This is a genomic window from Bacillus sp. NPDC077027, from assembly GCF_050269555.1.
GTDB lineage: Bacteria > Bacillota > Bacilli > Bacillales > Bacillaceae > Bacillus.
The window spans coordinates 230687-273337 of the sequence record NZ_JBNNIO010000004.1; the positions used below are offsets into that span (position 1 = coordinate 230687).

The window sequence follows — 42651 nt, forward strand, 5'->3', positions numbered from 1 at the left end:
TGATGAAGAACAAGTGCTGATCGTTGATTTAATGACAGCAAGTCTTGGCTTTTATCAGGCATCAGGTCATGAAAAGACAGCATCATATTTTATGCTTTCAACTGGTATTGATGATCGTACACATTTTACAAAAACAGGTGCAGATGCCATCGCAAGACTCGTTTCACTTGAACTAAAAGATATTGGATTGTCATTTGTTTAAGCTACGTTTAGGACGAGTTTTAGGGCTCGTCTTTTTATTTTTGTAGAAAGTTATTGCCACCACTTACTCCCGTAGACTACAATGAATATGTATGATAATGAGAATCAATATCACTTATTTAGCATAGATAGCTACAAAACAGGAGGGACACGAATGACAGAGCAACTTGAATTGTTTGACGTGACAATTATCGGTGGTGGGCCTGCTGGCATGTATACCGCCTTTTATAGCGGAATGCGTGATCTAAAAACGAAGGTCCTTGAATACAATGAAACCCTTGGAGGAAAAGTGCTCCTTTACCCGGAAAAAGTCATTTGGGATGTAGGTGGCTTAGTGCCGACAAGAGGAGAGCAATTGATTAAACAGCTTGAACAGCAAGCCAAAACATTTGAACCTGTCATTGCGCTAAACCAAAAAATAACAGACTTTCATCGCTTAGAAAATGGAAATATATTGATTACGTCCGAAAATGGTGATCGTCATTTAACCAAAACCTTGATTTTGGCAATGGGGCATGGTATTCCAGTTCAAAGAAAGCTGGAAGTTGAAAATGCAGATCGCTATGAAGTAACAAACCTTTATTATACGGTTCAAGAGCTTAAAACCTTCGCTGGAAAAAAAGTCGTTATCTCTGGGGGCGGCGATTCTGCGGTGGATTGGGCAAATGCCCTTGTGCCAATTGCGAAAAGTGTCACTGTTATACACCGCAGGGATATGTTTGGTGGGCATGAAAAAAACGTGGCGAATATGAAAGCATCAAGTGCACGTATTTTAACCCCACATGAACTAACTGACCTACATGGTAACGGAAAAGAAATCGAAGCTGTCACTGTTCAGCATTTAGAAACAGGTGAAAAAGAGCGTATTGAAACAGACGCAGTCATTGTCAACCATGGCATGAAAGGCGATTTAAGTGTTCTTGCAGAATGGGGATTAAAGCAAGGTGAATGGGGACTCATTGAAGTGAATGAGCAGATGGAGACCAATTTACCAGGTGTGTATGCAGTAGGTGATTTATGTACACATAAAAGCAAGGTCCGCTTGATTGCAGGAACGTTTGTAGATGGTGTGAACGCACTCAATAGTGCGAAATTATATATCGAACCAGATGCGGAGAAAGTGGCGTATGTATCCTCTCATAATGAACGTTTTAAGGAAAAAAACAAAGAATTGATGGCAGCCGGTGCAGATCGCTAAAGAAAACAAAACAAGAAGGGTGGTGCCGCAATGGCATCACCTCAGATTGTTGACAAAGGGCTAAAATGATTTTTATTTTAGCCCTTTGTCTTCTTTCAGCGTGGATTGAAAACCTTTGAAGTCTAGGAAGATTGAGCACTGGAGCGGAGCGAATTCAACATTCGTGAGCACCAGCGCGCAGATCTGACAACGAATGCGAGGGTTTGTCTACACGCTGAGGTGGTGCCGCAATGGCATCACCTTTTTTATCGCTGAAAGGAGGTATCTAAAGATGAACGCACAAATGGAAACGATGCTACATGTGAAAAAGAAAATTCAAATGTGTCTGCAAGCAAAACAAACGAACAGATGGCAGACAAAATCTCCAAGCATTTTAACAGCTGATGGTACCGTTGTCATTCAGCTAGAAGGAATGGAGTACCAACTTGACGGTGGAGATAGCCTGTTTATACGCTCTCACATCCCTGTTGTCATCCGTTCTTTATCTAATCAGCAAGTCACAGTCTTTGCTGTTTCATTTGAACATTACATGCTCACAAATGATTCTGATGATGAATTAATTTATAAAATTAATTATGATACCCTGCCTGATAACGGGCAAGTGGTGGTGGGCTCACCGGTATTATTTCATCATATTAAACGTTTAAGTGATCCCTCTTATTCAGAAAGTAGCCAAGTGAAGCTACTAAAGCTAGTGCTGCAAATATTCCAGCAACAAAATGAGAAAACAACTGATGCTGATCATTATTCAATTCAAATGATTCTTCAATACATTGCAGAGCATTACCAACAAGAACTGAACCGTAAGGACTTAGCGCATAAAATGGGCTTTAATGAAAGCTATTTCTCTACTTTTTTTAAGAAAAGCGTCGGGATGAGTGTCACAGATTATATTGCACAAATTCGAATGGATGAAGCAAAAAAGCTATTGTTCAAAACCGATGAACAGGTTCAGGCGATTGCACAAAGAGTAGGCTATACTGATAGCCTCTATTTCAGCAGAAAGTTTCGTCAAAAAACGGGCAGATCGCCTAGTCAGTATCGACTGAGCCGCCAACCAAAACGAATTGCCGCTTTTCAATTTGTAGGCTCTTTGCTTGCGCTTGGAGTGAAACCGATTTGCATTGAAGAAGATATTGCTCTTTATTCAGATGTGCTTCAAGGTCAACTCAGTGATGTCATCGTCATTCATGAGCATACACCTGACGACGTTTTGGCGGACATGAACTTAGACCTCATTTTAATGCCTGATTATTTCTATACAAACATAGAATGGATGAAACGTATGGAGCAGTTCGCACCTGTGCTTGTCTTTCCATATAGTCGCCTGAGCCCTGTAGAAGAGGTACTTTGTTTAGGTAGCCTCATCGGAAGGCGCGAAGAAGCCAAGCAATGGATAGAGCGTTATGAGAAGCAAGCACAGAAAGAAAGAGCTCGCTTGACGCCATTTCTTAAAAAAAAGGAAACAGTTGCTTTATATGAAGTGAGGGGACATGACAAGGTGTATATGTGGTCTTTTCATGCGAGAGGAGCAATCAACCTATATAAAACGTTGGGGTTGATGCCCCCTGAAGCCATTCAAGAGGAGGTGCTGAAACCTGATAAACATGTCGTGATTCCGCTTGAACGTTTAGCAGATTATGCAGCAGATCATATGTTTTTTATTGTGGCTGTTCGGAATGGATGGTACAGACATATGGACAAACGTATGAAGGAAAGTGAAGTCCTGCGTAATTTACCCGCAGTGCAAAATGATACATTCTACTTGTTAAAACTAGAAGAATTTAGATTTGGTGAAGGGGAACGAGCGATAGAAATCATGAAACGATTCTCTCAATTTTTAATAAAAGAATAAGAGTATCTAACAATTGTCCATAAACAAGTTATGACGATTATCCATAGACCAATAGACAAGCGGTTGATAGAATACGAGAGACAAATAAATGATAATGATTCTCAGTGATTCATCATGATATGGAGGAGAAAAGCAGTTATGAAAAAACAAGGCATAATTCTTAGTTTAATGGCTTTAGTGTTGTTATTCGCACTAGCAGCCTGCGGTCAAAAGGAAGAAAGCAAACCAGCCGAAGAAAAAACAAGAACGGTTGACACAGTGAAAGGCAAGGTCGAGATTCCAGCAAATCCAAAGCGTATTCTCGTAGATGGCTATTTGGGTAGTGCTATTGCACTAGGAGTAAAACCAGTTGGTGCCACGACACAAGATTTAAAAAACATACATCTCAAAGGCAAAGTGGATGGTGTGGGCGACATTAGTGATGAACGCTCCGCCGAAAAGGTGGCAAGCTTGAAACCAGACCTCATCATTTCAGCTGTAGACGATGAAAAGGTACTTGACGTCTACAAAAAAATTGCCCCAACGATTGTTTATCCGTTCGGTGTATTTAAAGATTCACAAGAAGAGATCACTACATTAGCCGGCATCATGAACAAAGAAGAAGAAGGAAAAGCGTTTTTGAAAAAATTTAATCAACGTATGGAAGCTGCTAGAAAGAAAGTGAAAACAGTCGTCAAAGAAGGCGAAACAGTGTCAATCTTGGGTGCATTTAGAAATGATGTCTATGTGTATGGGAATGGTATCTATCGAGGTGGACAAGCACTTTACGAACAATTGCAGCTTCAGCCGCCAAAAGATGTTGCAGACACTATTTTAAATGGAAAGTCAGGATTTGAACATATTTCATATGAAGTGCTACCAAAGTACGCAGGTGATTATATATTTGTTGATGAAGCCAACGGAGGTACGTTCGATAAGAACAATTCAATATGGAAAAGCTTAAAAGCAGTGAAAAAGAATCAAGTACATGACTTGGATATTGCGTATTTCTGGCCATTTGATCCAATAGCTATCGCCAATCAAGCAGAAAAATACGTTGAGATATTGACAGAATTATCTCAGAAGTAAGGGGGCTGCTTTTTGTTAAAACGATTTTTCTCCTATTATAAGCCATATATGGGGCTGTTTATATTAGATTTTTCCTGTGCCGTCATAGCGGCACTACTTGAATTATCATTTCCACTTGCGATCAGTATGGTTGTAGATGACCTTCTCCCAAACAGAAACTGGGAAATGATTCTCATCTGGAGTGGAATTTTAATGGCAGTCTATGTCGTCAGCTCAGTGATGAATTACGTAGTGACATATTTCGGACATAAGCTAGGTATCAATATTGAAACAGATATGAGAAGTCAGCTATTCACCCACGTACAAAAAATGTCTTTTCGATTCTTTGATCAAAAGAAAACAGGAAAGCTTGTTTCACGAATGACAAACGATTTAATGGATATTGGTGAAATCGCTCACCACGGTCCTGAAGATTTATTTATTGCAATTATGACTCTTACAGGTGCATTTGCCCTGATGCTATCAATTAATTGGCAGCTTGCCGTCCTCACGTTTCTCATTGTCCCATTCTTAATAGGTCTATCGGTTTATTTTACGAAGAAAATGTCGATTGCCTTTGATCACATGTTTTCAAGTATTGGTCAATTCCATGCAAGGGTTGAGAATAATGTGAGCGGAATTCGAGTAGTGAAGGCATTTGGGAATGAAACACATGAGGTTGATCGCTTTATTGAACACAATGAACAGTTTAAACAAACGAAATTAACCACATACAAAATGATGGCATTACACGCTTCGATTAGTCACCTGCTTATGAAGGGCGTCACCATCTTTGGACTTGTATGCGGGACATGGTTTGTGATGCAAAAGAATATGACCTATGGCGAATTCATTTCATTCGTCCTGCTATCTGGAATCTTTTTAGGACCCATTCAACAAATTAATTCAGTGATTGAGACGTATCCAAAGGGAGTTGCAGGCTTTAAGAGATTTGTTTCGCTCTTAGATCAAGCCCCAGACGAAAAGGACGTCCCTGATGCGATTCATGTTGATGGGCTAAAAGGTGAGATTACATTTCATGATGTCAGCTTTGGTTATGAGAAGGACAGTTTGATCCTTGAGCATATTAATCTGGAGATCAAACAAGGGGAAACGGTTGCCATTGTAGGTCCTTCCGGTGCTGGTAAATCAACGCTATGCAGTTTATTACCAAGGTTTTATGAATGGCAATCTGGAACCATTACGATAGACGGCATTGATAGTAGACAGATGAAGCTGTCTTCACTGCGCCAACAAATTGGAATAGTCCAACAAGACGTCTATTTATTTAATGGGAGCATTCGAGAGAACATTCTTTATGGAAAGCTTGATGCAACTGAGGATGAAATATGGCAGGCGGTTTCAAAAGCAGAGCTAAAAGATCTCGTCGAATCCCTGCCCGAAGGTCTTGATACAATGATTGGTGAAAGAGGCGTCAAGCTGTCAGGTGGACAAAAGCAGCGTGTATCAATCGCACGTATTTTCCTGAAAAATCCACCTATTTTAATACTGGATGAAGCGACCTCATCACTAGATACTGAAACAGAGGCTTCGATCCAACGATCACTAGAAGAGCTTTCAGAAGGTAGAACGACGCTAGTCATTGCGCATCGCCTTGCAACTATTCAACATGCAGATCGAATTGTTGTTGTGACAAAAGGTGGCATTGCAGAGCAAGGAAATCACAAAACATTACTAACGCAAAATGGTTTATATAAGCGCCTTTATGAAACACAATTCGGGGCATAAAAGTCCATTAGGAGAAATGTGAAAGCCGGCAAAAGAGCGCCGGCTTTTTTCTCATGACATGTATCGCAATCTTTTGCCCTAGTTTCTAGGGGCAAAGAGCATCATACTTACGCCTATTAAACAAATAAGAGCGCCTCCCCAGTCGTACAAATCAGGTGTTTTACGATCCACCCACCATCCCCAAAGAACGGCTAATATAACAAACACGCCACCATAGGCAGCATAGACCCTTCCGAACGTAGGAAACTGCTGAAAGGTCGGAATCACGCCATATGCGACTAATATCAGACTTCCAGCAATACCGAAGCTTAATGGCTTCGCTTCACGTAACCAAAGCCAAACGAGATAACCGCCGCCAATTTCAGCAAGGCCAGCTAGCAAAAATAAAAAAATCGTGATTAACATCAAATGCCACTCCTATTCGTATGATTGCCACCTATTGTACATGATTCGTTCAATCCTTGATATCAAGCGATGAATTGATGGGAGAGATGATTTTGCTACAATCGAATGACTGTAAACTTCGCCATAAGAATAACGTCACCTCCAATTGGGTAAATACGAATCTAACAATGGGAGTGCAGTTTATACATGGGGCAGTTTTTTTATGGAAACTTTTTATTGTCTTGAAACGTATGTACATCATGAGGTGGTTCGAATGAAAAAAGAATTGGAAAAAGAACTATTTTTAATCATGACACGTCATGCTACATTGATTATGATAATGGGGGCCTTTACGTTTATAGTACAACCATCACTCTATCAGGAACCTATTCTACTTCCTGTGATCATTTTACTGCTTTTTCAGAATCTTCAAGATATGGTGTTCTGGTTTTATAAATGGGTGAACATCAAGAAAGGTCGATCAGCAGATTTATCAAACAGATGGCACGTCCCCTTTCATGTGACTCAAAGACTACAACAAGGCTTTATGGGCTTATATGGTGTGTTCTTTGTCTATGAAATTGCATCTGGTCATACATCATTTTGGCTCGCTTGTTTTTCAGTATTTATCTTTTTCGTTGTGTTCTTGGAGCATATTCAATTTTATTATGTACAGTTTTTCTTTCGTACAACTTCTGGTCAATTTAATATTCCTTTTCTTCGAAGTCCTAGACCTTCTTATTTGGCAAGGGAACGAAAGGCGAGACAGCATGCATCCTAAAACAGCTCAGGTTCAAACACTTTGCTTTGAAAAAAAATGACCTACTGCCGGAGATATATCGGCAGTATTTTTATTGAATAAAGAATATCGAGTGTGGAATAGATCGGATAATCATCCAATTTCTGACTGTATTTTATGATAAGCTATTAGAAAAGACGAATCTTTCAGGGGAAGTGATTTGAATGAAAGCTGTTGGATTGTACGAGTATTTGCCAATTACGAATGAAAACAGTTTTGTGGATCGAGATGTGGAAAAACCAGTTGCGGCAGGTCGTGATTTGCTGGTCAAAGTCGAAGCTGTTTCTGTGAATCCTGTTGATACGAAAGTCCGAGCACCAAAAGACAAAAAGGAAGATGTACTGAAAATTCTTGGCTTTGATGCAAGTGGAACTATCGTTGAAGTTGGGGATGATTGCACATTGTTTCAACCGGGGGATGATGTGTATTATGCAGGAGATATTACCCGTCAAGGCTCAAATAGTGAATTCCAGCTTGTCGATGAACGCATTGTGGCAAAGAAGCCGACGAATCTATCCTTTGCAGAGGCAGCGGCAATGCCGCTGACATCCATCACCGCCTATGAAGCATTATTTGATCGTATGCATATCCAAAAGAATGCAAAGGGAAAAACGATTTTAATCATCGGTGGAGCAGGTGGAGTTGGCTCAATCGCTATTCAATTAGCCAAGATAGTTAACTTAACAGTGATTGCTACGGCTTCAAGAATCGAAACAGAAGCATGGTGTCGCACATTAGGGGCCGATCACATCATCAATCATCATCACTCATTACTTGATCAATTGAAGGAAAAGGGAATCGGTGAGGTCGATTATATTTTGTGTTTAAACGATACCGACTGCCATTTTCCAGGGATGGCAGAAGCCATTAAGCCGCAGGGAACCATATGCACAATTGTTGAAAATGAAAAAAATCTAGACATCCAATTACTGAAAAGTAAGAGTGTCGCTTTTGTCTGGGAGTTTATGTTTACACGTCCGATGTATCAAACAGAGGATATGCTCAAACAGCATGAACTACTAACCGAGGTACGTGACCTGTTTGAGCAAGGAAAGCTACAGCATACGTTAACAAAGGTACTTCGACCAGTGGATGCTCAAAATGTAAGAAAAGCACATACAGAGCTCGAAAAAGGAAAAATGATTGGGAAATTAGTGATTGAAGGCTTTCACAAGGAATAAACATTTAGGAGGAGGGAGCAGACATTGACATCATTACAATATCCAATTGGTCAGTATGAGCCAACAAGTGAAAGAAGCGAACAGCAGCTGAAAGAATGGATTGGCGTGCTAGAGGACATACCAAAGCAATTAAAAGAAGCAACAAAGCATTTAACAAAAGCTCAATTAGATACACCTTATCGGCCAGAAGGCTGGACCATCAGACAAGTGGTTCATCACATGGCTGACACTCATATGAATGCGTATCTTCGCTTCAAGATAGCAATAACAGAGGAAGCACCACACATACGTCCATTTGATCAGCAACGTTTTGCAGAGCTACCAGATAGTAAAGCACCAATCGAGATTTCATTACAATTAATAGATATACTGCATGCAAAATGGGTGTTGTTATTAGAAGGGATGAACGACAGCGACTTTGAGAAAACATATTATCATCCTGTTTATCAAAAGACCATTGCTCTATATCATGCCACAGGCATGTATGTTTGGCATTCCAAGCATCACCTTGCCCATATTACTGAGCTGAAAAAACGAAGTGGATGGTCCTAAGAAATTTTATTGAAAAAGAGGTCACAGCATGTCTAGTAGAAGAATTGTAGGTGCCATGTTTATTTGTATGGCAGCTATCATATATGTAGGGAAATATCTTTTTGCCGCGATTCACTATAGAGGATTCGATGGATTTGATGAACTAAGCTTTGAGCAACTCGAAGATTTACTTCCGGGAGGAACCTGGATGAGTATCATCTTTTTTGCCGTTGGGCTGACTTATTTATTGTGGGATGATCGTGAAGCAATCAAGGTGTTTTTTCAGGATAATAAACGTTCAAATCAAGAGACGGATCAATGATTCCGTCTTTTTTGCCGATTCTCATAACAGAAGAATGTGGTATCACGAAAAAACCCGCAGTGACAAACTGCGGACTCACGCTATCCTCTCTCAGGGCGAAGGGCTTTCTCCAAAATGGCAAGACCTTCATTTACTTTTTGTTTTTCTTCATCATTTAATCGTTGAAGAGATTTTTTGATTTTTTCATGACCCTTTTGATAAATACCACGAAAAATATTTTTTGCTGTCTCCGTTAGTTCCACGACAATAATACGTCTATCGCTTTCTGAATGTTTGCGTTCAACAAAATTTGATTGCTCCAAACGATCAAGTAGCCCCGTCATGTTTGAAAGGGACGCCCCCATTTTCTCCGCAATTTCTGATACTTTTAGACGGCCGTGGTTATTCAGCAGCATGAGTACTTTCATTTGTGGCATACTCATATCAAGCTTCATCCATTCAGAAACATCACCAAGTCCAGCTGCGGTGAGCACTTTCATATAAAGAACCCATGTCTTTTTTTCTTCAGGAGAAAGAATTTCCTCTTCTAGTACGGTGGTGTCATGAATATTGTATTTCAAGCTCTCTTCACTTCCTTTAAGCGGCTTTTGTCTTTATCTTACTGATTTTTAATTCCGAAAGAAAGCATCATCCGATGATTCGACGATAAACTGAATGAATCAGGTGGCATTTGCTGTATAATAATGTTCAGTCTATCAAAAGAAACAGCCTAGAAAGTTGGGAATAACATGTGGAACAAAAAAACAGGAATGACGATCTTAAAATTGCTTTTTCCGATCGTGATTTTGTTGGTACTTATTTATGTCGCCAAACAAGAACTTAGTGGACTTTCTATTAAAAAAACCTTTTATATTATTGACAGCTTGAATCGGATGGATTTATTTATCCTTGTTTTTCTTGGACTTGTTGCAGTTCTATCTATGTCCTTATATGATTTTATTTTAAGGAAAGGTCTCGACATGCCGATTAGTGGTTGGAAAACGATTCGAATCTCTTGGATTGCCAACTCCTTTAATAACGTTCTAGGTTTTGGCGGTTTATCTGGAGCAGGCCTTAGAACTCTGTTGTATAAAGAATACACAACTGATACGAAAAAATTACTGAAGGGAATTGCCCTTCTTACTTCTTCTGTCCTGTTAGGCCTATCCATTTTTAGTGATCTAATTTTAGTCCGAGTTTTGCCTGTAGAAGCCATCATTAGCCAGAAGCCTTGGCTCTGGGCATTTGTCATTATTTTCGCTTGTATTGTGCCAATATATATTATTTTCGCTTCTGTACGAAAGAAATCGATTCAAGGTGGAGAGAACGGGTTAAAACATCCTATCTTTGCCTACATTGGTGTCTCTTTTTTAGAGTGGCTAGCGGCAGGACTTGTCATGTATATGGCGATTGTATCAATGGGAATGAATGTTGATGTTCGAATCGTCTTAGGGGTGTTTGCCATCGCATCAATCGGTGGCTTAATCAGTATGATTCCTGGTGGTTTCGGCTCATTTGATTTGCTCTTTTTACTGAGTATGCAATACATCGGTTTTGACAAAGAAATGGTCTTGACAGCACTCGTCCTGTACCGATTTGTCTATTCCATCTTTCCGTTTATTCTTGGATTATGTCTTGCGGCCTACGACATTACGGGTACAACTTTAAGAAGGCTAGAAGGGAATCCGAAGATGGCGCCTGCCATTGAAACGACCAACGTCATCATTGTATTACACCGCGCACTGTTGATCCGCTTACTGTATGGATCATTATCGATTTTGACGTTTGGAAGTGGTTTGCTCATCATTGCCTCTGTTGTGCTTCCTGTTGACAGAATGGGCATCATACCAAATATTCCACATGTGCTTTTGTCTGGATTTAATGGACTTTCATTAATGTTTGGTATCAATTTAATCATTTTGTCGATAGAGGTGTACAAACGTACAAAGCGTTCCTACATATTGACGATGATTTCACTTGTCGGTGGCTTTGTTTTTACTTTGCTGAAGGGGTTTAACTTGAGCCTAATTTTTATCTTACCAGCCATTTTAGCCGTTTTCTTTTCTTTACGAAATCAATTTGTAAAGCAACAGGCACCCTATTCTCTGTATCAATTTATCAGCGCGGCGGTTGGATATTTTCTTGTCCTGTTCAATTATAATGTAATTGGTCATTTTATTTGGACAAGAATTGGTCATTTCTTAAGCAAAGATTATCTTGTCCACAACGAAAAACATATTTCAATGACGACAACGATTGCACTGATTGGTGTACCACTTTTCTTTTTCGTTAGTAAACTCATCTTTAATAAAAGAGCATTTGCGATTGGGGAACTGACAAACGAACAAAAATTGAAGGGATTTTTAGACGAAAAAGGCGGAAATGCTCTTAGTCACCTCGGTTTTTTAGGTGACAAACAATTATTTTTCTCTAGTGATGGGGAGGCGATGCTACAATTTGGTCGCATTGGTCGTTGCGTCATTGTGCTGGGGGATCCATCAGGAAATAAAGCGTCCTTTCCTCTCATCCTTGAAGAATTTCTAAGACAGGCTGAGAAAGCAGGCTATCGTGTTGCCTTTTATCAAGTTGAACGAGAAGGAATGGCGTTATATCATGATTTAGGCTTCCACTTCTTCAAATTAGGTGAAGAAGCACTAGTGGATTTGCAGACATTTTCATTATCAGGAAAGAAAAAATCTAACTTAAGAGCAGTAGCCAATAAATTTGAACGTGAAGGCTATACCTTTGAAATAGCTGAACCTCCTTTTTCAAATGAATTTCTATATTCACTTAAACAAATATCAGATAATTGGCTAGGTAAGAAAAAGGAAAAAGGCTTTTCTTTAGGATATTTTGATGAGAACTATTTACAACAAGCACCGATTGCTTTATTAAAAGATCAGCATGGACGAATCATTGCCTTTGTTTCTCTTATGCCAATGTATCAAGAAGGAGAAATCTCAATTGATTTAATGCGCCATACGCAGGATGCACCGAATGGGATGATGGATGCTCTTTTCATTCATTTATTTGAATGGGCGAAGGAAAAAGGCTATAAATCGTTTAATATGGGAATGGCACCTCTGTCAAACGTCGGAACATTTCATCAGTCATTTTTAACAGAACGTTTGGCGAGTGTGATTTTTAATAACGTGAGATTCATGTACAGCTTTAGCGGTTTAAGATCATTTAAACAAAAATATAAACCAGAGTGGCGAGGAAAATATTTGGCTTATAAAAAAAATACATCGCTCCCAGTCACAATGGCACTTGTCACAAAGCTGATCGGACAGGATCCACATCGGAGACGTCGCATATAATGGCTCAAAACCTTTCTCCTTTACTTGGTGAAAGGTTTTTTTAGACAAACGAATATGAGAAGTGGTAAAGTGAAAGAGTAAAGGGGATGTTAGAATGACATTAAATGAATGGTTTACAAAGGGATTAACAGAGCGTACATATGTACAAAAAATGGAAAAAAACCAGGGGAATTTGCTTACAGTGTACAATCAACATTCAATTCATCAAAGGGAAAAAGAAGTGTTACACCGATTGCAAAAAAAGAAACTGAGAGCGCTCGTCATAACAGCGGATTGGTGCGGGGATGCAATGGTGAATATTCCTATCTTCATGAGGATTGCCAATGAAGCTCTCATAGACGCACGCTATTTCATTCGGGATGAGAATCTAGAACTGATGGATCAGTATTTAACCAATGGGACCGCAAGATCGATTCCGATTATTGTGCTGATTGATCAAGAAGGCAATGAAGTTGGCAAATGGGGGCCACGTTCCTTAGAAGCTCAGCGCTTTGTAGATGAGAAGAAACCTGAGAAAGAAGCATCAGATTACGAAGAGGCATTCCAACGATTTGCGAAGGAAGCCGCACAGTTCTATACGACAGACCGTCATTTATGGAAAGATATTGAGAAAGAAATAGTAGAAGTATTAGCGAAAATATAAACCAAAAGACTACTTCACCGCAAAGGGAAGTAGTCTTTTTACATCTTTTTTTTGCGTTTTACCTACAAAACACCGCATAAAGATGCAGAAAACCGCAGAAATCTATCAAAATCCGCAGAAAACCGCAAGTCATCTCGATTTTCCCAACCAGTTTTAGTTGAAAAACCTCATAAATGCCATGAAATAACCGCTATATCCTATATACAAAAGGCTCATATAACGCACATCATCCTGCTTTTTCCCAATACAAGAGGCTCTGCAACTATAGTAATCTAATTGTAATCTACTTTGAACGAACTAAAAAACAAAAGTCGGAAAAGGACAGGCGGTTATATCTATGAGAAAAATTATTTATCTTCATCAAGAAAAAAAGAGACAAGCTGAAACGAAAAAAAGAGAACAACGTTCCATTAAGTCACTAAGGCTACTTGTATTCTTCGATGGACAAAGTCCTAAATGTACAAAAGTGGTTGAGATGTTAAAAGCACTTGATTGGAAAAATAGAATTCATTTTGAATCCTTCCGGCAATCTCAACTGCTTCGGCTCAATAAGATCAGTGAAGAGAAAGCAGAGAAGCGAATCATGTCTATTTCCTTAGCTGAAAATAAAAAGAGCTCAGGGATTTATACGCTTTTGCGAATTGCCTACCATATCCCAGCCTTATGGGGAACGATTCCATTCATCATGTTGAGTATTTGGCTTGGATTCGGACAGCATGCGTACGACTACTTTGCAAGAAAACGATATATCCAAACAGTCGAAACGGTTACTCGACCTGATAGAGATCAACAAAAAACAATATAATCGCATAAAAAAACATGACCTGCTCGTTTAATGAGGTCATGTTTTTTTGTGATACGGGTGAAACTGATGTAAATGCTGAAGGAGCTTTTCTGTGTAGTTGAAATATTCGGATTGCGAAAGCTCTGATTTCGCATAAGCCAAAAGGGTTTTCAATGCAAAAAGAAACTCGTCATGTAAAGCATGATTCTCAAAATAAGGAATAGCCGCTTCGATCAGGTAAGTTTTAAGATCATGAGGTGTATTTTCAATCATTAACTTATAAATCTTAATCATATATAAGCACTGAGGCTTTATACGGGGCTGTTTAAGAAGCTCATGTATGTAGGGCAAAGCTTTTTTTCTGTCATATTCAGCATAGAGCGTTGCAATTTCGTATAAGGTTTCACAGTAACGATCATCTAATTGTTCTTGATTAAAATAATTGAGTGAATCTAGTAAATAAGGCACAGCCGATGAAAAATCACCTTCACGCTTTAAAAGAACACCATAATAATAATAGGCAGTCATTTTTATAAAATGATTTTGAGAGAGTGATGTATGCAAAATCACTTCTTTTAAATATTCCTTTGATGTTTGGAACGCTTTCAGTTCGAGTAATATGACACCATGTATAAGTGTACAATGAATGATCCGCTTAAAATTGTTTCTTTGTCTATATAAATCCATTGCTTTATAAGATGCCTCAATTGCATCACCGAAGCGTCCCATTTTTCCAAGTGCTTTTGCATAGTTATAATAAAGATCGCTTTGTTCAACAGAAGAATATGAAAAACAGTTTTCCAGCTTTTTAAGCCCTTTTTCAAGTTGACCGTTCTTGATTTGATGAATGCCATCCAAATAATCAAAGGTTTCTTTTTCTGTCTCAATAAAGGTTTTTTCGAATTTCTTGAGCACGCGATGTGTTTTCAAAGCAAGCGATTGTTGCTCCGTCACTAAATAGTATTGAAATAATGACAAATGGTATTGAATTCCTAAATCTAGTGAAAAAAACTGTTCCTCATGATTAATAATAATTTCTGCATTTTGCTCTGCCTGTGTCAGTGCATAGAAATACATGTTCACTTGAAATTCATCGAGCAGTGAGAGTAAATGGCGTGCCTTTTGAGATAATGTTTCCTGGCTAATCCCAAGCCTAGCTAGTAATAAATTGATGGTGTCCTGATTGGCTTCTTTTGAACCATTTTCAATTTTACTTAAGTGAGACACAGAACAGATACCGTCTGCCAGTTCTGATTGTGTCAATTTCAATTTATATCTGTAAAGTTTGATAATCTGGCCAATATTCATTTTCATACGATCAAGAAGCCTCCCTTCCTATCATTGGTCGAAAAGCGGCTTGAAAAAAACAGCCAACCGTATCGATGGTGAAATGGGGATAAATACAAAAAAATCATCATATTGGCTCCTTTTTCAATTTTTGTTTAAATCGTAATATGATTGTAACATTAGTTTAAAAAATCAAACAACTCCTTCGTATCAGAAAGAGAAGGGATCGTAGATGATTTGCAACTGATAATGATTATGTTTATAATTATAATTGATAATCAATTTCAATTAGATTGGTTGAAAGGATGAAAATGATGCTAAAAAGTGAACAACAAACGTTAACAGTCGGAGAGGCTGTTCGCAATAGACGCTCGATTCGTAAATTTAAAGATGAGAAAGTATCTATCCAACAGCTCCGAGCTTTATTAGAAGATGCTGTATATGCACCGAACCATAAGCTGACAGAGCCGTGGCGTTTTATTTATGCGACGACTGATGATGCGAAAGCCCTTTTTTTAGAAAGGTTCATTGCTTTCTTTAAGCGCAATAATCCTGACGCAAAAGAGGAAAAGATCAACAACTATCGTGAATACTTTGCAAAAGTTCCTGCCCTTTTATTTGTCGTTTTAAGAGAAGATGAGAATCCTGTTGTGAAAAATGACGATTTTGCTGCTGTAAGCTGTCTCATTCAAAATTTACAATTGCTTGCATGGGAAAAAGGAATCGGTATGGTGTGGAAGAGCGGGAGAATTTTGTATGACAAAGCGTTTCAACAAGAAATGGGCTTAGCGGAAAATGAACGCTTTGCAGGGATTCTTCATATTGGTTATCCTGAAGAAGTGCCCGAAGCGAAACTGCGTCAAAAAGCAGAAACATTGCTAACAGAATTACGTTAAGGCACAAAAAAAGCAGATCCATGTCAGGATCTGCTTCTATCTATGCTTGGCACGTTCATCGGCTGCTTTCATGCGTGCCATCGCTTTTAAGTCATTCTGATCTGCAAGTTCTTTGGAAAATTCAACAAATTCACCATCAGTCTCATGCGCATACGCTTTTGGGACAGGCCCTTTGTTTCGGTCTTTTTTCAAAGCCTTTCTCCTCCTTTACAAGATCACTTTAGTTATTCTCCTGTAGAGAAGGATTATTCGCTTTATTTGTTTCTTTTTTCTACCTTTTCTGCTTTCTTAAATTCTTGTCTGTAAGTGACTTCTTGTTGTTTTTTCAAATGAGAAGTCGGTTGATGTTCTTTTTTCTTCATGTCATCAGCCCCCCCTAAAATGGTGTTATCTTTAGCGTAGCTTTTTTCTGCTTTTTTATTCTTTCGAATGTAAAATGGCATCTTCTAGCTGAGGGAACTTGTATTCATATTCGAATTGCAATGCTTTTTTAGGAATTGCCCGTTGTCCTTTAAGGACAAGCAGAGACATCTCACCTAGTGCCGTCTTTATAACGAATGATGGTACCTTTAACCAGTGTGGACGATGGGATACTGATGCAATCGTTTGACCTAGCTGTTTCATTTGAACGGGGTTTGGAGATGTCACATTCATTGGACCAGAGAGATTCTTCTGATGAATGGCAAAGGCAATCATGCGAGCGACATCTTTGACATGAACCCATGATACCCACTGTGAGCCAGAGCCGATTGTTCCACCAGCAAACAGCTTATACGGCAGTGTCATGAGTGGAAGAGTACCTTGATCACCAAGCACAACCCCGAAGCGTGTAAACACTGTACGAATGCCTAACGTTTCAAGTTTCTTCCCTTCTGCCTCCCAAAGCTTGGACGTATGACTCAAAAAATCGACATCTTGAGGCGGCGAATCCTCAGTGAAATCGTGTGAAAGTGATGTGCCATAAATACCAATTGCACTTGCCTGAATGAGGACAGATGGCTTTGTCTCCTTGGCTTCAATGATTCGCCTTACCTCTTTTGTTGCTTCAAGCCTGCTTGCGAGAATTTCCTTCTTGGCGGCACGTGTCCAACGGGTAAAAATTGATTTTCCTGCAAGGTTAATCCACGCATCAATATGTGGTAGCTCATCCTCTGGCGTCGCTCCGTTACTTAACCATTTCACATAATGCAGATGATTTTGTTCGGTTTCCTTCGGATTTCTTGATAAAATATATAGATGATGTCCTTCATTTGCGAGAACTTGTGTAACATGCTTGCCGATAAAACCGGTTCCACCGGTAATTGCAATATTCAACTTGCATCGCTCCTCTCTCATGTGTACATATATTATTCACGTTTTTGACATATAAGAAACATCTTGACAGTTTAAGAAAGGAAGTGAAACAGGATGCCTTTTATTACTAAGATTTCTGCGCAACAAAATCGTACAGACCGCGTCAATATTTTTCTTGATGAAAAATACGCATTTAGTGTGGATATGGACGTACTTGTTCAGCATGAGTTGAAAAAAGGAATGGAACTGGATGAATCTGATATGATTGAAATTCAATTCGGTGATTCCGTCAAAAAAGGATTTCAGCAGGCGGTTGACTATTTATCTTATCGAATGCGGTCTATCAAAGAAGTAACAGATTATTTAAAGAAAAAAGAAGTGCCAGCACCTGCTATAAGTGAAATTATACACAAATTAAAGCATTTTAAGTATATAAATGATCTTGAATTCGCAGAAGCTTATGTCAGCACACATCGAAAAACAAATAGTAAAGGGCCTGCGGTACTAAAAAGAGAATTGAAACAAAAAGGGATCGAGGACGATTTTATTGAACAAGCACTCATTCAATATTCTCAAGATCTCCAGCTAGAAGAAGCAGTGAAACAGGTTCAAAAGCTAGTGAAAAAAGAAAAGAATCGCTCCTCAAAAGAAATTGAACAGCGCATCAAACTACAATTGCAAAGAAAAGGCTTTTCCTTTGACCTCATTGATAAAGCTCTTCAAGAAGCCTATGATGGACAAGAAGAGTCAATAGAAGAAGAAGCGCTAAACTATATGCTAGAAAAAGCAATACGCAAGGTGGGCTATGATGGTTCATATGAAAAGAAAATGAAGGTGAAGCAATTTTTATACAGAAAGGGCTTTGACCTTGATGCAATTGATCAAGTTTTAAACAAAGGGGAATGACAGGTGGAAAAACGCTATAGTGAAATGACGGAATACGAACTGAAACAGGAAATTGCTACAATTTCTGAAAAGGCGAGAAAAGCGGAACAGCTTGGCATCGTCAATGAATTCGCTGTGTTAGAACGAAAAATTGACATGGCCAAGGCGTACCTTGTGGACCCACAGACAATTGAGACAGAAACCGTCTACCACATAAAAGACGCTGGCGAACAGTTTTATGTCAAATATTTAAATGGCGTTTTTGCCTGGGGACATCGGGTGAATACACCGGACCAAGAGGAAGCACTGCCGATTTCATTATTAACGAAAAAGGACTGATCATTTGATCAGTCCTCAGCGCGTAGACAAACCCTCGCATTCGTTGTCAGATCTGCGCGCTGGTGCTCACGAATGTTCAATTCGCTCTGCTCCAGTGCTCAATCTTCCTAGACTTCAAGGGTTTTCAATTCACGCTGAAAAGAAGACAAAAGGCTAAAATAAAAACCATTTTAGCCCTTTGTCAATAATTTGAAAGGACTGATCATTTGATCAGTCCTTTCGTTTACTTCGAACGTTGTTTGCGGACGTTGTTCTGAAGTACGATGTCATGCTGCGTCTGTTGCGTTTCTCCATTAACCTGAGAAGCTGAATGCTTTGCATTCGCCCATGGCTGGGGATAAGGTGTGATTCTTGATTCAACAAAATCATTCATATACGATTTGCCATTTACACTCATATCTCAAGCACTCCCCTCGGAAAGTTAGCGTTTACTTGAAGCCCTCATGCGCTCTTGTGGACGAGTGTTCGTCTCTCCATTCGGACGCTTTGAGGCAAAGGCATCCTTCTCATCCGAATCGCCTTCAAATTGATGATTCACTTGATTTGGAAACCGATTTGCTTTATTTCGCATGTTGATTCCCTCCAAAGAATACAAATCATTTGCGTCTTTTGAAGACGTAAGGGTAGTATATGAAAAAAGGCACTTTTTTAAAAAGGCACTTTTTGTTAGCAGGAGGAGGATGAATGATGGATCGTTATTTTGAACGATTAACTGAACATCTTATGGAAAAAAACAACATGCTGACATACGACGAAGCCCGAACATGGGTGGAGCTTTTATGGAGTGATTTTGAGACGACGTATGCAAAAGCTGGACGTAAATACAAAGGCAAGGAAACAACTGAACGCATTGTCCTTGAGTGGATTGAGCACTACGGCGATCAATTGCATTTATTCCAGTCGAAGTATTCTAAAGCGAATGAACATCTTCAAAACAATAGAGGGCTGTTGCATTAAAGATGCGCTGTCCTTTTCGGTGATTTGATTTCCTCATAAGATTGTGAAATTAGGGGAATGTATGAGATGAAAAACAATTTATTGAACGAACATCCAGTCTGTAATGAACGTTGCAGGCTTTTTACAGTGTCGAAACTTAAAATTACATTAAATTCATCTTTTAGATAAAGAATGAAAATAAAACTTTGTTATAATGAAGCGGTTAAAAGTAATTTATGGATATTTAAAAAAGGTTTCAATTTTAGACAAAACAGGAATAATGATTATAACAAAAAATTTGAAAAAATGAAAAGAAGGTGCGATATGAAGCGGGAACTGCTCTCTATTATAATTCCTTCCTACAATGAAGGTGAAAACATCAGGCGAATCTTTGAGGCACTCCAAGCTGAATTTCACGATTTTCATTATGATTATGAAATCATCTTTATTAATGATGGAAGCAAAGACAACACCCTTCAGCATATGAGGGAGCTATCGTGTAAGAGTGCAAAGGTGAAATACATCTCCTTTTCACGTAACTTCGGCAAAGAAGCAGCAATTTTGGCAGGTCTTGAGCATGTAAAAGGAGAAGCAGCGATCATTATGGACGCTGATTTGCAGCACCCAACCTATCTGCTTCACGATTTTGTAAGAGGGTATGAAGAAGGATATGATCAAGTGATTGCTAAGCGCAATCGCAAAGGAGATAGTAAATTCAGGTCATATCTATCCTCTATGTATTATAAAGTCATGAACAAAGTGGTGGATGTTGATTTGCGAGATGGGGTCGGTGACTTCAGATTACTCTCACGCCAAGCGATCGACGCCCTTCTTAAACTAAAAGAAGGAAACCGTTTTTCAAAAGGGTTGTTTTGCTGGATTGGCTATGAGGAAAAAGTCATTTACTACGAAAATGTTGAGCGCAAACATGGTGATACGAAATGGTCATTATCAAAATTGTTCAACTATGGAATTGACGGTGTGATTTCTTTTAATAATCGGCCACTGAGAATTTGTTTTTATACGGGCATATTGATCTTATTTCTATCCCTTATCTACATTGTGGCCACCTTTATCCAAATTGTGAGAACAGGTGTGATTGTTCCTGGTTATTTCACATTAATTTCTGCTGTGCTATTCCTTGGAGGAATTCAACTTTTGAGTCTTGGTGTCATAGGGGAATACATTGGCCGCATTTACAATGAAACCAAAAAGCGTCCGCACTACTTGATCCAAGAGTCGAATATAATAACTGAACAAGAGACAAGTCCTCAACAAGATGAGGTACTAACTCAATTGTTTAAATAACTGTTCAATGAATCATAACCGGCAAGCACAGCATGCTTGCTGGATTGTTTTGTTTAGAAACTGACTGATTTTTTTGGGAAAGGAATGTACCATGAAACGTAGATTTATCATGATTGGTTTATGCCTCATTTTGGCTGTGGTTGGTCACGCCTTTTTCTTATATGAATTGATGAACGGAAGGTACATGACCGGTAATGGTGATGGCATTTCGCAAATGCTCCCTTTTAAAAAGATGCTCTACGATGAGTATGTCAAAGGGAATTTCTTTTATTCATATCGGTTTGGGCTAGGCGGAGGTATTTATACACAATTAGGTTATTATTTTACCACTTCCACCGTTTTCATCATCACATCTTTGATTGTGTGGATCTTGAGCCTTGTCCATCTTATTCAGTCGACAGACATCCATTTTTGGGCAAATGCGGTCATTTGGCTGAGCATCATAAAGCTGACCATTATTATATACATCACATACCTTGTCTTAATGGGATTTGTTCACCATAAGTTGGCTGCGTTTACTGGTGCATGTCTTTATGGCTTATCGATTATTTACTTTAGACATCAAACCTTCTGGGAGTTTTTCACCGACAGTATGATCTGGCTACCGCTGCTCGTTCTCGGTGTTGAACGTATTTTCCGAGATGGCAGACCCACTTGGTTTATCATTGCATGCAGTCTCACACTGATCAATAATTTTTATTTTGCCTACATTCATATGATCTTTTTGCTGATTTATATTGGTTTTCGGTATTTAATCAAGCTAGGCTTTGAAGAGCGAGGATGGAAAGTATTTTGGACGCTTGCCATTTCATCCATTCTATCCTTTGGTATCAGCATCGTTTTCTTTATTCCATCGGTTTATGGTTTTTTAAATAACCTAAGACCGTCCTATGAACAAAGGATACCGTGGTTTCAATTCCATGATCATCTTTTGTTTACAAGCAGGGTCTATTTATTGCCAGTCATTTTTCTTATTTGTATGTTTCTTGTGCCACTTTACAGAAATCGCTTGTTTTTCATGTTTGCGAGTATCAGCTTCTTGTTCGTGTTGTTTCATTTCAGTCCAAAGATGGCAAGTGTGTTTAATGGCTTTTCTGCGCCACAATACAGATTTGAATATATCTTGGCATTTACAGTCGGAGCACTTGTTGCCATTACGATCAAAGAACTTCAGGCAATTGAATGGAAATGGCGGAAGAGAGCCGTCATTGGTGCATGGCTCGTATTTGTTTTATCGGTTCTCCTTTCTGAACGAGCGTTTCGTCATCTAGATGTCGTTGCATTAACTGGAATTGGATTACTGTTGATTAGTGCGATCTTTCTGTGGATGAATGTGAGGAGCCAGCGTCATATCCGATTCTTTTCTGGGGCATTACTCATCTTTAGTTTAATCACTGCGGGCGTTTATCAAAAAAGCTATTTATCGGAAAACAGTGGTATAAAACAACTATCCAGCACCTATTTAAAGAGTGAGGCATATGCAGGTGAGGAACAAACAGCACTCATTGACCGTATTCAAAAAAGAGAAAAAGATCCGCTTACCCGCATTGATTGGATGAATGGTGTTCGCAATAATACTCCGCTATTTGAAGGCTTTAACGGAATGAGTGTATACTCAAGCATTCTGAATCAACACTTATTGCGTTTTTATTGGACAGATCTTCAAATTGATATGGGGAGAGAAAGCGTGAGCCGATACGCCACAATGGGCGACAGAAGCAATTTATATAGTCTCACATACGGCAAGTATTACATGCGAAAAAAATCGGCATCCTTTTCTCCGCCAGCTGGCTTTAAACCGATCATGGAAAGTGAACATTATGTCGTATACGAGAATACACGAACACTTCCGTTTGCAAGGACAACAAGCACAGTCTATTCCGAAGAATCGTTGAAAAAGGCATCGGTTCTTGAAAAAGAGCATGCCATGCTGCAAGGTGTGATCTTACCAACAAAGGGGAATGCGGTGACAAAAACGATTCCTGACCGAATGAAGGATGCAAACCTACACACAAAACAGGCAATCTACCATAACGGCAAGCTAGAAGTGCTAGGAAAAACCGGTGGACTGAACATCACCTTGCCAGATGACATGGTCAAGGGCGGGGATGTCTATGCGAGCTTTTACATCAAGCGTGTCGATCGAAATCAAGGCTTCCAGCTTTCGGTCGATCAATATGTCACCTCCAGAAAAAGCAACACATCCATCTACAAAACAGGTGTCAATGATGTCACCATTCGTGTCCCTGCTCAAAAAACCTTGTCCATTCGGTTGCCTCAAGGTACCTATGAACTGGACAAACTCAAGCTGTATCCTGAATCCTATGAAGTATTAAATAAGGAATTTGCAAAAGAAAAACAGGATCATGGAAAACAGCAGGTGAAGATGACCAATCAACGTTTGTCGATATTCTATGATAATCAGAAAGGCGATCGTTATATGGTGATACCTGTCCCATTTGAAAAGGGCTGGGAGCTCACGGTCAATGGAAAGAAACAAAACATTGAAAAAGCGAACTATGCTTTTATCGGCTTTCCGATAGAAAAAGGACAGAATCAGATAGTCTTAACATACTATCCACCATTTATCAGGCCACTCCTATTGATCTCTGTCATAAGCCTTGTGCTCGCCGTTATATACGGACGACATCAGAGTAAAAGAAAACGTAAAACACCACTTCATCCATAAGTGGTGTTTCAGCGTGTAGACAAACCCTTGGATTCGTTGTCAGATCTGTGCACTTGTGCTCGCGAATGTTCAATTCGCTCCAGTTAAACGATGAATGACATGACATTCAAGTTAAATAAATCTTTTTAGTTACATCTCCGGTCAAATGACAATTTTCTACGTTAACATGTGGAGAAATTGTCGCTGAAGGAAATGGCGGAAAATTTAAAGAAGGTGCGAATGTGAGGCGCACATAAAATCCCTGGGGGATTCGCACCTCACTTTCGACAAAAACACATCCAAAAATGAAGTGAAAAAACAAAAGTTAGAACAGTTTTTAGAAAAACAGGTTCATTTTGAACCAAATATACCGAAAAATGTTATGATAAGGAAGAAAATCGCCGTCGCACTCTACATGAGTGCGTGGATTGAAATTGAAGAAGAATACATTGACGCTAAAAAAGAAGGTGTCGCACTCTACATGAGTGCGTGGATTGAAATGGGAGAAGATAAACTCACACAAAGACAAGCCAGGTCGCACTCTACATGAGTGCGTGGATTGAAATGTATTAACAACGAATTAGTAGATAAAGAGACTGTGTCGCACTCTACATGAGTGCGTGGATTGAAATAGCAAGAAAAAGGCCGCAGAAGCTGAAAGAGGCGTCGCACTCTACATGAGTGCGTGGATTGAAATTATGGAAACATAGAGAGTGTGGTTGAAGCGCCACGTCGCACTCTACATGAGTGCGTGGATTGAAATATCAGCATGTCTCCCTAACCGATTGGCAATATGTCGTCGCACTCTACATGAGTGCGTGGATTGAAATTATCTTCTTCGTAGAGCCAATGATTTCTTATAGCGTCGCACTCTACATGAGTGCGTGGATTGAAATACGGGATAAACCTAAGTGAAGTCCAATGGCTCGAGTCGCACTCTACATGAGTGCGTGGATTGAAATAGCTAGTACAAGCGGCATATCGCCAAAAGGTTGGTGTCGCACTCTACATGAGTGCGTGGATTGAAATGGAACAGATGCACTTACTTTTTCATCTGATTGTAGTCGCACTCTACATGAGTGCGTGGATTGAAATCCTTTGGGGTTTGGAGAAGATAGTTTTCCTACTCGTCGCACTCTACATGAGTGCGTGGATTGAAATTGTAGAGTATTGGAGCGGTTCAAAAACCATAACGTCGCACTCTACATGAGTGCGTAGATTGAAATATCTATACTCATAACTTTTCTTTCATAGCCAAGCATGTCGCACTCTACACAAGTGTAGATCAAAATATCAACATGGAAGATATTGATATTAAAGCTTAAAGGCGCTACACAAGTACATAAATCATATCCATCCAACTTGCCCCATCTCAATACTTTCAGAAAGAAATAATCACCAAAAAAGACTCAGCTCATACAGAGCCGAGTCTTAATTTTTTTTGCAGTTTTTCTTCACTGAAAATCCAGCCGGTGTAAGAATTTTTAATTTGGTGATCCATGTCTATATGGCAGATGGCGACAAAGGGGTAATGCCCTTTGCTTCGATAGCGCAAATCAATGAACCTCACCTCATAATGGTCCTTGTATTTGTCTACTTCCCATCGGTAGACAGGAGAGAAGGACAAAAAGGCGGAGATGTTTTCGTCTTGTTTGGCAATTTTCATTATGTCTGTATCTGGCACAGGGACTCGGTTAAAAGTATCGACAATCACGATTTGTCCGTTCATGCTTCTTCCGACATGAAAGGCAGATTTACATTTCACTGCAAGCCGCCATTGTCTAAATTTCATCGTTGGGGAAATAATAATCTCCTCAATGTCGTCAAATCGGTCACGTAGCTGGCGCTTAATCTGTAGCTGCATCAATACCCTCACCACATAATAACAAGCGATTACCGCATAAAGGGTTATAAAGGTATAGCCAGGGTGTCCACCGATCGCCCAAACGACAATGGCAACGAGATGACTAAAGAAAATAAACGGATCAAACGTATTAATAATCCCGAGTGCCACCCACCTTTTTGAAAAAGGACGTATGGCCTGTGTACCATATGCATTAAAAATATCAACAAAGACATGCAGAACAACAGCGAGAAGTGTCCATAGCCACAGGTGAAGAATATTTGCTTCAGGCACAAATGGAAACAGCACAGCGGGAATGAGCAAGGACCAAAATAACACAGCTGGGATAGAGTGTGTAAACCCGCGGTGGTTTCTTATATAAACAGCATTATTTTTCAACTTTAATACAGTATCAACATCTGGCGCTTGAGAGCCGGCGATCGTTGCAATCATGACTGCATGTGCCATCTGTGGATCTGCACTGACGGTTGGGTCAAGAAGTGCAAGGCCCCCAAGGGAAATGCCCATTACTACATGAGTACCAGTATCCATTGATAACCTCCTCAATCAAATGCTCAGGAACAATCATACAAAGTATACGCCTTCTCGTATGACTATGTGCAAAATCCCTTTTTCTTTATCATTATTTAATGTAACATGTTAACGTATCTATATTCAGTATACAACAATTAAGGTTCTTTTTAAGAACAGAAGCCTTCGGTCATGATAAGGAGTATTATGATGAAAGACATACAAGAAAAGCTAGACAGCAAGAACATTGCGGCGTTTCAGCACGATTTGATTAGTTGGTATGAACAAGAAAAACGAATATTACCTTGGCGTGAAAATCAAGACCCCTACCGAGTATGGGTGTCAGAAGTGATGCTACAGCAAACAAGGGTCGACACGGTGATTCCCTACTTTAATCGATTTATTGAACAATTCCCGACAGTCGCCGACCTTGCTGAAGCCGATGAAGAAAAAGTGATGAAAGCATGGGAGGGACTAGGATATTATTCGAGAGTCCGTAATTTACAAACAGCGGTAAGAGAAGTTCATGAATCCTATGGCGGCATCGTACCTGATACGAAAGAAGACTTTTCTAAGCTGAAGGGCGTTGGACCATATACGAGCGGAGCTGTCCTCAGTATCGCTTACAATAAACCATATCCAGCGGTTGATGGTAACGTGATGAGAGTGATTTCACGCATTTTGTCGATTTGGGATGATATTGCAAAGTCAAAGACAAGAAACATCTTTGAATTTGCCGTTGATCAGCTCATTTCTCAGAATAAACCTTCTGAATTTAATCAAGGTTTAATGGAGCTAGGTGCACTTATTTGTACACCAACTTCACCAGCTTGCCTGATTTGTCCAGTAAACATGCATTGTTCGGCAGTTGAAGAAGGTGTTCAGCATGAGCTACCAGTCAAAAGTAAAAAGAAAAAACCGACCGCAAAATCTATGGCAGCGGCTGTCCTGTTTGCTGATGATGGAAGTGTGTATATCCATAAACGACCCAATACAGGCCTTCTGGCAAACTTGTGGGAATTCCCCAATATAGAAACCGCCAAAGGAAGACAAACAGAAAAGGAGCAACTAATCGCCTTTTTAAAAAATGAGGCAGGCATCACAGCTGAGCTTGGTGACTTAGAAGGAACCATTCAGCATGTCTTTACCCACCTCATTTGGAATATCTCCGTCTTTTTTGGTACTGTCACATCTGTATCAGACAAGACCAATTTGAAAAAGGTCACAAAAGCGGAATTGCAGGAATATGCACTCCCAGTATCCCATCAGAAAATCTGGAAAATGGTGAATTAACCTAATCATATTTAACGGTCGTACCGTGGGTGTAATCCGCTTCATTGCGGTGCAGTCCACCACGTGTTTCAATTTCTGACACAATGCCCCGATACTTTGATTGCCCTTCTTCATTTAAATAAGGTAAAATTTGTTGGAAAGCATGATGAAAAAAAGCTAGCTCAGAATCTTTCCAATTGTCTTTGGACATCATGCCAAGCTCGCTTAAATCGCGTCCGACATACATGAATGTAACCTCCCTAATAGAACTTTCCTATTAGTGTGAAGCGAATCGACAAAAACTATACAAATCAGGAGATGAACCACAATGAGTCAAAGAAAGTGTGCATTAATTACCGGAAGTAGTAGAGGCGTCGGAAAAGCAGTAGCGCTCCGTCTTGCTGAAAGTGGATATGACATTGTCATCAACTACGCACGAAGTAAAAAAGCAGCGCTAGAAACGGCTGAAGAAATTGAAGCCTTAGGTGTAAAAACATTGGTTGTGAAAGCCAATGTCGGTCAGCCTGAAAAAATTAAGGATATGTTTGAGCAAATTGAAGAAACATTTGGCCGTCTTGATGTCTTTATTAACAATGCGGCATCTGGCGTTCAACGTCCAATTATGGAGCTTGAAGAAAATCATTGGGATTGGACGATGAATATTAATGCAAAAGCGCTTTTGTTCTGTGGACAAGAAGCGGCAAAATTAATGGAGAAGAATGGTGGCGGTCACATTGTCAGCATTAGCTCACTAGGTTCAATTCGTTACCTAGAGAACTATACAGTGGTCGGTGTTTCTAAAGCGGCACTAGAAGCGCTCACTCGTTATTTGTCTGTTGAGCTTTCTCGAAAGAACATCGTGGTCAATGCTGTGTCTGGTGGTGCAATCGACACTGATGCACTCAAGCATTTCCCAAATCGTGAAGAATTGTTAGAAGATGCGAAGAAAAATACACCAGCTGGCCGTATGGTGGAAATTAAAGACATGGTCGACTCTGTTGAATTCCTTATCTCTGGTAAGGCAGACATGATCAGAGGACAAACGATCATTGTTGATGGAGGACGTTCTTTGCTCGTTTAAAAAATCATGAATAGAATCATCACCTTCTGCACAAATTAATGTGCGTGGAGGTGATAAAGATGGATAAACAACAAAACAAAACAAACGCGCAACAAGTGAAAAAACAAAACCAAGCTAATGCACAAGGTCAATACGGCACAGAATTTGCTAGTGAGACTGACGCACAGCAGGTGAAAAAATACAACCAAAAAGCTGAGCAAAACAAACAACAAAACAGCTAATCACTGAAACAGAGAAAAGCACTTCATTTACGAATGAAGTGTTTTTCTTGTTGTCTGCACCATCCGACAAAACCTGTAAAACCTTTACATAATCAGTCAAAGGACTTCTAGATAATTTCAAGAATGTGTATAGATACAAGCAATGGTGTAAGGAGAAAAGGAGGAATTTGATGTCAGAGTTTGACCAACTAGTGAAAAAGCAAATGCAGCTCATGGATCAACTGCTTGACGTACAAAGAGAACTAGATGTGTTTGTAGAGAATGAAAAACGCCTTTTGCATGATGAGAAAGAAGGAGAGCTTGATAAGCTTCATGATCAAATCAAAGAGAAACGGGCTGAATTACAAAAGGTGCAGATATTATTTACAAAACAGACGGAGCAAGTCATCAGGTCGTATAAGCAGATAGAAAGCCGTTCATCCGTTGTGTAAATTCAGTATGCCGTTCAATTTGCTTGAATGGCTCTTTTTCTTTCATTTTTTACTTATGTAACGTTATAATATAAAAGAGACAAGTTAGATTTGGAATAAATTAGGTCTTTGGACTGTTAGGTTTTTGTCATAGAAAGTAGGGGAGAAAATATGGGCTATCCCAAGGAAGGAGAAACCATCCAAATCCATAGCTATAAACATAATGGCTTGATCCACAGGATTTGGAATGAAACAACAATTCTAAAAGCAACAGAATTGTGTATCATTGGTGCAAACGACCGGACAATGGTAACTGAATCGGATGGCCGTACATGGATGACGAGAGAACCAGCCATTTGCTATTTTCACGCAAAACAATGGTTTAACGTCATCGGAATGCTCAGAGATGATGGGGTATACTATTATTGCAACATCAGCTCTCCTTTTGCCGCGGACGAAGAGGCAATTAAATATATTGATTACGATCTAGATGTCAAAGTTTTTCCGGACATGACGTACAATATTTTGGATGAGGATGAATACGCAGACCATAAGAAACAAATGAATTATCCAAAAGAAATCGACAGTATATTAAGAGAGCACCTGAGTACACTACTGCATTGGATTCACCAAAGAAAAGGTCCTTTCGCTCCAGAATTTGTGGATATGTGGTATGAACGTTTTTTACGTTATACTAAATAAAAGAACAGTCAAAACCTGTTGGGCATCTAACAGGTTTTTGACTGCGTTTCAATAGAGAGGTTTTTAGACTGGGAAGGAGATCTAAATGGGGGTCATAAAACGTTACATGGCTTTTGTCACACCTTATAAAAAACAGATCGCTCTTACAATGGTGATCGGAATGATTAAATTCTCAATTCCCTTAACATTACCTCTGCTCTTAAAATATGTCATTGATGATGTGATTCAAGGGAGCGGAACAAACCAAGAGAAAACGACAGCGTTGTTAACGGTCATGGGAATCATGCTCGTCATTTTTCTAATCATGAGACCGCCTGTTGAATACTACCGGCAATATTATGCTCAGTGGACCGGAAGTAAGGTATTATTTGATATTAGAGCAAAGCTTTTTTCTCATATTCAAAAATTAAGCTTGCGGTATTACGCAAATACGAGAACAGGGGAAATCATTTCAAGAGTCATTAATGATGTAGAGCAGACGAAGGAATTTGTCATTACAGGTTTAATGAACATCTGGCTTGATATGATGACAGTACTCATCGTGATTGTCATCATGTGTACATTAGATATAAAACTAACCATTGTTTCTGTTATTATTTTTCCATTGTATGGATTAGCGGTGAAATATTTTTATGGAAGATTAAGAAGACTGACGAAAGAGCGGTCACAGGCTTTGGCTGAAGTACAAGGGCATCTCCACGAACGAGTGCAAGGAATGCCAGTCATTCGTAGCTTTGCGATTGAAGAGTATGAACAAGAGCATTTTCAAGATGAAAATAAAAATTTTTTAAATAAAGCGATTTCTCATACGAACTGGAATGCCAAGACGTTTGCAGTCGTCAATACGATTACAGATATAGCACCACTGTTAATTATTGCATTTGCAGGATACGCTGTTATCAATGGATCACTTTCAGTTGGGACAATGATTGCGTTTGTCGGCTATATTGATCGGATGTACAATCCGATACGGCGTTTAATTAACTCATCAACAACGCTCACTCAGTCGATTGCTTCAATGGATCGGATATTTGAATTTATTGATGAGCCATATGAGGTAACGGATCGTCCAGACGCAAAAGAGGCGAAGCAATTAAAGGGAGAAGTTGAATTTAAGCATGTGTCCTTTCAATATGAGGATACACAGGAAGCGATTTTACATGACATCTCTTTAAAGGTGAGGCAAGGGCAAACAGTGGCACTTGTTGGAATGAGTGGCGGCGGAAAGTCGACCCTTGTCAGTTTAATTCCAAGATTTTATGATGTGACAAAAGGTACACTTGAGATCGACGGTTTGGATATTAAAGCATACAAAGCACGTAGCCTGAGGAATAGCGTTGGGATGGTGCTCCAAGATACATTTTTATTTAGTGATACGATTAGAGAAAACATTGCGGTTGGGAATCCAGAAGCACCCTTTGAAGACATTGTAGCAGCAGCTAAAGCAGCGAATGCCCATCAATTCATCATGTCGCTGTCAGAAGGCTATGATACAAAGGTTGGCGAGCGGGGAGTGAAACTTTCTGGTGGTCAAAAGCAACGGGTATCCATCGCAAGGGTCTTCTTGAAAAACCCGCCATTGCTCATTTTGGATGAAGCCACTTCGGCTCTAGATTTAGAGAGTGAGCATTATATACAGGAAGCCATGCAAAAACTGGCGAAAGAACGAACCACTTTTATTGTGGCTCACCGCCTATCGACCATTACTCATGCGGATCAGATCATCGTCATGGAAAAAGGACGAATCGTTGAAAAAGGAACACATGAAGAATTAATGAATCAAGAAAGTCACTACCGCCACCTGTTTACAATTCAAAAATTAAACTAACGTAAAGCCTGTCCGCTTATACCGGATAGGCTTTTTTCTACTTGTCAAAAACATGACATATTTCCCAGCTTGTCTCAATACAATTTAAAAAAGTCATACGGGGTGGTGGATATGTGAAGGAACAGGAAGTGTTACTTGATGTCATAGATTTATCCATTGCATTTCAGCAAAAAAAGCAACGTGTGCCTATCGTCCATCAAATCTCATTTTCAATCAATAAAGGAGAAACGTTAGGAATTGTTGGTGAATCAGGCTGTGGAAAAAGCATCACCTCCATGTCATTAATGGGACTAAATGAACAAACAGAAACGACAGGAAAGGTATTATTTGAAAACAAGAATTTGCTTTCACTTAGTGAGAGACAGTGGCGGCAACTTAGAGGAAATGATATTGCGATGATCTTTCAAGAACCGATGACGTCGTTAAATCCGCTGATGACCATTGGAAAACAAATGACTGAAGCCCTTTTTGCACATCAAAAGCTGAGCAAAAAAGAAGCGAATCGACAATCTGTAACCTTGCTTCAAACAGTGGGATTAAAGAACGCTGAAATGCTCTTGAGAAAATATCCACACGAATTATCAGGGGGGATGCGGCAACGTGTCATGATCGCGATGGCCATGCTTTGTCACCCTAAATTAATGATTGCGGATGAGCCAACAACAGCACTAGATGTCACCATCCAAGCCCAAATTCTTCGACTATTGAAAGAGCTGAATGAAAAGCTTGAAACAGCCATTCTATTTATCACCCATGACCTCGGTGTCGTTCGGCAAATCTGTCAGCGTGTCATGGTGATGTATGCTGGACGTATTGTGGAAGAAGGCACAGTCGAACGTATTTTTATTAAACCTCAACACCCCTACACGAAAGGTCTTTTCGCCTCAGTTCCATCTTTTAAAGAAAAAGAAGAGAAACTCATCTCCATTACTGGACATGTACCAAAACCAGGAACAATCACTTCAGGCTGTCAATTTGCGCCACGTTGTCCTTATCAAATGCCGATCTGTCATGAAACAGAACCATCATTACGTACTACAGAAAGCAATCATCGAGTCGCTTGTTTTCTTACGGAAGGAGGGGGAGACACTGAACCAAACGTTACTTCAAGTGGAAAATCTGACGAAGCGATATGAACAGCGATCTATGTTTACGAAAAATAGAACCGTCACAAAGGCCCTTGATCACGTTTCTTTTCAAGTGACAGAAGGGGAAACGCTTGGTATTGTCGGTGAGTCAGGCTGCGGGAAATCGACACTTGGAAAAAGTGTGATGCGACTAACAGAACCAACGACAGGTTCTATTCAATTCAAAGGGCAAGAACTTACCTGTTTAAAAGAAAGAGAAATGCGCGCTTTAAGAGAGGATATTCAAATGATCTTTCAAGATCCATATGCCTCTCTGAATCCACGCATGAAAATCAAAGATATTTTAGAAGAACCGCTCATCGTACACAAACGTGGAACAAAGGCTGAACGGAAACAAATGGTACAAGACATGCTACAAACAGTCGGTTTTGATGCATCATATGGTGACCGCTATGCCCATCAATTTAGTGGTGGACAAAGACAACGAATCGGAATTGCAAGAGCCCTCATAACAAAGCCAAGTCTCGTCATTGCGGACGAACCTGTTTCTGCATTAGACGTATCAGTGCAAGCCCAAATATTAAACTTAATGCTCGATCTTCAAAAGACCTTATCACTCACCTATTTATTTATCTCTCATGACCTTGGAGTGGTGAGGTATATGAGTGATCGGATTGCTGTCATGTACGCTGGAAAAATGGTCGAACTTGGTCTTGCAGAGGAAGTTTTTCATCGCCCGCTTCACCCATATACGACCCTTCTGCTAAGATCCATTCCACAGATGGATCAGGTAATGGATAGACAAGATTTATCACAAGAAGAGGCGGATGACGATGTGGCCCACGCTGGCTGTCCATTTTATAAAAGATGCCCTCAGCGAAAGAGCATATGTCAAACAAGCATCCCATCCTTACGTTTAAAGGAAAGCAGCCATTTTGTCGCCTGTTATTTATATCATGAGGAGGAAACCAATGAAGAAGACATGGTTGTTCAGTAGTTTCATCTTGGTGTTGGCATTGTCAGTAGGACTTAGTGGATGCTCATCCAATTCACATACAGAAGAAAAAGCAACGAAGGATACGCTTGTGTTTGGCAGAGGTGGAGACTCTACTTCACTTGATCCAATTACAACCACAGAAGGTGAAACATTTAAAGTGACAGAAAATATTTTTGAAAAATTGTTGAACTACGGTGAACAAGACACAACCATCAAGCCAGGATTGGCAACTGAATGGGATGTGTCTAAGGATGGAAAATCCTACACGTTTTATTTAAGAGAAGGTGTGACATTCCATGATGGCACAGATTTTAACGCGGAGGCAGTAAAGTTTAATTTTGATCGTTGGATGAATGGAGATGCTGAGAAATTCCCGTACTATGGGATGTTTGGCGGTTATAAAAAGGATAAAGGACATGTCATTCAAGCCATTATTGTAAAAGGAGAGCACGAGATTCAATTTAGGTTAAAGCGCCCCCAAGCGACATTCCTTAAAAACCTTGCCATGTCTCCTTTTGGAATAGCGAGTCCTGACGCTGTGAAGAAAAGCGGGAAGTCCTTCAGAGAAAATCCAGTGGGGACAGGACCCTTTAAATTTAAAGAGTGGAAACAAAATGATCGCATTGTCCTTGAAAAACACAAAGAATACTGGCAAAAAGGTAAGCCCAAGCTCAATCAAGTCATTTTCCGCTCTATCCCTGAAAATTCAGCGAGACTTAATGCTTTAAAAACAGGTGAAATCGACTTGATGGATGGTGTGAATCCGTCAGATTTAGAGGGAATCAAATCTGACCAAAAGCTCCAGTTGATTGAAAGACCTTCAATGAATGTGGGGTATATTGGTTTAACCGTGACAAGGAAACCACTTGATAACAAACTAGTACGTCAGGCACTCAATTATGCTGTTGATAAAAAATCTATCATTGACTCATTTTATGGAGGGTTAGCAGAACCGGCTAAAAATCCATTACCTCCATCATTAGAAGGCTATAACAATGATATCGAACCATATCCATATGATCCCGAAAAAGCGAAGGAGCTTTTAAAGGAAGCAGGCTATCCAAATGGCTTTAGCATCAAGCTCTGGGCAATGCCGGTACCAAGACCATATATGCCAGATGGAATGAAGGTTGCCGAAGTGATTCAATCAAACTTTGAGAAAATTGGTGTAAAGGCTGAAATTGTTACCTATGATTGGGCGACATATCTTGATAAAGCGAGCAAAGGAGAGGCAGATACATTCTTGCTAGGATGGACAGGAGATAATGGAGATCCTGACAACTTTATTTACACACTGCTTGATAAAGACAGTATCGGAGGAAACAATTATACCTTCTTTAACAACAAAAAAATGCACGATATTCTTATTGAAGCACAAACAGATACAGATCAAAAGAAACGAAATGAATTGTATAAGCAAGCACAAGAAATCATTCATGATGAAGCACCATGGATCCCGTTGGTCCACTCCATTCCTATGCTCGCTTCATCAAATGATTTGAAAGATTATAAACCACACCCAACCGGATCAGAAGCTCTGTCTGACGTGTATTTTGAATAAGTAAAGGGAGGATGCTCGCATCCTCCTTACATTTCACGTATAAGAAAAGGCGGTGAATGGCGTTTGCTTGCGTATTGTGTAAAACGGGCAGGGATGCTCATACCTGTTTTGCTTGGAATGACATTAGTTGTTTTTTCGATCATTCGATTCATACCTGGAAATCCGGCACAAGTGATTTTAGGACAGCGGGCTACAAAGGAAGCGGTAGAGCAACTGACTATTCAGCTTGGTCTTGATCAGCCTTGGTATATTCAATATTTTCATTACATGACTGGCTTACTTCGAGGTGATTTAGGAACATCAATTCGCACAGGTGCCTCTATTGCCCAGGAAATGAAGCCATATCTCTTTGCCACATTGGAATTGACATTCTTCGCTATGGTGCTTGCAATTGTCATTGGTGTAAATGCAGGAATCATTAGTGCATGGTTCAAACATTCCTTTTTTGATTATGTCGCCATGTTTATTGCTTTAATAGGTGTGTCTATGCCGATTTTTTGGCTAGGTCTGATGGGGCAGTGGTTATTTTCTCTCGAGCTTGGCTTATTGCCAACAACGGGAAGAGAGAATGTGAGAAACCCTGTAGAATCGATCACATATATTCATACACTCGATACGCTTTTACAAGGTCGATTTGATCAGTTTGTAGAATGTGTTAAACATTTAATTTTGCCAAGTACCGCATTAGCAACGATTCCCGCAGCCATTATAGCGAGAATTACACGAGCAAGTATGCTAGAAGTCCTTCATTCAGATTTCATTCGCACGGCAAAGGCGAAAGGAGTCAAATCATTCTTCATCATCTATCAGCATGGATTAAAAAATGCGCTGATCCCCATTTTGACGATTATTGGTCTTCAAACAGGTTTATTATTAGGCGGTGCGATTTTAACAGAAACCATTTTTGCGTGGCCAGGTATTGGCCGATATATTTACGATGCGATTAGCTATCGTGATTATCCGGTAATTCAAACTGGGATCTTCGTTGTTGCACTTATCTTTGTCCTCATTAATTTTATTGTTGACGTGTTATACGCTGTGATAGATCCGAGAATTAAATATTAAGAGGGGGGAGTTGCGCTGCTATGGAGGCACATAAAGAACGTCAAATTCCTCAGGAGAAAAGTACCGGCTCTCAATCTCTTATGATAGAAACGGTGGGCCAGTTCTTTCAACATAAGCTTGCGGTGATTGGTAGCGTCATTGTCTTTTTGTTTCTTGTGCTTGCGATTTTTGCCCCGCTACTTGCACCTTATGGTTTAAACGAGCAATCTTTAGGTGAAAGATTTAGTGCACCGTCAGCTACTCATTGGTTTGGAACAGATGATTTTGGCCGAGATATTTTTTCTCGAGTTGTGTATGGGGCGCGTATTTCATTATGGGTTGGTTTTTTCTCCGTACTCGGTTCTGTTGTAGTTGGAACCCTGCTTGGGCTAATGGCTGGATATGGAGGAAGAGTTCTTGATGCAGTGATTTCAAGACTATTTGATATTTTATTAGCTTTTCCAAGTATCCTTCTGGCAATTGCGATCGTGTCAATTTTAGGTCCTTCTTTACAAAATGCGCTCATTGCAATCGCTATCATTAACATTCCGACCTTTGGACGACTTGTTAGGTCAAAGGTGCTAAGCATCAAACAAGAAGAGTACGTCATGGCTGCTAAAGCGATAGGAATGTCACACAAGCGTATTGTGATTCGGCACATCTTGCCTAATAGCATGGTGCCAGTGATTGTACAAGCGACACTTGCAATTGGGACAGCCATTATTGAAGCAGCGGCACTCGGCTTTTTAGGCTTAGGCGCACAAGCACCAAATCCTGAGTGGGGGAAAATGCTTGCCGATGCAAGGCCATATCTTGTCGAAGCACCTTGGACGCTCTTTTTTCCAGGTATAGCAATCATGCTGACAGTGCTCGGTTTTAATTTAATGGGAGATGGTCTAAGAGATACGCTTGATCCAAAAATGAAAAAAATAAAATAAGACCGATTCGTTGAATCGGTCTCTTGTTTAAGCTTCTTTTTCTTCCGTTTCGATTTCACTATCTTTCGGATGATAAGTTTGGAAGCTTGTGATGAGTGTATCTAAATGCTCAAGCTGGTCTCGATATTCGATAATGCTCGACATCACATTCAGCATGTTGTAATCAAGTAAGTCGTGTTCCTGGTTTTGTTGGTGCTTTAAAAATGACTTCGTCAATGATTCAAGACGTAATGAGCATTCATTTTGAAAATCGTCGTCCTGTGGTTTCATCTTTCCGACAAATTTCATTAAAATAAGTTCATGCCAATAAAGCAAATAGTCAATTTCGTCATTTAAGCTTTCTCTAAAATGCTCTGGCATTAAATAGATTTCATTTTCTAGTTTATGAAGCATTTTCAACAGGTGAAGTGCTCGATTAGAGGTCATAATCGCCTGTCTAAACAACACAAGTTTTCTGGATTTCACATAGGTTGTTTTCTTTAGGTAGCTTCTTTCTTCTTTATACAGCAAGTAAATCTGATCTAATTTTATGATGCGTTCTTTTATTTGATCGATGTCATCTTTCAAGGTGGAATGATCAGTAGACTGTCTGGAACTCAGTCGGATCCATTTTAAAATCTCCTCTGTATTTTCCATAATATGATGCATGAGCTTTGTTTCATACTTGGGTGGTAAAAAGACCAAATTCACAAGACATGAAGAAAGAACACCTAAAACCACAGTAGCGGTTCGAATCAAGGCAAAGGAGAGGAAATGATCCCCGGCACTTTCTAAAATGGCGATGACTGTTACAAGTGCAATCGGAATGGTATGTTCGATTTTTAATTTCAAATTAATGGCAATGACCATAACGGCTGTTAATCCGATAATGACCGGTCCAGTACCAAAAAGCAGACCGAACATAATGGCAAGTGCAGCTCCGATAATATTTGCTTGCACTTGATCAACAATGGTTAAAAATGATCGGTAAATTGATGGCTGGATGGCAAATACAGCCGCAATTCCCGCAAAGACGGGAGTAGGTAAACCAAGCCATGTTGCTAGGTAAAGCGCGAGTACAATAGCAATACCAGTTTTTAAAATACGGGCTCCAAGTTTCATTGGTTTTGTCCCTGCATTCCTTTCTTTTGATAATTGATGATCACTCGTCATATATCTTTATATTTTTATGAACCAACTAAGTAATATACAACGGACTTCCGAAATATTCAAGTGGTTTTTGAAAGTTGATGAAAACATTTAAAAAAGGTATTGAGAAAGAATGTAACAGATTCAAATACTTTTGACAACGATTAACCATAGCAAGAAAAAAACAGACGCAATTTTTCACGTCTGTTCTTAGGGCGATTATTTATTTTTCAATTGTTCAAATGCATGATCAACGGCTTTTAATGTATCAGTAATATCTTTTTCAGTATGGGCGATAGTTAAGAACCACGCTTCATATTTTGAAGGTGCGAGGTTGATACCTTGGGCTAACATAAGTTGAAAGAACTGACCAAACATTTCACTATTAGTATTCTCGGCTTGTTCATAGTTCTCAATCTTTTCTTTTGTAAAATAAACGGTAAGTGCGCCTTTTAGTCGATTCACCGTAATATCTACTTGATGTTTTTTAGCATGAGCGAGAATACCTTCTTCAAGCATTTTCCCTAGATGATCAAGATGTTCGTAAACGCCATCTTCCTTTAATATTTCTAAGCATGCGATCCCAGAAAGAATCGATGCAGGATTTCCTGCCATCGTACCAGCCTGATAAGCGGGTCCTAGTGGTGCCACCTGCTCCATAATTTCTTTTTTGCCCCCATAAGCACCAATGGGAAGTCCGCCGCCAATAATTTTCCCTAGTGCTGTTAAGTCAGGTTTCACTTGAAGTAAGTCCTGTGCACCACCATACATGAAACGGAAGGCTGTAATTACCTCATCGTAAATAACAAGTGCCCCTTTTTCATGTGTGAGGTCATTGATTTGTTGCAAAAAGCCTTCTTTTGGCTCAACGATTCCAAAGTTACCAACAATCGGTTCTACAAGTACAGCTGCAATCTCATCTCCCCATTTGTCTAAAGCGGCTTGATAGCTTTCGATATCGTTGAATGGAACTGTGATCACTTCGTTTGCAATACTCTTTGGTACACCTGCTGAATCTGGTGTACCAAGCGTAGAAGGACCAGAGCCTGCTGCCACTAGCACAAGATCCGAGTGACCATGATAACATCCAGCGAATTTAATGATTTTTGATCTGCCTGTATAAGCACGTGCAACTCGGATGGTTGTCATGACAGCTTCTGTACCAGAATTCACAAATCTGACTTTATCGAGTGCTGGCATTGCTTCTTTTAGCATTTTAGCAAAAGTCACTTCATGTTTTGTCGGAGTTCCAAATAAAACGCCCGTTTCTGCTGCCTTTGTAATGGCTTTTGTAATATGAGGGTGAGCATGGCCCGTAATAATTGGTCCATACGCCGCCAAATAATCTATGTAACGATTTCCGTCTACATCCCAAAAATATGCGCCTTCTCCTTTTTCCATTGCAATGGGAGAACCCCCACCTACAGCTTTATATGAACGAGATGGACTGTTCACTCCACCAACTATATGCTCGAGTGCCTCTTTGTGCAGTTTTTCTGATTCTGTAAATTTCATAAATAGCCTCCTATCTCAACGTATCACGTCGTCTTTCACTATTTTAACATGCCAATGCAAGCATGGTGATCAAGCGCCCTCAGTTGAATAACTTTGAAAAATTGGATAGGCTAATATAAAAGCATGTTGGAGGGGATTTTAGATGACAATTGAAGTAGGGAAGCAAGTACCTGACATTGAATTGACTGACGACAAAGGAGAAAAAGTAAAGCTTTCTGATTTTAGGGGAAAGCATATTGTCCTTTATTTTTATCCGAAAGATATGACGCCTGGTTGTACAACTGAAGCATGTGACTTCCGTGATCATCATCAAAGCTTTGCTGATTTAGATGCTGTTATTATTGGTGTCAGTTCTGACAGTCAGGAAAGGCATCAGAAATTTAAAGAAAAGCATGACCTACCATTTTTACTACTTGTTGATGATGAGCAAAAGTTATCTGAAGCATTTGGTGTTTGGAAGCTGAAGAAAAACTTTGGTAAAGAATATATGGGAATTGAGCGTTCCACTTTCCTCATTAATAAAGAAGGAGAGTTAGTGAAAGAATGGAGAAAAGTGAAAGTGAAAGATCACGTAGAAGAAGCTTTAGAGGAATTAAAAGCACACGCCTAAATGGAAAATAAGACAAGATCGGCACAGACGCCGGTCTTTTTTATAAAGAAGAATAGGTAAAAAAGAGGATTGTAATTGACAAAGTTTTAACGATAGAGGTACACTATTTATAAAGATTACAATATAAGAATATTTTTGAAGAGAGGTGCATGATGAAATGGCTGCTCACGAACTAAAAGAAGCTTTAGACGCACTAAAAGAAACCGGTGTTCGAATTACTCCGCAGCGCCATGCCATCTTGGAATTTCTCGTAAATTCTATGACTCACCCAACCGCGGACGATATATACAAGGCACTTGAAGGGAAATTTCCAAATATGAGTGTAGCAACGGTTTACAACAATTTACGAGTCTTCCGGGAATCCGGCTTAGTAAAAGAATTAACATATGGCGATTCCTCAAGTCGATTTGATTTTGCAACATCTGACCATTACCATGCGATTTGTGAAAATTGTGGTAAGATCGTTGATTTTCACTACCCTGGCCTTGATGAAGTAGAACAGCTTGCATCACATGTGACTGGGTTTAAAGTGAGTCATCATCGCTTGGAAATATACGGAATGTGTCAAGAGTGTAGTAAAAAAGAAAGTCATTAATAAAAAAGCTGACCATAGAGCGGTCAGCTTATTTTAATGACTTTTTTCGATTGTAGGATTCGTTAAATTCTTTACCTTCTAATGATTTATCGAGTGTGAGTGGCTCGTTGCAATGCATACACATATCCACACGCCCAAGCACTTTTGTCTCCTTATGACACCCTGGGCACATAACCTTGACTGCCTTTGTTGAAAGCATCCCGATCCAAAAGTACACAACTGTACTTAGACCAATGGATAATACGCCTAACAACATAAATAGTGTCGAAAGCCAAACAGATTCTTTAAAAAACACCCCGATATACATGATGAGAAAACCAACAAAAATCAAACTAAGTGCAAACGTTCTGATCTTATTAATCTTACTGGAGTATTTCGCCATCCCTAGTCCCCCTTATATTAAATATAGCACATTTTACCTGATCATTTGAATTCGTTATAGAGTTTTATCAGGAAATTGCTTATAATTGTTCAATGATCTTTTTCGATATTGAAGGAATTTTGATTCAATGAGGAGAAATACATAGAAATAGAGAAGAACTTTACATCGTATTGGAGGAATCACTATGGAAAATCTTCTCCGTCCTATTTATCAAGAGAGGGCAAGCCATCCAGATACACTTGCAGTAATTATAGTAGAAAGACGACATAAAGTTTCATCTGAAACAGATAACTTTGATGCAGCACTTCTTGTCATTGTAAAGGATGCTGAAGCACCGCTTTTTATTAAACACTACGAATCTGAACAGCAAACTGCCTCTTTAAATGTCGTGACTGATGATAAATTAAAGGAATGGATTACTCTTGGGACCAACCGTAGAATCATTGATTGGATCTTAAATGGAAAAGTGCTGTTTGATCGCAATGAATACATCTTTAATTTAATAGATGAACTAAGTACATTCCCATTCTCAAATCGCAAGTTGAAGATCGGATTAGAATATGGCAAGCTCATTCGAAGATATATAGAAGGGAAAGCTTTTTTTGAAGCAAATCAATTCCTTGATGCATATAATTCTGTTGTGCATGCTTTACACCATTTAGCGCGAATTGAAGTTATTGATAAAGGATTTCATCCAGAAGTGACTGTTTGGAATCAAGTGAGACACATGGAACCAGAGGTGTATAAGCTGTATTCTGAATTGATTGAAAGCCATGAAAGTCTACATAAGCGACTAGAGCTTTTGTTTTTAGCAAATGACTTTCTGATTCATTCAAAAGCAGAAATAGGGGCAGCCCACTTGCGTAACGTCATGGAACAAAAAGATATTTGGTTATTTGGAGAGCTTCTTGCTCATCCAGACTTGAAGTATTTCACACCTGATCTTAGTGTAATGATTGATTTTTTTGTAGAGAAAGGTCTTATCCAGGTTGAGTCACTTGAAACTAAGGGACAAAAAATCTATCACAGAGGATATTTTGTGAAAAAAGATGTTGACGTATGAATATTATGATGGTATATTATTAAACGTCGCTAACAAACAACAACATCGTGTTGAATGAGAAGCTGACGAAAAAGAAATTTAAAAAACACTTGACGCACAAGGTGCTGAAATGTTATATTAAGAAAGTCGCTTCTGAGCGATGTGAAATGATCTTTGAAAACTAAACAAGACAAAACGTACCTGTTAATTCGAGTTTTAATAAAAAAATCCTATGATTCGCATCATAGGTAGTCAGTC

Annotated in this window: 44 protein-coding genes, 1 pseudogene and 1 CRISPR repeat array (1 of these 46 running past the window's edge); of the genes and pseudogenes, 32 read left to right on the top strand and 13 right to left on the bottom strand. The window is 39.5% G+C overall.

Going from position 1 to position 42651, the window contains the following annotated elements; all coding sequences use genetic code 11:
* From ACQKEZ_RS15650 to ACQKEZ_RS15670, 5 genes are all read left to right on the top strand, one after another.
* Positions 1–202, top strand: partial view of a rhamnogalacturonan acetylesterase gene (locus ACQKEZ_RS15650; RefSeq protein WP_427302330.1) — the end only. Its footprint begins 428 nt before the window's first position; only the last 202 of its 630 coding nucleotides appear in the window; the start codon falls outside the window, past its left edge; it ends in the stop codon at positions 200–202.
* Positions 203–355: 153 nt separating this feature from the next.
* Positions 356–1399 carry an NAD(P)/FAD-dependent oxidoreductase gene (locus ACQKEZ_RS15655; RefSeq protein ID WP_427302332.1) on the top strand — a complete coding sequence of 348 codons (1044 nt, stop codon included), beginning with the start codon at positions 356–358 and terminating at the stop codon, positions 1397–1399.
* A gap of 271 nt (positions 1400–1670) precedes the next feature.
* Positions 1671–3254 carry an AraC family transcriptional regulator gene (locus tag ACQKEZ_RS15660; protein WP_427302334.1) on the top strand — a complete coding sequence of 528 codons (1584 nt, stop codon included), beginning with the start codon at positions 1671–1673 and terminating at the stop codon, positions 3252–3254.
* 138 nt (positions 3255–3392) lie between these two features.
* Entirely contained in the window at positions 3393–4322 is a 930-nt protein-coding gene (locus ACQKEZ_RS15665) for an ABC transporter substrate-binding protein (RefSeq protein WP_427302336.1), read from the top strand.
* Positions 4323–4334: 12 nt separating this feature from the next.
* Positions 4335–6050 (top strand): ABC transporter ATP-binding protein, encoded by a 1716-nt coding sequence (locus ACQKEZ_RS15670; protein ID WP_427302338.1) that lies wholly within the window; start codon positions 4335–4337, stop codon positions 6048–6050.
* A gap of 78 nt (positions 6051–6128) precedes the next feature.
* Here ACQKEZ_RS15670 and ACQKEZ_RS15675 read toward each other — a convergent pair whose 3' ends face one another.
* On the bottom strand, positions 6129–6458 hold the full coding sequence (locus tag ACQKEZ_RS15675; RefSeq protein WP_427302340.1) for a YnfA family protein: 330 nt from the start codon (positions 6456–6458) through the stop codon (positions 6129–6131).
* Positions 6459–6708: 250 nt separating this feature from the next.
* Here ACQKEZ_RS15675 and ACQKEZ_RS15680 point away from each other — a divergent pair, with 250 nt between their 5' ends.
* The 4 genes from ACQKEZ_RS15680 to ACQKEZ_RS15695 all read left to right on the top strand — a co-directional run bounded on the left by ACQKEZ_RS15680 (position 6709) and on the right by ACQKEZ_RS15695 (position 9267).
* On the top strand, positions 6709–7215 hold the full coding sequence (locus ACQKEZ_RS15680; protein WP_427302342.1) for a hypothetical protein: 507 nt from the start codon (positions 6709–6711) through the stop codon (positions 7213–7215).
* A 182-nt stretch (positions 7216–7397) separates the two neighbouring features.
* The gene (locus ACQKEZ_RS15685; RefSeq protein ID WP_427302343.1) at positions 7398–8414 is read left to right on the top strand and encodes a zinc-binding alcohol dehydrogenase family protein; all 1017 of its coding nucleotides are present in this window, start codon (positions 7398–7400) and stop codon (positions 8412–8414) included.
* A gap of 24 nt (positions 8415–8438) precedes the next feature.
* Positions 8439–8966, top strand: a complete 528-nt coding sequence (locus tag ACQKEZ_RS15690) for a YfiT family bacillithiol transferase (protein WP_427302345.1) — start codon at positions 8439–8441, stop codon at positions 8964–8966.
* A gap of 28 nt (positions 8967–8994) precedes the next feature.
* A complete protein-coding gene (locus ACQKEZ_RS15695; RefSeq protein WP_427302347.1) occupies positions 8995–9267 on the top strand; it encodes a hypothetical protein in 273 nt (90 codons plus the stop codon).
* 80 nt (positions 9268–9347) lie between these two features.
* On the opposite strand, the gene ACQKEZ_RS15700 is transcribed toward ACQKEZ_RS15695, so the two are convergent.
* Positions 9348–9827: a MarR family transcriptional regulator gene (locus ACQKEZ_RS15700; RefSeq protein WP_427302349.1), complete on the bottom strand. Its 480-nt coding sequence runs from the start codon at positions 9825–9827 to the stop codon at positions 9348–9350.
* Positions 9828–9995: 168 nt separating this feature from the next.
* Here ACQKEZ_RS15700 and mprF point away from each other — a divergent pair, with 168 nt between their 5' ends.
* The 3 genes from mprF (at position 9996) to ACQKEZ_RS15715 (ending at position 14014) form a co-directional block, all read left to right on the top strand.
* Complete coding sequence (gene mprF, locus ACQKEZ_RS15705; RefSeq protein ID WP_427302350.1) at positions 9996–12566, top strand: bifunctional lysylphosphatidylglycerol flippase/synthetase MprF; 2571 nt, start codon at positions 9996–9998, stop codon at positions 12564–12566.
* A gap of 94 nt (positions 12567–12660) precedes the next feature.
* The gene (locus tag ACQKEZ_RS15710) at positions 12661–13209 is read left to right on the top strand and encodes a thioredoxin family protein (RefSeq protein WP_427302352.1); all 549 of its coding nucleotides are present in this window, start codon (positions 12661–12663) and stop codon (positions 13207–13209) included.
* A gap of 337 nt (positions 13210–13546) precedes the next feature.
* On the top strand, positions 13547–14014 hold the full coding sequence (locus ACQKEZ_RS15715; protein WP_427302354.1) for a thiol-disulfide oxidoreductase DCC family protein: 468 nt from the start codon (positions 13547–13549) through the stop codon (positions 14012–14014).
* A gap of 36 nt (positions 14015–14050) precedes the next feature.
* Here ACQKEZ_RS15715 and ACQKEZ_RS15720 read toward each other — a convergent pair whose 3' ends face one another.
* Positions 14051–15307 carry a helix-turn-helix domain-containing protein gene (locus ACQKEZ_RS15720; protein ID WP_427302356.1) on the bottom strand — a complete coding sequence of 419 codons (1257 nt, stop codon included), beginning with the start codon at positions 15305–15307 and terminating at the stop codon, positions 14051–14053.
* A gap of 287 nt (positions 15308–15594) precedes the next feature.
* On the opposite strand from ACQKEZ_RS15720, the gene ACQKEZ_RS15725 reads away from it, so the two are divergent.
* A complete protein-coding gene (locus ACQKEZ_RS15725; protein WP_427302430.1) occupies positions 15595–16176 on the top strand; it encodes a nitroreductase family protein in 582 nt (193 codons plus the stop codon).
* 36 nt (positions 16177–16212) lie between these two features.
* On the opposite strand, the gene ACQKEZ_RS15730 is transcribed toward ACQKEZ_RS15725, so the two are convergent.
* The 3 genes from ACQKEZ_RS15730 to ACQKEZ_RS15740 all read right to left on the bottom strand — a co-directional run bounded on the left by ACQKEZ_RS15730 (position 16213) and on the right by ACQKEZ_RS15740 (position 17490).
* Positions 16213–16368, bottom strand: a complete 156-nt coding sequence (locus tag ACQKEZ_RS15730; protein WP_427302358.1) for a YfhD family protein — start codon at positions 16366–16368, stop codon at positions 16213–16215.
* A 62-nt stretch (positions 16369–16430) separates the two neighbouring features.
* Positions 16431–16538 carry a YfhE family protein gene (locus tag ACQKEZ_RS15735; protein WP_427302360.1) on the bottom strand — a complete coding sequence of 36 codons (108 nt, stop codon included), beginning with the start codon at positions 16536–16538 and terminating at the stop codon, positions 16431–16433.
* Positions 16539–16593: 55 nt separating this feature from the next.
* Complete coding sequence (locus ACQKEZ_RS15740) at positions 16594–17490, bottom strand: TIGR01777 family oxidoreductase (protein ID WP_427302362.1); 897 nt, start codon at positions 17488–17490, stop codon at positions 16594–16596.
* A gap of 93 nt (positions 17491–17583) precedes the next feature.
* Between ACQKEZ_RS15740 and recX the strand changes: the two genes are divergently transcribed.
* Both recX and ACQKEZ_RS15750 read left to right on the top strand, forming a co-directional pair.
* A complete protein-coding gene (gene recX / locus ACQKEZ_RS15745; RefSeq protein WP_427302364.1) occupies positions 17584–18375 on the top strand; it encodes a recombination regulator RecX in 792 nt (263 codons plus the stop codon).
* Positions 18376–18378: 3 nt separating this feature from the next.
* Entirely contained in the window at positions 18379–18693 is a 315-nt protein-coding gene (locus tag ACQKEZ_RS15750) for a YfhH family protein (RefSeq protein WP_427302365.1), read from the top strand.
* 223 nt (positions 18694–18916) lie between these two features.
* On the opposite strand, the gene ACQKEZ_RS15755 is transcribed toward ACQKEZ_RS15750, so the two are convergent.
* Entirely contained in the window at positions 18917–19090 is a 174-nt protein-coding gene (locus ACQKEZ_RS15755; protein WP_427302367.1) for a YpzG family protein, read from the bottom strand.
* Positions 19091–19114: 24 nt separating this feature from the next.
* Entirely contained in the window at positions 19115–19264 is a 150-nt protein-coding gene (gene sspK / locus ACQKEZ_RS15760; protein ID WP_427302369.1) for a small, acid-soluble spore protein K, read from the bottom strand.
* Between the two features lie 116 nt (positions 19265–19380).
* On the opposite strand from sspK, the gene ACQKEZ_RS15765 reads away from it, so the two are divergent.
* The 3 genes from ACQKEZ_RS15765 (at position 19381) to ACQKEZ_RS15775 (ending at position 23626) form a co-directional block, all read left to right on the top strand.
* Positions 19381–19650 carry a YfhJ family protein gene (locus ACQKEZ_RS15765; protein ID WP_427302431.1) on the top strand — a complete coding sequence of 90 codons (270 nt, stop codon included), beginning with the start codon at positions 19381–19383 and terminating at the stop codon, positions 19648–19650.
* A 303-nt stretch (positions 19651–19953) separates the two neighbouring features.
* The gene (locus ACQKEZ_RS15770; RefSeq protein ID WP_427302370.1) at positions 19954–20937 is read left to right on the top strand and encodes a glycosyltransferase family 2 protein; all 984 of its coding nucleotides are present in this window, start codon (positions 19954–19956) and stop codon (positions 20935–20937) included.
* Between the two features lie 91 nt (positions 20938–21028).
* The gene (locus ACQKEZ_RS15775; RefSeq protein WP_427302372.1) at positions 21029–23626 is read left to right on the top strand and encodes a YfhO family protein; all 2598 of its coding nucleotides are present in this window, start codon (positions 21029–21031) and stop codon (positions 23624–23626) included.
* A gap of 382 nt (positions 23627–24008) precedes the next feature.
* Positions 24009–24831: direct repeats of the CRISPR family, unit length 32 nt; unit sequence GTCGCACTCTACATGAGTGCGTGGATTGAAAT.
* Positions 24832–25019: 188 nt separating this feature from the next.
* Here ACQKEZ_RS15775 and ACQKEZ_RS15780 read toward each other — a convergent pair.
* Entirely contained in the window at positions 25020–26000 is a 981-nt protein-coding gene (locus ACQKEZ_RS15780; RefSeq protein ID WP_427302373.1) for a metal-dependent hydrolase, read from the bottom strand.
* Between the two features lie 189 nt (positions 26001–26189).
* Between ACQKEZ_RS15780 and mutY the strand changes: the two genes are divergently transcribed.
* Positions 26190–27272 carry an A/G-specific adenine glycosylase gene (gene mutY, locus ACQKEZ_RS15785; protein ID WP_427302433.1) on the top strand — a complete coding sequence of 361 codons (1083 nt, stop codon included), beginning with the start codon at positions 26190–26192 and terminating at the stop codon, positions 27270–27272.
* A gap of 1 nt (position 27273) precedes the next feature.
* On the opposite strand, the gene ACQKEZ_RS15790 is transcribed toward mutY, so the two are convergent.
* Complete coding sequence (locus ACQKEZ_RS15790; protein WP_427302375.1) at positions 27274–27498, bottom strand: hypothetical protein; 225 nt, start codon at positions 27496–27498, stop codon at positions 27274–27276.
* An 81-nt stretch (positions 27499–27579) separates the two neighbouring features.
* Between ACQKEZ_RS15790 and fabL the strand changes: the two genes are divergently transcribed.
* The 10 genes and pseudogenes from fabL (at position 27580) to ACQKEZ_RS15840 (ending at position 37121) form a co-directional block, all read left to right on the top strand.
* Positions 27580–28332, top strand: coding sequence for an enoyl-[acyl-carrier-protein] reductase FabL (gene fabL, locus ACQKEZ_RS15795; protein WP_427302376.1), 753 nt, complete (start codon positions 27580–27582; stop codon positions 28330–28332).
* A 74-nt stretch (positions 28333–28406) separates the two neighbouring features.
* A pseudogene (locus tag ACQKEZ_RS15800) lies at positions 28407–28553 on the top strand (gamma-type small acid-soluble spore protein); the annotation flags it as partial.
* Positions 28554–28723: 170 nt separating this feature from the next.
* Complete coding sequence (locus ACQKEZ_RS15805; protein ID WP_427302378.1) at positions 28724–28984, top strand: YgaB family protein; 261 nt, start codon at positions 28724–28726, stop codon at positions 28982–28984.
* Positions 28985–29134: 150 nt separating this feature from the next.
* On the top strand, positions 29135–29665 hold the full coding sequence (ntdP, locus tag ACQKEZ_RS15810; protein WP_427302380.1) for a nucleoside tri-diphosphate phosphatase: 531 nt from the start codon (positions 29135–29137) through the stop codon (positions 29663–29665).
* Between the two features lie 85 nt (positions 29666–29750).
* A complete protein-coding gene (locus tag ACQKEZ_RS15815) occupies positions 29751–31493 on the top strand; it encodes an ABC transporter ATP-binding protein (protein WP_427302382.1) in 1743 nt (580 codons plus the stop codon).
* 113 nt (positions 31494–31606) lie between these two features.
* Positions 31607–32629 (top strand): ABC transporter ATP-binding protein, encoded by a 1023-nt coding sequence (locus ACQKEZ_RS15820; RefSeq protein WP_427302384.1) that lies wholly within the window; start codon positions 31607–31609, stop codon positions 32627–32629.
* Between the two features lie 10 nt (positions 32630–32639).
* Positions 32640–33578, top strand: coding sequence for an ABC transporter ATP-binding protein (locus ACQKEZ_RS15825; RefSeq protein WP_427302435.1), 939 nt, complete (start codon positions 32640–32642; stop codon positions 33576–33578).
* A complete protein-coding gene (locus ACQKEZ_RS15830; protein ID WP_427302386.1) occupies positions 33553–35139 on the top strand; it encodes an ABC transporter substrate-binding protein in 1587 nt (528 codons plus the stop codon). The genes ACQKEZ_RS15825 and ACQKEZ_RS15830 overlap by 26 nt, the downstream gene beginning before the upstream one ends.
* A 63-nt stretch (positions 35140–35202) precedes the next feature.
* Positions 35203–36204, top strand: a complete 1002-nt coding sequence (locus ACQKEZ_RS15835) for an ABC transporter permease (protein WP_427302388.1) — start codon at positions 35203–35205, stop codon at positions 36202–36204.
* A 20-nt stretch (positions 36205–36224) separates the two neighbouring features.
* Positions 36225–37121 carry an ABC transporter permease gene (locus tag ACQKEZ_RS15840; RefSeq protein ID WP_427302390.1) on the top strand — a complete coding sequence of 299 codons (897 nt, stop codon included), beginning with the start codon at positions 36225–36227 and terminating at the stop codon, positions 37119–37121.
* A 27-nt stretch (positions 37122–37148) separates the two neighbouring features.
* Here the strand turns inward: ACQKEZ_RS15840 and ACQKEZ_RS15845 are convergent, their stop codons facing one another.
* A complete protein-coding gene (locus tag ACQKEZ_RS15845) occupies positions 37149–38222 on the bottom strand; it encodes an FUSC family protein (RefSeq protein ID WP_427302392.1) in 1074 nt (357 codons plus the stop codon).
* A gap of 246 nt (positions 38223–38468) precedes the next feature.
* On the bottom strand, positions 38469–39764 hold the full coding sequence (locus tag ACQKEZ_RS15850) for a glutamate-1-semialdehyde 2,1-aminomutase (protein WP_427302394.1): 1296 nt from the start codon (positions 39762–39764) through the stop codon (positions 38469–38471).
* A 142-nt stretch (positions 39765–39906) separates the two neighbouring features.
* Here ACQKEZ_RS15850 and bcp point away from each other — a divergent pair, with 142 nt between their 5' ends.
* A complete protein-coding gene (bcp, locus tag ACQKEZ_RS15855) occupies positions 39907–40374 on the top strand; it encodes a thioredoxin-dependent thiol peroxidase (RefSeq protein ID WP_427302396.1) in 468 nt (155 codons plus the stop codon).
* A gap of 157 nt (positions 40375–40531) precedes the next feature.
* On the top strand, positions 40532–40969 hold the full coding sequence (perR, locus tag ACQKEZ_RS15860) for a peroxide-responsive transcriptional repressor PerR (RefSeq protein ID WP_427302397.1): 438 nt from the start codon (positions 40532–40534) through the stop codon (positions 40967–40969).
* Positions 40970–40997: 28 nt separating this feature from the next.
* On the opposite strand, the gene ACQKEZ_RS15865 is transcribed toward perR, so the two are convergent.
* Positions 40998–41351, bottom strand: coding sequence for a YgzB family protein (locus ACQKEZ_RS15865; protein ID WP_427302399.1), 354 nt, complete (start codon positions 41349–41351; stop codon positions 40998–41000).
* Between the two features lie 184 nt (positions 41352–41535).
* Between ACQKEZ_RS15865 and ACQKEZ_RS15870 the strand changes: the two genes are divergently transcribed.
* Positions 41536–42414, top strand: coding sequence for a nucleotidyltransferase-like protein (locus ACQKEZ_RS15870; RefSeq protein ID WP_427302401.1), 879 nt, complete (start codon positions 41536–41538; stop codon positions 42412–42414).
* The last annotated feature ends 237 nt before the right edge of the window (positions 42415–42651 follow it).

What these genes read in the sequence shown, in the direction of transcription:
- ACQKEZ_RS15655 (WP_427302332.1), top strand. Translation starts at nt 356, where the DNA reads ATGACAGAGCAACTTGAATTGTTTGACGTGACAATTATCGGTGGTGGG.
- ACQKEZ_RS15660 (WP_427302334.1), top strand. Translation starts at nt 1,671, where the DNA reads ATGAACGCACAAATGGAAACGATGCTACATGTGAAAAAGAAAATTCAA.
- ACQKEZ_RS15665 (WP_427302336.1), top strand. Translation starts at nt 3,393, where the DNA reads ATGAAAAAACAAGGCATAATTCTTAGTTTAATGGCTTTAGTGTTGTTA.
- ACQKEZ_RS15680 (WP_427302342.1), top strand. Translation starts at nt 6,709, where the DNA reads ATGAAAAAAGAATTGGAAAAAGAACTATTTTTAATCATGACACGTCAT.
- ACQKEZ_RS15685 (WP_427302343.1), top strand. Translation starts at nt 7,398, where the DNA reads ATGAAAGCTGTTGGATTGTACGAGTATTTGCCAATTACGAATGAAAAC.
- ACQKEZ_RS15695 (WP_427302347.1), top strand. Translation starts at nt 8,995, where the DNA reads ATGTCTAGTAGAAGAATTGTAGGTGCCATGTTTATTTGTATGGCAGCT.
- mprF (WP_427302350.1), top strand. Translation starts at nt 9,996, where the DNA reads ATGTGGAACAAAAAAACAGGAATGACGATCTTAAAATTGCTTTTTCCG.
- ACQKEZ_RS15710 (WP_427302352.1), top strand. Translation starts at nt 12,661, where the DNA reads ATGACATTAAATGAATGGTTTACAAAGGGATTAACAGAGCGTACATAT.
- ACQKEZ_RS15715 (WP_427302354.1), top strand. Translation starts at nt 13,547, where the DNA reads ATGAGAAAAATTATTTATCTTCATCAAGAAAAAAAGAGACAAGCTGAA.
- ACQKEZ_RS15720 (WP_427302356.1), bottom strand. Translation starts at nt 15,307, where the DNA reads ATGAAAATGAATATTGGCCAGATTATCAAACTTTACAGATATAAATTG.
- ACQKEZ_RS15725 (WP_427302430.1), top strand. Translation starts at nt 15,595, where the DNA reads ATGCTAAAAAGTGAACAACAAACGTTAACAGTCGGAGAGGCTGTTCGC.
- ACQKEZ_RS15735 (WP_427302360.1), bottom strand. Translation starts at nt 16,538, where the DNA reads ATGAAGAAAAAAGAACATCAACCGACTTCTCATTTGAAAAAACAACAA.
- recX (WP_427302364.1), top strand. Translation starts at nt 17,584, where the DNA reads ATGCCTTTTATTACTAAGATTTCTGCGCAACAAAATCGTACAGACCGC.
- ACQKEZ_RS15755 (WP_427302367.1), bottom strand. Translation starts at nt 19,090, where the DNA reads ATGAGTGTAAATGGCAAATCGTATATGAATGATTTTGTTGAATCAAGA.
- sspK (WP_427302369.1), bottom strand. Translation starts at nt 19,264, where the DNA reads ATGCGAAATAAAGCAAATCGGTTTCCAAATCAAGTGAATCATCAATTT.
- ACQKEZ_RS15765 (WP_427302431.1), top strand. Translation starts at nt 19,381, where the DNA reads ATGGATCGTTATTTTGAACGATTAACTGAACATCTTATGGAAAAAAAC.
- ACQKEZ_RS15770 (WP_427302370.1), top strand. Translation starts at nt 19,954, where the DNA reads ATGAAGCGGGAACTGCTCTCTATTATAATTCCTTCCTACAATGAAGGT.
- ACQKEZ_RS15775 (WP_427302372.1), top strand. Translation starts at nt 21,029, where the DNA reads ATGAAACGTAGATTTATCATGATTGGTTTATGCCTCATTTTGGCTGTG.
- ACQKEZ_RS15780 (WP_427302373.1), bottom strand. Translation starts at nt 26,000, where the DNA reads ATGGATACTGGTACTCATGTAGTAATGGGCATTTCCCTTGGGGGCCTT.
- mutY (WP_427302433.1), top strand. Translation starts at nt 26,190, where the DNA reads ATGAAAGACATACAAGAAAAGCTAGACAGCAAGAACATTGCGGCGTTT.
- ACQKEZ_RS15790 (WP_427302375.1), bottom strand. Translation starts at nt 27,498, where the DNA reads ATGTATGTCGGACGCGATTTAAGCGAGCTTGGCATGATGTCCAAAGAC.
- fabL (WP_427302376.1), top strand. Translation starts at nt 27,580, where the DNA reads ATGAGTCAAAGAAAGTGTGCATTAATTACCGGAAGTAGTAGAGGCGTC.
- ACQKEZ_RS15805 (WP_427302378.1), top strand. Translation starts at nt 28,724, where the DNA reads ATGTCAGAGTTTGACCAACTAGTGAAAAAGCAAATGCAGCTCATGGAT.
- ntdP (WP_427302380.1), top strand. Translation starts at nt 29,135, where the DNA reads ATGGGCTATCCCAAGGAAGGAGAAACCATCCAAATCCATAGCTATAAA.
- ACQKEZ_RS15815 (WP_427302382.1), top strand. Translation starts at nt 29,751, where the DNA reads ATGGGGGTCATAAAACGTTACATGGCTTTTGTCACACCTTATAAAAAA.
- ACQKEZ_RS15825 (WP_427302435.1), top strand. Translation starts at nt 32,640, where the DNA reads ATGTTTACGAAAAATAGAACCGTCACAAAGGCCCTTGATCACGTTTCT.
- ACQKEZ_RS15830 (WP_427302386.1), top strand. Translation starts at nt 33,553, where the DNA reads ATGAAGAAGACATGGTTGTTCAGTAGTTTCATCTTGGTGTTGGCATTG.
- ACQKEZ_RS15840 (WP_427302390.1), top strand. Translation starts at nt 36,225, where the DNA reads ATGGAGGCACATAAAGAACGTCAAATTCCTCAGGAGAAAAGTACCGGC.
- ACQKEZ_RS15845 (WP_427302392.1), bottom strand. Translation starts at nt 38,222, where the DNA reads ATGAAACTTGGAGCCCGTATTTTAAAAACTGGTATTGCTATTGTACTC.
- ACQKEZ_RS15850 (WP_427302394.1), bottom strand. Translation starts at nt 39,764, where the DNA reads ATGAAATTTACAGAATCAGAAAAACTGCACAAAGAGGCACTCGAGCAT.
- bcp (WP_427302396.1), top strand. Translation starts at nt 39,907, where the DNA reads ATGACAATTGAAGTAGGGAAGCAAGTACCTGACATTGAATTGACTGAC.
- perR (WP_427302397.1), top strand. Translation starts at nt 40,532, where the DNA reads ATGGCTGCTCACGAACTAAAAGAAGCTTTAGACGCACTAAAAGAAACC.
- ACQKEZ_RS15865 (WP_427302399.1), bottom strand. Translation starts at nt 41,351, where the DNA reads ATGGCGAAATACTCCAGTAAGATTAATAAGATCAGAACGTTTGCACTT.
- ACQKEZ_RS15870 (WP_427302401.1), top strand. Translation starts at nt 41,536, where the DNA reads ATGGAAAATCTTCTCCGTCCTATTTATCAAGAGAGGGCAAGCCATCCA.